52 protein-coding genes and 1 tRNA gene (2 of these 53 only partly in view) are annotated in these 57,671 nt (G+C 61.5%); 46 read left to right on the forward strand and 7 right to left on the reverse strand.

The genetic code is table 11. From position 1 onward, the window contains the following. A protein-coding gene (gene serC, locus CFE50_RS15155; RefSeq protein ID WP_007160466.1) for a 3-phosphoserine/phosphohydroxythreonine transaminase crosses the window boundary here: on the forward strand, positions 1 to 725 show its 3' portion. The gene continues 361 nt to the left of window position 1, outside the view; 725 of the gene's 1,086 nt are visible here — the last part of the coding sequence; its start codon lies off the left edge, out of view; the stop codon is at positions 723 to 725. Between the two features lie 2 nt (positions 726 to 727). Further along, positions 728 to 1,822, forward strand: coding sequence for a prephenate dehydratase (gene pheA / locus CFE50_RS15160; protein ID WP_027598051.1), 1,095 nt, complete (start codon positions 728 to 730; stop codon positions 1,820 to 1,822). 24 nt (positions 1,823 to 1,846) lie between these two features. Here the strand turns inward: pheA and CFE50_RS15165 are convergent, their stop codons facing one another. Next, positions 1,847 to 2,323 (reverse strand): DUF4124 domain-containing protein, encoded by a 477-nt coding sequence (locus tag CFE50_RS15165; RefSeq protein WP_027598050.1) that lies wholly within the window; start codon positions 2,321 to 2,323, stop codon positions 1,847 to 1,849. A 288-nt stretch (positions 2,324 to 2,611) separates the two neighbouring features. On the opposite strand from CFE50_RS15165, the gene mgtE reads away from it, so the two are divergent. Continuing rightward, positions 2,612 to 4,057 carry a magnesium transporter gene (gene mgtE, locus CFE50_RS15170; protein WP_186354089.1) on the forward strand — a complete coding sequence of 482 codons (1,446 nt, stop codon included), beginning with the start codon at positions 2,612 to 2,614 and terminating at the stop codon, positions 4,055 to 4,057. A 51-nt stretch (positions 4,058 to 4,108) separates the two neighbouring features. Here the strand turns inward: mgtE and CFE50_RS15175 are convergent, their stop codons facing one another. Further along, a complete protein-coding gene (locus CFE50_RS15175) occupies positions 4,109 to 4,423 on the reverse strand; it encodes an Arc family DNA-binding protein (RefSeq protein WP_007160462.1) in 315 nt (104 codons plus the stop codon). Between the two features lie 259 nt (positions 4,424 to 4,682). On the opposite strand from CFE50_RS15175, the gene CFE50_RS15180 reads away from it, so the two are divergent. The 9 genes from CFE50_RS15180 (at position 4,683) to CFE50_RS15220 (ending at position 12,993) form a co-directional block, all read left to right on the forward strand. Next, positions 4,683 to 4,759, forward strand: a tRNA-Arg gene (locus CFE50_RS15180). 245 nt (positions 4,760 to 5,004) lie between these two features. Beyond that, entirely contained in the window at positions 5,005 to 6,027 is a 1,023-nt protein-coding gene (locus CFE50_RS15185; RefSeq protein ID WP_027598048.1) for a glycosyltransferase, read from the forward strand. Between the two features lie 47 nt (positions 6,028 to 6,074). Further along, positions 6,075 to 7,139, forward strand: coding sequence for an FAD-dependent oxidoreductase (locus CFE50_RS15190; protein ID WP_502694705.1), 1,065 nt, complete (start codon positions 6,075 to 6,077; stop codon positions 7,137 to 7,139). Further along, positions 7,120 to 8,751 carry a hypothetical protein gene (locus CFE50_RS15195; protein ID WP_286734702.1) on the forward strand — a complete coding sequence of 544 codons (1,632 nt, stop codon included), beginning with the start codon at positions 7,120 to 7,122 and terminating at the stop codon, positions 8,749 to 8,751. The genes CFE50_RS15190 and CFE50_RS15195 overlap by 20 nt, the downstream gene beginning before the upstream one ends. 5 nt (positions 8,752 to 8,756) lie before the next feature. Further along, the gene (locus CFE50_RS15200) at positions 8,757 to 9,545 is read left to right on the forward strand and encodes an NAD-dependent epimerase/dehydratase family protein (RefSeq protein ID WP_037007070.1); all 789 of its coding nucleotides are present in this window, start codon (positions 8,757 to 8,759) and stop codon (positions 9,543 to 9,545) included. After that, positions 9,545 to 10,378, forward strand: a complete 834-nt coding sequence (locus CFE50_RS15205; RefSeq protein ID WP_074584330.1) for a sugar phosphate isomerase/epimerase family protein — start codon at positions 9,545 to 9,547, stop codon at positions 10,376 to 10,378. Before CFE50_RS15200 ends, CFE50_RS15205 begins: the two co-directional genes overlap by 1 nt. Further along, on the forward strand, positions 10,375 to 10,731 hold the full coding sequence (locus CFE50_RS15210) for an SMR family transporter (RefSeq protein ID WP_007160456.1): 357 nt from the start codon (positions 10,375 to 10,377) through the stop codon (positions 10,729 to 10,731). The genes CFE50_RS15205 and CFE50_RS15210 overlap by 4 nt, the downstream gene beginning before the upstream one ends. Before the next feature lie 13 nt (positions 10,732 to 10,744). Further along, positions 10,745 to 11,593 (forward strand): glycosyltransferase family 2 protein, encoded by an 849-nt coding sequence (locus CFE50_RS15215; RefSeq protein WP_027598042.1) that lies wholly within the window; start codon positions 10,745 to 10,747, stop codon positions 11,591 to 11,593. Between the two features lie 44 nt (positions 11,594 to 11,637). Next, a complete protein-coding gene (locus CFE50_RS15220; RefSeq protein ID WP_169853490.1) occupies positions 11,638 to 12,993 on the forward strand; it encodes an MFS transporter in 1,356 nt (451 codons plus the stop codon). Positions 12,994 to 13,035: 42 nt separating this feature from the next. Here CFE50_RS15220 and CFE50_RS15225 read toward each other — a convergent pair whose 3' ends face one another. From CFE50_RS15225 to flgA, 4 genes are all read right to left on the reverse strand, one after another. Continuing rightward, a complete protein-coding gene (locus CFE50_RS15225; protein WP_169853491.1) occupies positions 13,036 to 13,770 on the reverse strand; it encodes a flagellar brake protein in 735 nt (244 codons plus the stop codon). A 90-nt stretch (positions 13,771 to 13,860) separates the two neighbouring features. Next, a complete protein-coding gene (locus tag CFE50_RS15230; RefSeq protein ID WP_169853492.1) occupies positions 13,861 to 14,331 on the reverse strand; it encodes a flagella synthesis protein FlgN in 471 nt (156 codons plus the stop codon). A gap of 54 nt (positions 14,332 to 14,385) precedes the next feature. Then, positions 14,386 to 14,697 (reverse strand): flagellar biosynthesis anti-sigma factor FlgM, encoded by a 312-nt coding sequence (gene flgM, locus CFE50_RS15235; protein ID WP_169853493.1) that lies wholly within the window; start codon positions 14,695 to 14,697, stop codon positions 14,386 to 14,388. A gap of 164 nt (positions 14,698 to 14,861) precedes the next feature. Beyond that, positions 14,862 to 15,539, reverse strand: a complete 678-nt coding sequence (gene flgA / locus CFE50_RS15240; protein WP_262378007.1) for a flagellar basal body P-ring formation chaperone FlgA — start codon at positions 15,537 to 15,539, stop codon at positions 14,862 to 14,864. Positions 15,540 to 15,689: 150 nt separating this feature from the next. Between flgA and CFE50_RS15245 the strand changes: the two genes are divergently transcribed. The 30 genes from CFE50_RS15245 (at position 15,690) to CFE50_RS15390 (ending at position 49,103) form a co-directional block, all read left to right on the forward strand. Beyond that, a complete protein-coding gene (locus tag CFE50_RS15245; protein WP_007160449.1) occupies positions 15,690 to 16,622 on the forward strand; it encodes a chemotaxis protein CheV in 933 nt (310 codons plus the stop codon). 42 nt (positions 16,623 to 16,664) lie between these two features. Further along, on the forward strand, positions 16,665 to 17,492 hold the full coding sequence (gene cheR / locus CFE50_RS15250; protein WP_169853494.1) for a protein-glutamate O-methyltransferase CheR: 828 nt from the start codon (positions 16,665 to 16,667) through the stop codon (positions 17,490 to 17,492). A gap of 222 nt (positions 17,493 to 17,714) precedes the next feature. Then, a complete protein-coding gene (gene flgB, locus CFE50_RS15255) occupies positions 17,715 to 18,137 on the forward strand; it encodes a flagellar basal body rod protein FlgB (protein ID WP_169853495.1) in 423 nt (140 codons plus the stop codon). A gap of 2 nt (positions 18,138 to 18,139) precedes the next feature. Then, on the forward strand, positions 18,140 to 18,577 hold the full coding sequence (gene flgC, locus CFE50_RS15260; protein ID WP_145008909.1) for a flagellar basal body rod protein FlgC: 438 nt from the start codon (positions 18,140 to 18,142) through the stop codon (positions 18,575 to 18,577). A gap of 16 nt (positions 18,578 to 18,593) precedes the next feature. Beyond that, entirely contained in the window at positions 18,594 to 19,322 is a 729-nt protein-coding gene (locus CFE50_RS15265; protein WP_169853496.1) for a flagellar hook assembly protein FlgD, read from the forward strand. Positions 19,323 to 19,350: 28 nt separating this feature from the next. Next, positions 19,351 to 20,661: a flagellar hook protein FlgE gene (flgE, locus tag CFE50_RS15270; RefSeq protein WP_187697125.1), complete on the forward strand. Its 1,311-nt coding sequence runs from the start codon at positions 19,351 to 19,353 to the stop codon at positions 20,659 to 20,661. 150 nt (positions 20,662 to 20,811) lie between these two features. Beyond that, positions 20,812 to 21,552, forward strand: a complete 741-nt coding sequence (locus tag CFE50_RS15275) for a flagellar basal body rod protein FlgF (protein ID WP_169853497.1) — start codon at positions 20,812 to 20,814, stop codon at positions 21,550 to 21,552. A gap of 46 nt (positions 21,553 to 21,598) precedes the next feature. Next, the gene (flgG, locus tag CFE50_RS15280; protein ID WP_145008913.1) at positions 21,599 to 22,384 is read left to right on the forward strand and encodes a flagellar basal-body rod protein FlgG; all 786 of its coding nucleotides are present in this window, start codon (positions 21,599 to 21,601) and stop codon (positions 22,382 to 22,384) included. Between the two features lie 26 nt (positions 22,385 to 22,410). Beyond that, the gene (flgH, locus tag CFE50_RS15285; protein ID WP_169853498.1) at positions 22,411 to 23,106 is read left to right on the forward strand and encodes a flagellar basal body L-ring protein FlgH; all 696 of its coding nucleotides are present in this window, start codon (positions 22,411 to 22,413) and stop codon (positions 23,104 to 23,106) included. An 11-nt stretch (positions 23,107 to 23,117) separates the two neighbouring features. After that, positions 23,118 to 24,221 (forward strand): flagellar basal body P-ring protein FlgI, encoded by a 1,104-nt coding sequence (locus tag CFE50_RS15290; RefSeq protein ID WP_169853499.1) that lies wholly within the window; start codon positions 23,118 to 23,120, stop codon positions 24,219 to 24,221. Positions 24,222 to 24,234: 13 nt separating this feature from the next. Further along, entirely contained in the window at positions 24,235 to 25,497 is a 1,263-nt protein-coding gene (flgJ, locus tag CFE50_RS15295) for a flagellar assembly peptidoglycan hydrolase FlgJ (protein WP_286734721.1), read from the forward strand. 9 nt (positions 25,498 to 25,506) lie between these two features. Further along, positions 25,507 to 27,516: a flagellar hook-associated protein FlgK gene (gene flgK / locus CFE50_RS15300; protein WP_169853501.1), complete on the forward strand. Its 2,010-nt coding sequence runs from the start codon at positions 25,507 to 25,509 to the stop codon at positions 27,514 to 27,516. A gap of 15 nt (positions 27,517 to 27,531) precedes the next feature. Beyond that, on the forward strand, positions 27,532 to 29,121 hold the full coding sequence (locus CFE50_RS15305; RefSeq protein WP_169853502.1) for a flagellar hook-associated protein 3: 1,590 nt from the start codon (positions 27,532 to 27,534) through the stop codon (positions 29,119 to 29,121). A gap of 17 nt (positions 29,122 to 29,138) precedes the next feature. Further along, positions 29,139 to 29,789 (forward strand): TIGR02466 family protein, encoded by a 651-nt coding sequence (locus CFE50_RS15310; RefSeq protein WP_169853503.1) that lies wholly within the window; start codon positions 29,139 to 29,141, stop codon positions 29,787 to 29,789. A gap of 48 nt (positions 29,790 to 29,837) precedes the next feature. Further along, on the forward strand, positions 29,838 to 31,169 hold the full coding sequence (locus CFE50_RS15315) for a UDP-glucose dehydrogenase family protein (protein ID WP_169853504.1): 1,332 nt from the start codon (positions 29,838 to 29,840) through the stop codon (positions 31,167 to 31,169). A 118-nt stretch (positions 31,170 to 31,287) separates the two neighbouring features. After that, a complete protein-coding gene (gene rfbF, locus CFE50_RS15320; protein WP_169853505.1) occupies positions 31,288 to 32,058 on the forward strand; it encodes a glucose-1-phosphate cytidylyltransferase in 771 nt (256 codons plus the stop codon). Further along, a complete protein-coding gene (rfbG, locus tag CFE50_RS15325; protein ID WP_169853506.1) occupies positions 32,055 to 33,134 on the forward strand; it encodes a CDP-glucose 4,6-dehydratase in 1,080 nt (359 codons plus the stop codon). The genes rfbF and rfbG overlap by 4 nt, the downstream gene beginning before the upstream one ends. After that, complete coding sequence (rfbC, locus tag CFE50_RS15330; protein WP_169853507.1) at positions 33,125 to 33,676, forward strand: dTDP-4-dehydrorhamnose 3,5-epimerase; 552 nt, start codon at positions 33,125 to 33,127, stop codon at positions 33,674 to 33,676. The genes rfbG and rfbC overlap by 10 nt, the downstream gene beginning before the upstream one ends. Beyond that, positions 33,673 to 34,896 (forward strand): class I SAM-dependent methyltransferase, encoded by a 1,224-nt coding sequence (locus tag CFE50_RS15335; RefSeq protein WP_286734726.1) that lies wholly within the window; start codon positions 33,673 to 33,675, stop codon positions 34,894 to 34,896. The genes rfbC and CFE50_RS15335 overlap by 4 nt, the downstream gene beginning before the upstream one ends. Then, positions 34,893 to 36,008: a DegT/DnrJ/EryC1/StrS family aminotransferase gene (locus CFE50_RS15340; protein ID WP_222932991.1), complete on the forward strand. Its 1,116-nt coding sequence runs from the start codon at positions 34,893 to 34,895 to the stop codon at positions 36,006 to 36,008. Before CFE50_RS15335 ends, CFE50_RS15340 begins: the two co-directional genes overlap by 4 nt. After that, complete coding sequence (locus tag CFE50_RS15345) at positions 36,005 to 36,670, forward strand: NeuD/PglB/VioB family sugar acetyltransferase (RefSeq protein WP_286734729.1); 666 nt, start codon at positions 36,005 to 36,007, stop codon at positions 36,668 to 36,670. Before CFE50_RS15340 ends, CFE50_RS15345 begins: the two co-directional genes overlap by 4 nt. Continuing rightward, a complete protein-coding gene (locus CFE50_RS15350; RefSeq protein ID WP_420893579.1) occupies positions 36,660 to 37,427 on the forward strand; it encodes a cephalosporin hydroxylase family protein in 768 nt (255 codons plus the stop codon). Before CFE50_RS15345 ends, CFE50_RS15350 begins: the two co-directional genes overlap by 11 nt. A 131-nt stretch (positions 37,428 to 37,558) precedes the next feature. Beyond that, positions 37,559 to 42,733, forward strand: a complete 5,175-nt coding sequence (locus CFE50_RS15355) for a glycosyltransferase (RefSeq protein WP_169853511.1) — start codon at positions 37,559 to 37,561, stop codon at positions 42,731 to 42,733. Positions 42,734 to 43,041: 308 nt separating this feature from the next. Beyond that, complete coding sequence (locus CFE50_RS15360; RefSeq protein WP_169853512.1) at positions 43,042 to 44,169, forward strand: flagellin N-terminal helical domain-containing protein; 1,128 nt, start codon at positions 43,042 to 43,044, stop codon at positions 44,167 to 44,169. Between the two features lie 74 nt (positions 44,170 to 44,243). Continuing rightward, entirely contained in the window at positions 44,244 to 44,603 is a 360-nt protein-coding gene (locus CFE50_RS15365; protein WP_169853513.1) for a flagellar protein FlaG, read from the forward strand. Positions 44,604 to 44,666: 63 nt separating this feature from the next. Continuing rightward, entirely contained in the window at positions 44,667 to 46,106 is a 1,440-nt protein-coding gene (gene fliD, locus CFE50_RS15370; RefSeq protein ID WP_169853514.1) for a flagellar filament capping protein FliD, read from the forward strand. A gap of 85 nt (positions 46,107 to 46,191) precedes the next feature. Continuing rightward, positions 46,192 to 46,578 carry a flagellar export chaperone FliS gene (gene fliS, locus CFE50_RS15375; RefSeq protein ID WP_169853515.1) on the forward strand — a complete coding sequence of 129 codons (387 nt, stop codon included), beginning with the start codon at positions 46,192 to 46,194 and terminating at the stop codon, positions 46,576 to 46,578. Positions 46,579 to 46,595: 17 nt separating this feature from the next. Further along, positions 46,596 to 46,892, forward strand: coding sequence for a flagellar protein FliT (locus CFE50_RS15380; protein WP_169853516.1), 297 nt, complete (start codon positions 46,596 to 46,598; stop codon positions 46,890 to 46,892). A 163-nt stretch (positions 46,893 to 47,055) separates the two neighbouring features. Then, the gene (locus tag CFE50_RS15385; protein WP_286734734.1) at positions 47,056 to 48,534 is read left to right on the forward strand and encodes a sigma-54 dependent transcriptional regulator; all 1,479 of its coding nucleotides are present in this window, start codon (positions 47,056 to 47,058) and stop codon (positions 48,532 to 48,534) included. A 347-nt stretch (positions 48,535 to 48,881) separates the two neighbouring features. Beyond that, on the forward strand, positions 48,882 to 49,103 hold the full coding sequence (locus tag CFE50_RS15390) for a hypothetical protein (RefSeq protein ID WP_169853518.1): 222 nt from the start codon (positions 48,882 to 48,884) through the stop codon (positions 49,101 to 49,103). Positions 49,104 to 49,146: 43 nt separating this feature from the next. On the opposite strand, the gene CFE50_RS15395 is transcribed toward CFE50_RS15390, so the two are convergent. Next, positions 49,147 to 49,899, reverse strand: a complete 753-nt coding sequence (locus tag CFE50_RS15395; protein WP_286734736.1) for a YkgJ family cysteine cluster protein — start codon at positions 49,897 to 49,899, stop codon at positions 49,147 to 49,149. A gap of 421 nt (positions 49,900 to 50,320) precedes the next feature. Between CFE50_RS15395 and CFE50_RS15400 the strand changes: the two genes are divergently transcribed. The 4 genes from CFE50_RS15400 to CFE50_RS15415 all read left to right on the forward strand — a co-directional run. After that, entirely contained in the window at positions 50,321 to 51,520 is a 1,200-nt protein-coding gene (locus tag CFE50_RS15400) for a sensor histidine kinase (protein WP_169853520.1), read from the forward strand. Next, on the forward strand, positions 51,517 to 52,899 hold the full coding sequence (locus tag CFE50_RS15405) for a sigma-54-dependent transcriptional regulator (protein WP_286734739.1): 1,383 nt from the start codon (positions 51,517 to 51,519) through the stop codon (positions 52,897 to 52,899). Before CFE50_RS15400 ends, CFE50_RS15405 begins: the two co-directional genes overlap by 4 nt. Before the next feature lie 241 nt (positions 52,900 to 53,140). Further along, positions 53,141 to 55,225, forward strand: coding sequence for a transketolase (gene tkt, locus CFE50_RS15410; RefSeq protein ID WP_286734742.1), 2,085 nt, complete (start codon positions 53,141 to 53,143; stop codon positions 55,223 to 55,225). After that, positions 55,222 to 57,671: the 5' portion of a bifunctional transaldolase/phosoglucose isomerase gene (locus CFE50_RS15415; protein WP_286734744.1), read on the forward strand. Its footprint extends 370 nt past the window's final position; the window shows 2,450 of its 2,820 coding nt (coding positions 1-2,450); the start codon lies at positions 55,222 to 55,224; the stop codon falls past the right edge of the window. The genes tkt and CFE50_RS15415 overlap by 4 nt, the downstream gene beginning before the upstream one ends.

The raw sequence follows: 57,671 nt of genomic DNA on the forward strand, positions 1-57,671 counted from the left end.
CCAGTTCCAAGGGCTACGATTACTTCGCCATTCCGGGGCAGCACGAATGGCAGCTGTCCAAGGACGCCGCCTACGTCCACTACACCCCCAACGAAACCATCGGCGGTCTGGAGTTCGACTGGATTCCGGACGTAGGTGACGTACCCCTGGTGGCGGATGCCTCTTCCGACATCCTCTCGCGCCCGCTGGACGTCTCGCGTTTCGGGCTGATCTACGCCGGCGCGCAGAAGAACATCGGGCCCAGCGGCCTGGTGGTGGTGATCGTCCGCGAAGACCTGCTGGGTCGCGCCCGCGCCGCCTGCCCGACGCTGCTCGACTACAAGGTCGAGGCCGACAACGGCTCCATGTACAACACCCCGGCCACCTTCTCCTGGTACCTGTCGGGCCTGGTGTTCAAGTGGCTGAAGGAGCAGGGCGGTCTGCCCGCCATGGAGCGCCTGAATCGCCAGAAGAAGGAGCTGCTGTACGGCTTCATCGACGCCAGCGACTTCTACAGCAACCCCATCGCCAAGAACGACCGCTCCTGGATGAACGTGCCCTTCCGCCTGGCGGACGAGCGCCTCGACAAGGCCTTCCTCGAGGGCGCCGAAGCGCGCGGTCTGCTGTATCTGCAGGGCCATCGTTCGGTGGGGGGCATGCGCGCCTCCATCTATAACGCCGTGACCCTGGAAGCCGTCCAGGCGCTGGTGACCTATCTGGCCGAATTCGAGAAGGAGCACGGCTGATCATGTCCGAACACGAGCTCAAGGCCCTGCGCCTGCGTATCGACAGTCTGGACGAACGTATCCAGGAGCTGATCAGCGAACGTGCCCGCTGCGCCCAGGACGTGGCCCGGGTCAAGATGGGAACGCTGGCGGAGGGCGAAAAGCCCGTGTTCTACCGGCCCGAGCGCGAGGCCCAGGTGCTCAAGCGGGTGATGGAGCGCAACGGCGGTCCGGTCCGTGACGAAGACATGGCGCGACTGTTCCGCGAGATCATGTCCTGCTGCCTGGCCCTGGAAGAGCCGTTGCACGTGGCCTACCTCGGCCCGGAAGGTACCTTCTCCCAGGCCGCGGCGCTCAAGCACTTCGGCAAGGCCGTGGTGACCCGGCCCATGGCGGCCATCGACGAGGTCTTCCGCGAGGTTGCCGCCGGCGCCTCCAACTTCGGCGTGGTGCCGGTGGAAAACTCCACCGAAGGGGCGGTCAACCACACCCTGGACAGCTTCCTCGAGCACAACCTGTCGATCTGCGGGGAGGTGGAGCTGCGCATCCACCACCACCTGCTGATCGGCGAGAATACCAAGGCCGACAGCATCACCCGCATCTATTCCCACGCCCAGTCGCTGGCCCAGTGCCGCAAGTGGCTGGACTCCTACTACCCCAGCGTCGAGCGGGTGGCGGTGGCCAGCAATGCCGAAGCGGCGCGGCGGGTGAAGGGGGAGTGGAACAGCGCGGCCATCGCCGGCGACATGGCGGCCTCGCTCTATGGCCTGACCCCGGTGCAGCAGAAGATCGAGGATCGCCCGGACAACTCCACGCGCTTCCTCATCATCGGCAACCAGGAGGTGCCGCCCAGCGGCGACGACAAGACCTCCATCATCGTCTCCATGCAGAACAAGCCGGGTGCCCTGCACGAGCTGCTGCTGCCGTTCCACACCAACAACATCGACCTCAGCCGGATCGAGACGCGGCCCTCGCGCAGCGGCAAGTGGACCTATGTCTTCTTCATCGATTTCCTCGGCCACCAGGCCGATCCGCTGATCCGCGACGTGCTGGAGCGCCTGTCCACCAGCGCCGTGGCGCTCAAGGTCCTCGGCTCCTACCCCCGCGCCGTGCTCTGACGCGGTGCCAGCCGGTTGCGGGCGTCAGCGTCGACGCACGCAACCCTTGTCGTCGAAGGTCACCAGGCGCGAGCGTTCCTTGCGCTGGCGCGCCTCGTAGTGATAGCGAGTCAGGGCGTCCAGCTGGGAGATCCGCTGCGGTGGTCCCAGGGCGTTCTCCACGTCCGCCCGGCTCATGCCGACCCTGACCTGTCCCCGGATGATCGCCTGCCGCCTTTCGCTGGGGTTGAGCAGATCACCGCACCCATCCGTTCTGGCTGCCACCACTGTTGGTGGGCGTTGCGCCTCCTTGCGCGGAGGGGCCTTGGGTTTCGCCATCAGCGTGGGCCTGGCGCCGCCCGGGCGGGGATTGTCCGCGCGTTGCAGGCGGCTGTCGCTGTCCGAAGCACAGCCGCTGGTGGAAAAGGTGAGGTGGCCGGCGGCATCTTCGCAACGATAGACCGTGGCCGCCTGGGCAGAAGCGCAGCCCAGCAACAGGCCGAGCACGACGAGCTTCTTCATGGGACGTCCTCCTTGACGTAGCGCTCAAGCTTAGCGGGTTAACGACCGCGGGACGAGCGTTGCAAGCGCGGCTTCGATACCGGCCCAGAGCCCTTGCAAATAGCTGTTTTGAAAACCTTTTGCGTTCGCACCCGTAACCGGTCCGGTGTATCATCCCCGCCGTCAGCCCCGCCGGGGCAGTGGTCATCCCCCCTTATGGACTTACCCAGTCAACACTCAATCGCCTTTTTCGTCCCGTTGTTGAGATAGGGTTCGTCGGTGCGCTCCGCCGGCGGGCCGGAGTGCGCTATGACCGTAGTGAACGAAGCAGAAATCAGAAAGCCCCACGAGACGCTGCAGGAGCGTCTCGCCCAGGTCGTCGAGTTGCTGGAGCGCTACGACCTCGCCGTCGAGGCGCGTGAAGACCACGATCGCGCCCCCGTATCCCCCGCCGATATCCCCGAAGAGGGCCTCGAAGAGCTGCGTGCCCGGCTGGACGAGCTGCACCCGGCCGACGTCGCCTTCATCCTCGAAGCCCTGCCGCAGGAAGACCGCCTGACCGTCTGGGGGCTGGTCAAGACCGAGCGTGACGGCGAGATCCTGCTGGAGGTCTCGGACGCCGTCCGTGAAACGCTGATCGCCGACATGGACGATCAGGAAATCCTCGCGGTGGCCGGTCAGCTCGACGCCGACGAGCTCGCCGACCTGGCGCCGGACCTGCCGCGCGACGTCGTCCATGAACTGATGGAGGCCCTCGACGCCCAGCAGCGCGAGCGGGTGCGCTCCGCCCTGTCCTACGAAGAGGACCAGGTGGGCGCGCTGATGGACTTCGAGATGGTGACCATCCGCGATGACGTCGCCCTGGAAGTGGTGCTGCGTTATCTCCGCCGGCTGAAAGAGTTGCCCGACCACACCGACAAGCTGTTCGTGGTCGACAACGACAGCATCCTCAAGGGGGTGCTGCCGATCAAGCGACTGCTGGTCAACGATCCGGAAAAGCTGGTGGTCGAAGTCATGGCGAAGGAGGCGGTGGCCTTCCATCCGGACGGCGACGCCTATGACGCGGCCCAGGCGTTCGAACGCTACGACCTGGTTTCGGCGCCGGTGGTGGACAAGAACGGCAAGCTGATCGGCCGTCTCACCATCGACGAGATGGTCGACCTGATCCGCGAGGAAAGCGAAAGCGAAGTCCTCAACATGGCTGGTCTGCGCGAAGACGAAGACGTCTTCGCCTCGGTGTGGAAATCGGTGGGCAACCGCTGGACCTGGCTGGCCACCAACCTCATCACGGCCTTCATCGCCTCGCGGGTCATCGGCCTGTTCGAGGGCTCGATCGAGAAACTGGTGGCCCTGGCCGCGCTCATGCCCATCGTCGCCGGCATTGGCGGCAACTCGGGCAACCAGGCCATCACCATGATCGTGCGCGCCATGGCGCTGGGGCAGATCAGCGTGACCAGCACCGCTCGCCTGCTGCGCAAGGAGATGGGCGTCGCCCTGTGCAACGGCGTCATCTGGGGTGGGGTGATCGGGCTGGTGGCCTTCTATCTCTACAGCAGCTGGTCCCTGGGCCTGGTGATGATGGGGGCCATGACCCTGAATCTGCTGCTGGCGGCGTTCATGGGCGTGCTGATTCCCATGACCCTGCAGCGCTTCGGTCGCGACCCGGCCATGGGGTCGAGCGTCCTGATCACCGCGGTCACCGACAGCGGCGGCTTCTTCATCTTCTTGGGACTCGCCACCCTGTTCCTGATGTAGGGCAGGGCAGGGTGCAGCGGGCTGCCCAGGCGCAGGGCAGCCCGGACGCCGTCAGGATGCGGCGTCGATGTCGTGGGCGATCAGCGAGATCAGGGCGTTCTGCTGGCGACCCGACAGTTGCCGAAAGCGCTGCAGCAACTCCCGCTCGCTGGCGGTGATCTCCGGACTGTCCAGGCGAAGCCCGGGTTCGTCCCCAAGGGCGCCCTCTTGCTGCAAGCTCTGCTCGAGACGCGCGATGATTTCGGAGTTCATGCTGCGATGATGGTTGCGGGCCACATCCGCGATGCGCTCTCGCATGCCCTCGGGCAGACGCACGACGAATTTGTCAGCGGTACGGCTTGAGTAGGATCTAATGGCCTGGGTCATTGAGGTACTTCATCTGGAGTCAAAAATCAGTGAAGGCATAAGCCCTCGTCTCGTTCCGCTAGCACTCACGGCACCTTGGACTCTGTAACCACCTGTCCCTAGGTATCTGTTTTTATTGACGTCAATTTACCGACGTACAGAACAAATTGCAAAGCTGCCGAAGAACTTCCTGCCTGTGCCGCCCCGTGCGCAGTGTCGCGCTGCCTGAACCGGAACATGACAAACCTTCCGCTGCTCGTTACCATGAGCGCCCTTTCCTGTCCCAGTAGCTCAATTGGATAGAGCATCCCCCTCCTAAGGGGAAGGTTGGTGGTTCGACCCCACTCTGGGACACCAGATTCCTTTCCAGAACCTCTCCTCGCGATCCGACGCCTTCAACTGCCCTTGCCGAACCGTTACAGCAGTTTGGAGGATAGGGCAAAAACGGCGACCTTGTCCGACTTCCAAGCTCTTCCAGTGGCGATTTGTGGCTGTGATCACAGCATAGAGCAGCAGACAAAAACCTGCCGAATTTATCTGTACTCTCCGTTGGCTAACCGTCTGCATTGCTTGTATCTGGAGCGCCTCTGGAGGTTCGCGTCATGGCCTTTTATCCCGTCCTACTTTCAGTCGTGTTCGTTGTGCGTAATCAGGCTACCGAGTTGCAGAGCGTCCTCGAGCGCGCGGCAACTGTTATCGGTCCCTTGGTAAGTGACTACGAACTTATCATTGTCGACAACGCCTCTTCTGATGACAGCGTAGCTCGATTGAAGCAACTCACCAGCATCAATGGCCTGCCCAATCTGCAGGTATATGCCCTGACCAAGGAAGTGGACTCCGATACCGCCGCCTGGGTTGGACTGGAGAATGCGCTGGGAGACTTCGCGGTCGTCATAGATCCGGAAACCGATGACATCGCCTTCTTGCCCGACATGTTGCAACAGGCTGCGGGTGGCATCGACGTGGTGTTCGCCAACAATCAGCAGAAAGTTCGGCAGACCCTGTCCTACAGTCTTTGCTCCAAGGGCTTCAACAGTCTCTACAAGCAGTTCAACGGCGTCGATCTGGCCAAGGATGCGCCTCAGTACCGGATGCTCAGCAAGAAGGTCATCAATTACATCCTGCGCCACCCCGCGCCGGCGCTGACCTATCGCCATCTGCCGGCGACGGCGGGCTTCTCGCGGATCAATCTCGAATACAGCATGCCGCCGCGCAGCACCAAGCCCAAGCGTTTGTCCGGCAGCTTCGATCGCGGTGCCCGGCTGCTGGTGTCCTCCACCCGCAAGCCCATGCGCATGGTCAGTTTCCTGTCCATCGTCGGGGCCCTGTCCAATCTGCTCTATTCGATCTACGTCATCGCCATCGGCCTGTTCAAGGATGACGTCGCGCCAGGTTGGGTGACGATTTCATTACAGCAGTCCGGCATGTTCTTTCTCATTTCGCTGGTCCTGCTGGTGCTCGGCGAATATGTCCTGCAGTTGACCCACAGAGTCAACGAAGGGCCGCTCTATCATGTCGCCCAGGAGTTCACGAGTGCGGTCATGACGCGCCGTGACAAGCTCAATGTCGAAGTAGTGCAGGGCGGCAATGCCGCAAGGCCGGCCACTCAATCCGGCATGGCCTGACGATCATGAGAGATGCGATCGTCATAGGTGGCGGATTTTACGGGGCCATGACGGCCCTGTATCTCATGCGCGTGAGAGGCTTTGCGAAAGTCACTCTGGTCGAGCGGGAAGACGGGCTGTTGAAGCGCGCCTCTTATCACAATCAGGCGCGCGTCCATAACGGTTATCACTATCCCCGCAGTTTCGTCACGGCCTTTCGCAGTCGAGTCAACTTGCCGCGCTTCTTGCGCGATTATCCGGATGTGGTGGTGCGCGACTTCACCAAGTTGTATGCCATTGCCCGCAACAACTCCAAGGTCACGGCCAAACAGTTCGAACGCTTCTGTCAGGGGATCGAGGCGTCGCTGCAACCGGCGTCCGAGGAATTAAGTCGATTGTTCGACGATCGACTGATCGAGGCGGTTTATCTCACCGAGGAATATGCCTTCAACTCCGCCGTACTCGCCGCTGAAGTGAGTCGCGAACTGGATGCCGTCGGCGTCGAGTTGCGCTTCAAGAGTCGCGTGACGGCGATCCGCGGCGAACGCGGCGGCCTGGGGGTCGACGTGGTGGACGAAGCCGGCGGCCAGGAGGAGATGCAGTGCCGCTATCTCTTCAACTGCACCTACAGCGGCCTCAACCAGTACGGTGGCGATTTCCCCGGGACCGCCACCCGGCTGCGTCACGAAATCACCGAGATGGCGCTGGTGGAGATGCCTCCGGAACTGCGCAACCTCGGGGTGACGGTCATGGACGGTCCGTTCTTTTCCATGATGCCGTTCCCGGCCCGGGGTCTGCACACCCTGTCCCATGTGCGCTACACCCCGCACCTGAACTGGGAAGACGCCAATGGCACCGATCCCTATGCGCTGCTGGACGGCTATGACCGCGCCTCGCGGGCGGACTGGATGGTGCGCGACGTGGCCCGCTACATGTCGGCAGCGGCGCGGGTGGAGTACCGGGATTCGCTGTTCGAAGTGAAGACCATTCTGATGAAGAACGAAGGCGACGACGGCCGTCCCATCCTCTTCGAACAACATCCCCAACTGCCCGGCTGCTATTCGATGCTGGGTGGCAAGATCGACAACATTTTCGATGCCCTGGAGCGCCTCGATGCCGAACCCTTCCACTGAAGCGACACCCAGGGGGGTGTCCGGCGTCGCCGGCTTCATCAGCGTTCTGGTCTTTTCCATCATCAATTTCTTTCTGTTCGGCAAGGGCGTCATCCTCGATCCCTTCCACCAGGGGGAGTATTTCGCCACATTGCCGACGCTGCTGCACAGTCAGCCGGGCGCCCATGCCTTCACCATCCATGGTGGCCTGGATTTCATCCCGGTATGGCTGGCGGAGACCTGGTTCGGCGCCCAGCACACCTTCCTGGTGACCCAGATCCTCTATGGACTGTGCAACACCGGTGCGGCACTGCTGCTCTGGGGAACGGCCGTGTTGCTGTGCCCGGTGCCCAAGGGCCGCGCGCGCCTGATCCTGCTGGTCGCCGTGGGCGCCGTGGCGACCCAGGTGGTGGGCTATCGCGATCTCTTCCTGCTGCTGTCGCTGTTTCTCTTCTGCCTGCATCGCAAGGTGGAGACCACGCCGCGGCGACTGCTGTGCGAGGTGTTGCTGGGCCTGGCGGCCGGCTTCAACCTGTTCTGGTCCTATGACCGCGGCATCGCCGGGGTGCTGGCCATCGGCTCGGCGGTACTGCTCACGCTGCTCCTGCAGCGGCGGCATGTCCTGTCTCTGCTGAGCTTCGTGGCGACTGTCGGCTGGCTTGGCTTTGGTACCGATTTCTTCGCCCTGACCGATTACGTCAAGAACCTGACCTTCCTCCTGGAGACCTCGTCCCAGTGGGGCTACGGGCTGAGTGCCCGGCCGCTGGCGCTGAGCCTGCTGCTGGCGGTGCCCACGGCCCTGGCAGGTTTCGCCCTGATCCGTTGTCTGCCCTGGCCATGGCGCTGGAGCGAGGACCTGCCACTGATCGGTGCCCTGGCCGTGCTGCTCGCGATCTTCTTCAAGATCGGGGTCAATCGCGCGGACTTTCAGCACATCCAGATGGGTTTCTGGGTCCCCCTGCTAAGTCTGCTCTATGCCGCCCGGCGGCAGCGCCTGGCGCGCAACGGCGGCTGGGATATCTCGGCCCACCCGCGCGCGGCCGCCGCGGCCATTGCCGCTGCCGTGCTGCTGGGGCTGGTCGGACTTAATCCCTCGCCGTTCTTCGCGGTGCTGCTGGCGGGAGCACTGCTGGCCTTCAGTCGGCGGCTGCTGGTGCCGGCCCTGGCGGCGCTGCTGGTGCTGCTCGCCGCCTTCAACTTCTACAAGTCGCCGGTGGAGCGGGTGTGGGCCCAGGGGCTCGCCTGGGTACCAGAGCTGGCCGCCTTGCCGGATGACGCCGCCCTGGCAACGCCCGGAGTGCAATGGGCCTCGCAGCGCCTGCTGGAGAGCGGCGCCCACTGTGTGTTCGACCTGGCCAACAACGGGGTCATCAACGGGGTGACCGATCTGCCGGCCTGTACCAAGTACATCTATCCGGTCTATGCCACGCCGCCCTACGAGGCCGATCTGCTCAGCGATCTGCAGCATGCCGATCCGCCGGCGGTGGTGTATTCGACGACCTTCTGGTCATTCAACCTGAACAACATTTCCATGCACGACAAGTTTCCACGACTCAAGGCCTACCTGGACGAGCGTTATCCCGTCGAGGAGTGCCAACCGGACTATTGCCTGAGATTCAAGACCAAGGGGTGAGCAACATGAAGACCGACGCATTGATAGGGTACAGCGGCTTCGTGGGGTCGACGCTGCTCAAGCAGAAGGCCTTCGGCGCGCTGTTTCGCTCCACCAATATCGACCAGATCGGCGACCAGCCCTATGGCCAGGTCATCTGCGCCGGTGCCCCCGCCCAGAAGTGGATCGCCAATCGCGATCCCGAGGCCGATCGCCAGAAGATCGATGGCCTGATCGGTCATCTGTCGCGGATCCAGTGCGATTCCTTCGTGCTGATCAGCACCGTGGACGTCTTCAAGCAGCCGCTCGGGGTGGATGAGACCACCGCGGTGGACGAAGAGGGCCTGCACGCCTACGGCGCCAATCGCTATCGACTGGAGCAGTTCGTCCGGGAGCATTTCGCCAATGCCCTGATCGTCCGCCTGCCTGGCCTGGTCGGTCCCGGCCTGCGCAAGAACGTGATCTATGACCTGCTCAACGACAACAACCTGCACGCCGTGGAAAGTCGCGGCGTCTTCCAGTTCTATCCGATGGTCAATCTCGGCTATGACATCCAGACCGCCCAGGCCGCCGGGCTGGACCTGGTGCACCTGACCGCCGAGCCCATCAGCGTGGCGGACATCGCCCGCCAGGGCTTCGGACGCGACTTCGGCAACACCCTGGAGGGTACGCCGGCGCGCTACGATTTTCGCAGCGTGCATGCCGAGGTCTTCGGCGGGCGTGACGGCTACCAGTACAGCGCCCGCGATACCCTGCTGGCCGTGCGCGCCTATGCCCAGTCGGAACCTCCGGTCATCAAGGCGGAGGGTCAGTGATGCGCATCGCCATCTCCAATATCGCCTGGGATCCGACCGATGACGCCATGGTCGCCGAGATCCTGCAGCAATACCGGGTCGATGCCATCGACATCGCGCCCGGCAAGTACTTCGCCGATCCCAAGACGGCCACCGCCCAGGACATCCAGGCGGTGCGTCAGCAGTGGCAGGCCCGTGGCATCGAGATCACCGGCATGCAGGCCCTGCTGTTCGGCACCACCGGACTCAATGTCTTTGGCGCCAACGACATCCAGCACGCGCTGCTGGCGCAGCTGGAGGGCGTCTGCCGGGTCGCCGAGGGACTGGGTGCGACGCGTCTGGTGTTCGGCTCGCCGCGCAATCGCGATCGCTCGGGCTTGAGTGACGACCAGGCCCTGGCACAGGCACGGGATTTCTTCCGCCGTCTGGGCGATGTGGCCGCGACCCATGGCGTGCAGATCTGTCTGGAGCCGAATCCGCCCCGCTATGGCGCCAACTTCATGATCGACAGCGACTCCACCGCCGCCGTGGTGCGGGCGGTCGAGCATCCGGCGATCCGCATGCAACTCGATACCGGCGCCCTGACCATCAACGAGGAAGATGCCGCTCGCGTGCTCGAAGAGCATGCCGAGCTGATCGGTCACGTCCATGCCAGCGAGCCGGACCTGGTGACCTTGGGGGAGGGCGGTACCAACCACGAGGGCATCGCCTTCGCCCTGACCCGCCGCCTGCCGGAACAGGTCGTCAGCATCGAGATGCTGCCAGCCAAGCAGGGCTCCAACCTGGCCGCGCTGGAGCGGGGCGTCCAGGTCGCGGTCAAGGCCTATCGAGACCTGCCGGAGGCTGCCGCATGAAGTGGCTGATCCTGATCCTGGGCATCGCGTCCAATGCCTCGGCGAGCGTGCTGGTGAAACTGGCCATGCTGCCGCCGCGGCGTTTTCCCAGCCTGAGCGATCCCATGGGCGCGCTGGCCAACTGGCCGTTCTGGCTCGGGCTGTTCATGTATGGCCTGGCCTTTCTGCTGTATGCCGCCGCCCTCGCCAAGCTGCCGCTGAACGTGGCGCATCCGGTGCTGACGGCCGGCGCCATCGCCAGCGTCGCACTGCTGTCAGTGGTGATCTTTCGCGAAGCCTTTCCCTGGACCACGGCGGCAGGCATCGTCCTGATCATCGCCGGCGTCGCCCTCATCACGGCCCGTGTCGGTTGAACCTGGAGGACCTATGACTACTGCAATTCCCGCCACCGAGCGCGCCCTCTGGCAGGTGCCCAGCTATTCGACGACCTTCTGGAACGGCCGTAGCCGCCCGCACTGCGTGGTGATTCCGGTCATCAACGAAGGCGAGCGCATTCTCAACCTCCTGCGGCGCATGGCGGCGGTCAGGATCGCCGACATCGCCGATGTCATCATCGTCGACGGCGGCAGCACCGATGGCTCGCTGGAGCCGCAACGGCTGCAGGAACTGGGCGTCCGCGGGCTGCTGGTCAAGACCGCGCCGGGCAAGCTGAGCGCCCAGCTGCGCTGCGCCTATGCCTTCGTCCTCGACGAGGGTTACACCGGCATCGTGACCATCGACGGCAACGACAAGGACGATCCGGACGCCATCCCGCGCTTCATCGAAGCCATCGAGCAGGGTTACGATTTTGTCCAGGCCTCGCGCTTTTTGGCCGGCGGCGTGGCGGAGAACACCCCCAAGTCCCGTGACTTCGCCATTCGCTTCATCCATGCCCCCATGCTGAGCCTGGCCTCGGGTTTCCACTGGACCGACACCACCCAGGGTTTCCGCGCCTACAGCCGGGCCATGCTGCTGGATCCGCGCGTGGCACCGTTCCGCGACGAGTTCACCACCTACGAGTTGCTGGCCTATCTGTCCTACCGGGTACCGAAATTGGGCTATCGCTGCGTGGAACTCCCCACCGTGCGGCGCTATCCGAAGGGCGAGGTACCCACCAAGATCAGCAGCGTCAGAGGTAATCTGTCGGTGTTGCAGGTACTGATGAAGGCCTGTGCAGGCCACTACAACCCACGCCTGGGCGAGGATGCCCAGTTGGCAGCGCAACGACGAAGCTGATCCCGTCGCGCTCGCCTGATGCGCAAGAGACGATGGAGTAGGCAATGGTGCGTGTGCTGTCGGCGTTTCGCGGGCTCTATTTCGCGACGCTGTTGATGTTGATCGGGACCGGTCTGCTGAGTACCTATCTAGGCCTGCGACTGGCCGCCGATCAGGTGCAGGGACTCTGGGTCGGCGCTCTGACCGCCGCCTATTACGCAGGACTGGTGATAGGCGGCAAGCTGGGGCATCGGCTGATCGCCAAGGTTGGCCATATCCGCGCCTATGTGACCTGTGCCGGGGTGGTCGGCGCCGCGGTACTGGGCATCGGCCTGCTGCCCTGGTTGCCGGTGTGGCTGGCGCTCAGGGTACTGATCGGCATGGGCATGATGTGCCAGTACATGGTGCTGGAAAGCTGGCTCAACGAGCAGGCTGGCCCTGGCGAGCGGGGCAAGGTCTTTTCCGGCTACATGACCGCCTCCTACCTTGGCCTGGCGCTGGGGCAGGTGGTGCTGGTGCTCTCGCCCGATCTCGGCGTCGACAAGCTGATGCTGGTCGCCATCTGCTATGCCCTGTGTCTGGTGCCAGTAGCGGTCACCGGCAAGATCCACCCGGCGCCGCTCAAGCCGGCGCCGCTGGAACCCACGTTCTTCATCCAGCGGATTCCGCAGTCGTTGACGACGACCCTGGTTGCCGGACTGGTGATCGGCTCCTTCTATGGCCTGGCGCCGCTCTATGCCAGCGCCCAGGGCCTGCCCACCGAGCGCATCGGCCTGTTCATGGCCTGCTGCATCTTCGCCGGACTGATCACCCAGTGGCCGATCGGCTGGCTCTCGGATCGGCATGATCGCAGCTGGCTGATCCGCGTGGTCGCCATCGCCCTGACCCTCGCCGCCCTGCCGTTGGCCGTGCTGCCCCATGTGCCGCCGGTGGTGCTGCTACCCCTCGGCCTCATCGCCAGCCTGCTGCAGTTCGTGCTCTATCCGCTGGCGGTGGCGCTGTCCAATGACCATATCGAAGGGGAGCGACGGGTCTCCCTGAGTGCCATGCTGCTGGTGACCTTTGGCATCGGCGCCTGTATCGGTCCGCTGGTGGTGGGTGCGCTGATGAATCTGGTCGGGCCCAATATGCTCTATGCCTTCGTCGTCCTCTGCGGGGCGATCCTGATCTGGCGCATCCGGCCGGATGCAGTCACGGGCAAGCACCTGGTCGACGAGGCGCCCTTGAGCCATGTGCAGATGCCCGAAGGGTCGACCAGTTCGCCGCTGGCAGCCGCGCTGGATCCACGGGTCGATAGCCAGGTGGTACACGACCAGATGCATACTGATCCGATCGTGGGGGAGGAACGTGCCGAGGAGGGGACACCTCTGCAGGAAGAGATCGAGTTTCCCCAGAATCCGCCTGAATCAAAGGCGACCTGAGAGTTGGAGGAGGGCGCCCAGCAGCCGTGGGCGCCCGATCGGTCACTCGAACCGGCGATTTTCTCGCTGCAGCTGGTAGATGAAGCGCTCGACCTGGCGCTGGGCTGCGCCACTGAGGTTGTCGAAGCAGACGCCCACGTCGCTGTATTCCAGGCGGTCCGGACAGGCCACGTGGCGGATGGTCACCGGCGTGTTGATGGCGCCTATGGGCAACTCGGCGGTAAAGCTCTGGACCCGCTGCCCGGGTTGCAGCAAGTGGGTCACGTTGCCGGGAAAGCGTAGCTTGCAGCCCGTGGCCGACAGGTCGATCAGTTGGCCACGCAGCTGGATTTGGCTGTTGCCCTGACTCAACTCGGCTGTCGCCGGCTGGGTCAGCAGCAGCTTGACCCGATAGGCATTGCGCCGCTGGTGATAGGTGAGCTCAGTGGGCAGGCCGATCCAATAGCAGCGGTTGCCGTCCAGTTCGCTGAACTCGACCGGCTGATCGATCTGCCAGGTGACCTTGATGCCTTCGTGGAAGCTGTCCACCCGAAACGCCTGGCCCTGTTCGAGCAGGCGTTCGGCTTCGCGTGGGATGAACTCGTCCAGCGCGATCAGTCCCTTGGCTTCGTCGATTTCGACGACGAAGCTCTGGAATTGCTGCCCCTGACGATTGAAGGTGATCCGCAGTGGAATGTGCTGCTGTTGCGCCGGCCGCAGGCAGGCCAGGATCTCGCCCTTTGAGCGATAGACCTGGGGTGGCTGAGCGGCATTGTCGCTAGCGGAAGAACCTTGCACCTGGAAACTCCTGTAAACAGCGGTCAGCAAAGATACTGGCTAACTGCCATCTGTAAAGCGAAAAACGCGTTGGCGTGACTATGTCTGTGCTCAGGCCGAGCTCAGCGGGCGCTGATAGCCGCTGCGGGTCTGGCTGCCGCGACTGTTGTAGAGCGTAGGCGCCGAGCTGCTGCCCTGCAGGAGATTGAGCACCCGCGACGTGCCTATCTGGCTGGCCTGGATAATCTGGCCATTACGGACGTTGCGCTGCTTGCAGGCCTCGATCAGCTCGCTCAGGCGCGCGGAAGCCGCCAGCAGTGCCTGGCCTTCGTCCTGGCTGGCGGCGTAAAGCTGCAAGCCGGCGAGGTCATTGCTCAGGCCTGCCGAGCGAAGCAGAGTAGAGCGGTGCTGGGCATGCTGATCGAGTTGCTTGAGCAGGATCTGCTTGCCGCCGAGCATACTTTCCAGCGCGACAAGGTCGCGTTGCGCGAGGGCCTGAAACTCCTCTTCGAGGAGCGCCAGCAGCTGGTCGGCGAGCTCGACGTCGGTAAGGGTAATGGTAAGGAGAGGCGTGGCGGGCATGGCTCGGAATCTCTTGGTTAATGTTTCTCACCAGGTCCGCCCGACGCCACTGCCTCAGGACTCGAAGGCGAGCAGCTTGTCGGCGACCTTTTGGCTATCGACTTTATAGGAGCCATCGGCGATAGCCTGCTTCAGGCGACTGACCTTGTCACTGTCGACCACTGGCAGATCCTTCAGCCCGGCGGTCAAGGAATTCAGCTGCTGAGCCGCGGGGCTCAGATTTACCGATTCACCTGACTTTTGGCTGGTGGCTGTGGAGGTGACATCCTTGCTTTCCAGGCTGACACCGTCTTTCGGGGCCGAGGTGCTACGGGTGCTGATGCCTGACGTCGACGTCGAGTTCAGGCGATTGATATCTATAGCCATTCGTGAAATTCCTCGGGATGTATCGCTCACATGTCCGGTTTATCGGCCCGCTGGGCGGAAACTTTAGCCGTAGACCTGCGCAACGGTTCACATCTTTGGACAGGATCTCTTTTAGTCGTTCCAAGCGCTTGAATGACTAGAAGTTACTCCTTTATCACGTCGAGCTAAAGAGCGACCTCCACTTGACCCTGATCGACCACGCGCCCTCGGATCACCCGGTTGGAGCTCAGATTACGGATGCGGATCTCCTCGTCCTTGGCACCGTCGGCGAGGGCTTCGCCCTGCATGCGAATGCTGAAGGACGAGGTGCGGGCATTAATGACGACCTGTTCGCCCTTGTGAACAAGTTCGGCCTGTTCAAGATAGGCCGGTGCCAGGGGCTGATCACTCATCACCTGGCGCTTCAGCTTGGCGCCGAGCACCGTCTCCAGGCTGGTCAGGTAGCCCTGGCTAAGGGTGCCAACGTCGCGCTCCACCAGCGCCACGTTGCTGTTGTCTAGTAGGGCTCCGCGCATCAGGGGCTGGAGGGCGACAACTACCGGTCGGTATAGCTTGACCTGGGCGGGTACGAATACGGTCCATGGACTGGAGCCCTCGCAGCGAACCTTGATGCTGATACGACCGATGGGAGTCGGGTCGCCCTGCTGGATAAGCGTCAGAGGTTTGTCGCACTCTGCCAGGCGCAAGCGCGGGTCGATCGCCTTAACCTGAGTTTCGTGGCGTGCGTTGAGGCTGGTATCGAGCAAATATTCCTGTACGCGTTCCTCAAGAAAACTTTCGACAGCGCCGATAAGTTCATCAGGTGAGGTGTAGGCGTCTTCCGCGAAGACCCTACTTTGCATACAGCAGAGTAAGGTCAGGAGGCCAAGGGCTAGTCTTCGAGCTAGAGTCATGGTCGGAAACACGTCGCTGCGATCTTTGTGATAAACCCATAAGCAAGCCCCGTGCCGCGTTGCGATAACCCGTTCCCGGGCATTCAAAGGAGTCATCTAATGGCTGGTGTATTGGACGCAGTCAACCAACGTACCCAACTGGTGGGCCAGAACCGTCTGGAGCTGCTCCTGTTCCGCCTGGACGGCTCGCAGCTCTATGGCATCAACGTCTTCAAGGTGAAGGAGGTGCTGCAGTGCCCCAAACTCACCGTGATGCCGAAATCGAGTCCGGTGGTACGGGGCGTGGCCAGCATTCGCGGCGGCACCTTTCCCATCATCGACCTGGCCATGGCCACCGGTCGCCGTGGACTGGAAGACATCAACAACTGCTTCGTGATCATCACCGAGTACAACACCAAGGTGCAGGGCTTTCTGGTGCGCTCGGTGGAGCGGATCGTCAACATGAACTGGGAAGGCATCAACCCGCCGCCCAAGGGCACTGGTCGTGATCACTACCTGACCGCCGTTACCCGGGTCGACAACCAGCTCGTCGAGATCATCGACGTGGAAAAGATCCTGTCCGAAGTCGCACCGTCCGTCGAGACCGTGTCGGCCGGCGTCATCAGCGAAGTGGTACAGGCCAAGGCCGTCACCAAGCGCGTCCTGATCGTTGACGACTCCTCGGTGGCCCGCAAGCAGGTGAGTCGCTGCCTGGAAACCGTCGGGGTAGAGGTTATCTCCCTCAACGACGGCCGCCAGGCCCTGAATTACCTCCAGGCCATGGTGGCCGAAGGCAAGCGTCCGGAAGAGGAATTGCTGATGATCATTTCCGACATCGAGATGCCGGAAATGGATGGCTACACCCTGACGGCGGAAATCCGTCATGATTCGCGGATGCAGAAAGTGCATATACTGCTGCATACCTCCTTGTCCGGCGTCTTCAACCAGGCGATGGTCAAGAAGGTCGGTGCGGACGACTTCCTGGCCAAGTTCCGCCCCGATGATCTTGCCTCCCGGGTAGCCGAGCGCATCAACGCGGTCGACAGTCACTAGGTGAAGGCGTCTCTATCCCGGTATCCAGAAGGCGGAGCGGCAGTGTCAGCAGTCAACGCGGATTTTGTGCTTTTTCGTGATTTCCTCGAGAAATCCAGCGGGATCCTGCTCGGTGACAACAAGCAGTACCTCGTCTCCAGTCGGCTCAACAAGCTGATGGAGACCGAGGGGATCAAGACGTTGTCGGAGTTGGTGCAGCGCATCCAGATGCAGCCCCGAGGCGGGTTGCGGGAAAAGGTCATCGATGCGATGACGACCAACGAAACCCTCTGGTTTCGCGATACCTATCCCTTCGAGGTGCTCAAGAACCGCCTCTTGCCGGAGTTGACCAAGAACACCTTCGGCCAGCGCCTGCGGGTCTGGTCGGCGGCCTGCTCTTCGGGTCAGGAACCCTATTCGCTGTCCATGACCATGGACGAATTCGAGCGGAGCGCGGCAGGGCAGGGGCGTAGCGGCATGCAGATCGTGGCGACCGACCTGTCCGGCGCCATTCTCACTGCGGCCAAGTCCGGCGAGTACGATTCGCTGGCGATCGGCCGAGGGCTGTCCCAGGAGCGGCTGCAGCGCTACTTCGACGTGCAGCAGCCGGGGCGCTGGGCGGTCAAGCCGGCGATTCGCAGCCGCATCGAATTCCGTGCGCTAAATCTGCTGGACAGCTATGCCAGCCTCGGCAAGTTCGACATGGTGTTCTGCCGCAACGTGCTCATCTACTTCTCTGCCGAGGTGAAGAAGGACATCCTCACGCGCATCCACGGCACCCTCAAGCCGGGCGGCTATCTGTTCCTGGGCGCCTCCGAGGCGCTCAATGGCCTGCCGGATCTCTATCAGATGGTGCAGTGCAATCCGGGCATCATCTACAAGGCCAAATAGGCCGGTCGATGGACACCCCAAGGGCAGACCCAGGTCTGCCCTTTCTTTTGCGCCAAAGTTTTGCCGCCTTAGCCTCGGGGCCTGGCAAGGACGGCGGAAAAACCTTGCCGCTTGCCGTCGTTCTGACTGCCACCTTGCGCTAAGCCCTTGATTTAGATGGATGCTGGAGGCTGGCACGGGCCTTGCTAAATCGTTTGCAAGCCACGTCAAAGGTCTCTCGACATGAGCATCAGTTTCGAAAAGGCACTCGGGTTGCACGAGCAGGCGCTAAATTTCCGTTCGCAGCGCGCCGAGGTGTTGGGCAACAATCTGGCCAATGCCGATACCCCTGGTTACAAGGCACGGGACTTGGATTTCAGTGCCGTGATGGCGGAGCAGGCAGCCAAGAGCGCTTCGGGGGCTTCCGGCCACTATCAGCTGGAAACCACCAACAGCCGCCATATCGCTGCCGAAGGCTTCGACATGAGCATGGGCGACTCGGCGTTGAAATATCGCATCCCCACTCAGCCCTCGGTCGACCAGAACACCGTGGATGCCCAGGTAGAGCAGGCCAATTACGCGGAGAACGCCATGAACTTCCAGGCCAGCTTCACGCTGCTTAATAGCAAGTTCAAGGGGCTGATGTCGGCCATCAAGGGAGAATAACCATGTCCCTGAGTTCGTTGTTCAACATCGCCGGTAGCGCGATGAGCGCCCAGAACGTCCGCCTCAACACTGTGGCCAGCAACATGGCCAACGCCGAGTCGGTCGCCTCCAGCGTCGACCAGACCTACAAGGCTCGCCATCCGGTGTTCGCTGCCCAGCTCAGCGAGGCCCAGGGCGGTTCCTCGCTGTTTGATGACCAGGGCCAGGCCGGGGTCGGGGTGGAGGTCAAGGGCATCGTCGAGGACCAGAGCGAGGTGCAGAAGCGCTACGAGCCCCATCATCCTATGGCGGACAAGGACGGTTACGTCTACTACCCAAACGTGAACGTGGTGGAGGAAATGGCTGACATGATCTCGGCCAGTCGCGCCTTCCAGACCAATGCGGAAATGATGAATACCGCCAAACAGATGATGCAGAAGGTGCTGACCCTTGGTCAGTGATCGCTAGGGAGTCGACATGACCACCACTTCTTCCACCACCAATAACAGTTCGCTGCTGTCATCCGTGCTGTCCAATAGCAAGGTGTCGAGCACGAGCAGCAGTTCGGCCTCGAGCGGTACCTCTTCTGGCTCGAGTAGTACCAGTAGTCTGGGGAAGGATGACTTCCTCCAATTACTGGTTACTCAGCTCAACAACCAGAATCCTTTGGATCCTCAGGACAATACCGAGTTCGTCGCCCAGCTGGCCCAATTTAGTAGCGTCGAGTCGCTTCAGAATCTCAATACGTCTGTTGACTCCATAATCAGCAACTACAACTCCTCGCAGGCGCTGCAGGCCTCGTCTCTGGTGGGGCGCTCGGTGATCGCCGCCGGCAGCACGGCAGTGGTCGACACCTCCACGGGCATGACCGGTAGCGTTGTGCTGCCCTCATCCGGAAGCAATGTGGCCGTGGGTGTGTACGACAGCTCGGGATCTCTGGTCGACACCATCAATCTGAGCGCGACCAGCGCCGGAACCCATTCCTTCACTTGGGATGGCAAGAATGGCGATGGCACCACCCAGGCTTCCGGCACTTACACCTTCAAGGCCACAGCCAGCATTGAAGGTACCGCCACTGCGCTGACCACCAACCTCCCCAATACGGTGAGCAGCGTGACCATGGGCAGTACCGGCAGTGAAATGACGCTCAATCTAGCCGACGGAAGCAGTGTTGCTCTGTCGAAAGTAACCACTATAGGCCAGTGAGCCGGCATCGCCGGACAGGAGTAGTATTATGAGCTTCAATGTCGGCCTCAGTGGCCTGAATGCCGCTAGTACGGATTTGAACGTGACTGGTAACAACATCGCCAACGTGGGCACCACAGGCTTCAAGTCCTCGCGTGCCGAATTCGCCGATGTCTATTCCAGTTCTATGTATCTGGGCTCCAGCGCCAATCAGCCGGGCGCCGGCGTACGCACGGCCGCCGTCGCCCAGCAATTTACTCAGGGCAACCTGACCAGCACTGGCAACGCATTGGATCTTGCCGTCAACGGCAGCGGATTCTTTGTGGTGAACAACAACGGTTCAAACCTCTATACCCGCGATGGTACTTTTAAGACCGACTCCTCCGGCAACATCGTCAACGCCTCGGGTTACAATTTGCGGGGCTATGCCGCGGACGCCGATGGCAATGTTATCAGTGGCGTCGCCACCAATCTGAAGATCGACACCAGCAACCAGGCGCCCAAAGCGACCACCAAGGATACCGAGGTATTGAGCCTAAACTCCTCGGCCACGGTGCCCACTACCACGACCTTCAGCCCGAGCGATGCGACTAGCTACAACAACTCGACGTCAACCAGCATCTACGATTCCCAGGGCAACGAACACACCCTGACGTATTACTACGCGAAGACCGATACCAATAGTTGGAACATGTACACCTTGGTCGACGGCCGCAACCCGGCCGATCCGACGTCTACCACGCCGCTGACTAACACTCTGACGTTCGATAGCACTGGCAAGCTCAGCGCAAGCGGTGGGACGGGTCTCACCGTTAGTAGCACCGGCAAGTTCGTCTTGAACAATTGGGTGCCGGCAACAGTGACCAACGCGTCTACCACACCTAAAACTTACGGTGCCAATGGGGCGTCTGCTGCCACGGGCGGCATTGCGATCGATATGAGTAGCACCACTCAGACTTCGACCGCCTTCGCTGTTACGAGCAAGTCGCAGGATGGTTACACCACTGGTCAGCTGTCGGGACTTACCATTGATAGCGAAGGCAAGCTCTATGCGTCTTTCACTAACAGCCAATCCAAGGTGATCGGCCAGGTAATTCTCGCTAGTTTCACCAATAACCAAGGTCTGACGCCATTGGGCGGCAATACCTTCGCCCAGTCTTCGACGTCCGGCCAGGCGGTAGTGGGGACTCCGTCTTCCGGGACTCTAGGCACGCTCACCTCGGGCTCACTAGAGGATTCTAACGTGGATCTGAGTTCCGAACTGGTCAATCTGATCGTGGCCCAGCGTAACTACCAGGCCAACGCCAAGACGATCGAGACGGAAAACACGCTGTCCCAGACCATCATCCAGATCCGCTAACGGTTCTTTGACGGTCGCTGTGAAAAAGCCCTCCTTGCGAGGGCTTTTTTTCTTTTAAATCAACGGATTGTTAAGAGTGGCACGTGCCTTGCTAAAAAGGTCTGGACAGTTTCAGACCCCTGGCGATACCCATCGCCCTGCGAGGACCCTATGGACCGATTGCTATATCTCGCCATGACTGGCGCCAGCCAGAACACCATGGCCATCCAGGCGCACTCCAACAACCTCGCCAACATCTCCACCAGTGGCTTTCGCCGGGATTTCGAGCAGGCTCGCTCCATGCAGACCTTCGGCGAGAGCTACCCCTCGCGGGTCTATTCCATGAGCGAGCGGCCAGGCACTGACTTCACCCCGGGCACCCTGCAGGAAACCGGTCGGGATCTCGACGTGGCCATCCAGGGCAATGGCTGGATCGCGGTGCAAGGCGCCGACGGCAAGGAAGCCTACGTCCGTACCGGCAGCCTCAAGGTGGACGCCCTGGGCATGCTGCGCACCGGCAACGATTTGCCGGTCCTCGGCAATGGTGGGCCGATCGCCGTGCCGCCCAATCAGCAGATCGAGATCGGCCAGGATGGCTCCATCACCGTTCGCGGCGCCGGGGAAAACACCAATGCCCTGGCGGTCATCGATCGCATCAAACTGGTCAATCCGGACCCGAAGAATCTCGAAAAGGGCCTCGACGGGACCATCCGTACCAAGGACGGCAAACCCGCGACGGCGGACGCTGGCGTCCAGGTGGTGTCCGGTTTCACCGAGTCGAGCAACGTCAGTGCGGTGGAAGAGATGACATCGATCCTCTCGCTTTCGAAGCAATTCGAACTGCAGATCAAGATGATGAAATCCGCCGAGGACAACGACGCGTCCATGGCAAAGGTTTTGCAATTCAGCTGATCGAACGCTGTTGACGCCTGATTCCCGGCGCCGAAGGAGAAAAACGATGATTTCCGCCCTCTATGTCGCCAAGACTGGTCTGGCCGCTCAGGACACCAACCTGACGACCATCTCCAACAACTTGGCCAACGTCTCGACGACCGGCTTTAAGCGCGACCGCGCCGAATTCCAGGACCTGCTCTATCAGATCCGTCGCCAGCCCGGTGCGCAGTCCACCCAGGACAGCGAGCTGCCCTCGGGCCTGCAACTGGGTACCGGTGTGCGCATCGTCGGCACGCAGAAAACCTTTACCCAGGGCACCCTGCAAACGACCGAGCAGCCCCTGGACATGGCCATCAATGGCCATGGGTTCTTCCAGGTCCAGATGCCAGACGGCACCGTCAATTACACCCGCGACGGTACCTTCCACCTCAATGCCGACGGCCAGATCGTCACGGCCAATGGCTTTCCGGTCGAGCCCGCCATCACCGTGCCCGCCGATACCCAGACCTTCACCGTTGGCCAGGACGGCACCGTCTCGGTGACCCAGGCCGGATCCTCGACCGTTACCACCATCGGCACCATCCAGACCGCCCAGTTCGTCAACCCGGGCGGCCTGCAGGCCATGGGCAACAACCTGTTCGCCGAGACCACCAGCAGCGGCGCGCCCCAGGTTGGTACGCCGGGCAACAATGGGTTGGGCACCATCCAGCAAAACACCCTGGAAACCTCCAACGTGAGCACCGTGGAAGAGATGGTGAACATGATCACCACCCAGCGCGCCTACGAGATGAATTCCAAGGTCATTTCTACCGCCGACCAGATGCTCGGCTTCGTCACCCAGAATCTGTAACAGATGCCCCTGCGAGGTAGCGCTCCATGAATCGTCTCTTTGCCGTCGCTCCGCTATTCGGAGCGCTCGTACTCGCAGGATGCGTAGCCCCGGCCGCCAAGCCGGACGATCCCTATTACGCTCCAGTGTTGCCGCGCACACCGGTGCCGGCGGCGCAGAACAACGGCGCCATCTTCCAGTCGGGGTTCGAACAGAACCTCTATACCGATCGCAAGGCTTTCCGCGTGGGCGACATCATCACCGTCACCCTGCAGGAAAAGACCCAGGCCAGCAAGAACGCCAGCTCCGACATCGCCAAGAACAGCAAAGCGACCCTCGGCCTGACCTCCCTGTTCGGCGCCAAGCCGTCGATTCCCAATCCTCTTTCCGACGGCGACCTGAGCTTAGACGCCGGCTATTCGGGGACTCGCTCTAACACCGGAAAGTCAACTGCGGCCCAAGGCAACAGTCTGACCGGTTCCCTTACCGTGACCATTGCCGAGGTGCTGCCCAACGGCATTCTGGTGGTCCGTGGCGAGAAGTGGTTGACGCTCAACACCGGCAACGAGCTCATGCGCATCCAGGGCATGGTCCGCGCCGACGATATCGCCACCGACAATACCGTGTCGTCTACTCGCGTGGCCGATGCCCGGATCACCTACTCGGGGACTGGTTCCTTCGCAGATGCGAGCCAACCTGGGTGGCTGAGCCAGTTCTTTGGCAGCGCCCTGATGCCGTTCTGAGGATGATCGTCATGCGCAAGACCCTGTTCGGCGTGTTCGCCCTGCTGCTGACAATGCCCTTCGCCCAGGCTGAACGTCTCAAGGACATCGCCAACATCCAGGGCGTACGGACCAACCAGCTGATCGGCTACGGTCTGGTGGTGGGCCTGCCCGGGACGGGTGATCAGACCACCCAGACGCCTTTCACCATCCAGACCTTCAACAACATGCTGGCGCAGTTCGGCATCAAGGTGCCGGCAGGAACGAGCTCGGCCCAGCTCAAGAACGTGGCGGCGGTTTCCATCCATGCCGATCTGCCAGCCTTCGCCAAGCCTGGCCAGACCATCGATATCACCGTGGCATCCATCGGCAACTCAAAGAGCCTGAGAGGCGGCAGCCTGCTGCTGTCACCGTTGAAGGGGATCGACGGCCAGATCTATGCCATCGCCCAGGGCAACCTGGTCGTTGGCGGTTTTGACGCCGAAGGCCGCGATGGCTCGAAGATCACCGTCAACGTTCCGTCGGCGGGACGCATTCCCAATGGCGCCACGGTCGAGCGGCCGGTACCGAGCGGCTTTGATCAAGGCAACAGTATCACGCTGGACTTAAAACGCAGCGACTTCACCACCGCCAAGCGCATCGTCGACAAGATCAACGAGACACTTGGCGCGGGTGTTGCATCCGCTGTTGATGCCGGATCGATTCGCGTCACGGCGCCGGTGGAACCTAGCCAGCGCGTCGACTACATCTCGATCCTGGAGAACATGGAGGTGGATCCGGGGCAGGAGGTGGCCAAGGTCATCGTCAACTCCCGCACCGGGACCATCGTCATCGGGCAGAACGTCAAGGTGTCGCCGGCCGCAGTGACCCAGGGCAGCCTGACGGTGACCATCAGTGAAGACCCCCAGGTCAGCCAGCCCAATCCCCTGTCGGGTGGGCAGACGGTGGTGACGCCCCAGTCGACCGTCAAGGCCAAGCAGGAGGCCAAGCCGATGTTCAAGTTCGGTCCAGGAACCACCCTGGACGAGATCGTGAGAGCGGTGAATCAGGTGGGCGCTGCACCCAGCGACCTGGTGGCCATTCTCGAAGCGCTGAAACAGGCCGGCGCGCTGCAGGCCGACCTGATCGTAATCTGATGGAGTAATGGCGATGACTGCACGCCTGGGCGGGACTTTCGATTCGGTAGATTCCGGTGCCTATACCGACCTGAACCGCTTGAACAACCTCAAGAACGGGGCTGATCGCGACAGCGAAAGCAACGTCCGTAAGGTCGCCCAGGAGTTCGAGTCGGTGTTCCTGAACCAGATGCTCAAGTCGATGCGCTCGGCCAATGAGGTGGGCGCTCAGGACAGCCCGTTCAACAGCCAGACCACCAAGCAGTTCCAGGACATGTATGACCAGCAGCTTTCGGTCAACCTCGCCAAGAACGGGGGCGGCATCGGTCTTGCGGACATGATGACCCGGAGCATGCTCAAGGATACCGGCAAGACTCCGTCGACCGAGGTCCCGGCTACCAAGGCCGTTCCGGCTACCGGCAACACCGCTCAGGCAAGTGCCAGCGTGGCGATGGACATGCGTCGCGCCCTCTGGGATGGCAAGGCCTCGCAGGCAGCAGCGGTTGCCAGCTCGAACGGCGGTGCCAGTACCAGCGAGCGCAAGGACGTGTCGGCGCTGCTGAATTCCCGCCGTCTGGCCATGCCCAGCAAGGCCAGCGCGGCACAGAGCCAGGAGGCCCTGCTGGCCGCGGCGGCCAATGCCGCCAATGGCAACAGTGCGACGGCCGCCAATGCCACCAACTGGAAGGCCGTGCAGCAGTTGGGCACCTCGGCCGCGACCAGCGTGAGCGGCAGCGCCCGGCTGAATAGCGGTAGTGTTGCACCGCTAGGGCAGACCGCGGGCAAGTCGGTATTCCGGACGCGTCAGGAGTTCGTCGATACCATGCTGCCCATGGCGCAGGAGGCAGCAAAAAAGATTGGCGTGGATGCCCATTACCTGGTGGCTCAAGCCGCGCTTGAAACCGGCTGGGGCAAGTCCATCATCCGCGAGCGGGACGGCAGCACCAGCAACAACCTGTTCGGCATCAAGGCCCATTCGAGCTGGAGCGGTGACGTCGCTACCACCCTGACCACCGAATACCGCAATGGCAAAGCGAGTAAGGAAGCCGCGGATTTTCGCTCCTACGATTCCTTTAAGCAGAGCTTCGACGACTACGTGAGTTTCCTGCAAAGCAACGATCGCTACGGCAAGGCGCTGGCCAAGAGCGGCGACTCCAGCCAGTTCATGCACGAGCTACAGCGTGCCGGCTACGCCAGCGATCCGCAGTACGCCCGCAAGGTCAGTCAGATTGCACGGCAAATGAAGAGTACCTACGAAAACATCGCTGCGGTCGATACCTCGGTAAAGCGTACCTAAGGACAATCCATGGCCAGTCTCATTTCCATCGGTCTGTCTGGACTGCAGGCGAGCCAGACGGCGCTGAGCACGACGGGCAACAACATCACCAACGTCGACACTGCCGGCTACTCGCGGCAGCTGACTTCGCAGAGTGCTGCCGCCGCGCAGAACGTAGGTTTGGCCTACGTTGGTACCGGAACTACCGTGGCCGACGTGCGTCGGGTCTACAGCCAATACCTGACCACCCAACTACAAAGCGGCACGGCGCTGGACAACGAAGCCCAAACCTATGTCACGGCTGCCAAGTCCGTCGATTCGTTGCTGGCCGATAGCACCACTGGTATCAGTACCGCGCTGAGCAGCTTCTTCTCCTCGCTGCAGACCGCTTCGGCGACACCGACCGACAGTGCGTCGCGCTCGTTGGTACTGACCAGCGCCACCACGCTCAGCCAAAGATTCAACTCGCTCTACAGCCAGCTGTCGGATCAGAACAGCTATGTCAATACTCAGCTTTCTTCTTCGGCCACTCAGGTCAACACCCTGGCCAACAAGATCGCCCAGTACAACCAATCGATTACTGCCGCTTCGGCCAATGGCGCTACGCCCAACTCCTTGCTCGACGCCCGGGACCAAGCGATCACCGAGCTCAACAAGTTGGTAGGTGTCTCGGTGGTCAACCAGGACGGCAACTACAACGTCTATATTGGTTCCGGCCAACCGTTGGTGGTGGGAGGGACTGTCAGCACCCTGAGCGCACAGGCAAGCACTGGCGATCCGTCGCAGTTTTCATTGACGCTGCAGATGCCAAGCGGTACCTCCGTCGACGTAACTGAGGCCATCACGGGCGGGTCGATGACCGGCATGGTTCGCTATCGCGACGAAATCGTGAATCCATCGTTGAACGCCTTGGGTAGGCTAGCGCTAGTGGCCTCGGATGCGATCAACAGCCAGCAGGCTCAAGGTCTTGATCTTGACGGGACTTTTGGCACCAAGGTATTTAACGACATCAACAGTGCGTCCGCCGTTGCTTCTCGCAGTATCGGCCGTGCTACCAATAGTGATACCTATGCCAACCTCAACGTGACCATCGCCGATAGCAGCGCCTTGGGTACCAGCGACTACAAGGTGGTCTTCACTAGCGCGACGGATTACAGCGTCACCCGATTGTCCGACGGTAAGGATCTGGGCAGCCATAGTCTCAATACGTCACCGGCGGACGAGATCGAGGGCCTACAGTTGGGACTGCGTACGGGTAGCGTAACGGCCGGCGACACCTTCACCGTGCAACCCACCCGATTGGCGTCGAATCAGATCAAGGTCGCCATGACTGATGCCAATGACCTGGCATTCGCGGCTCCGCTGGCTGCTACCAGCAGCGCCAGCAACATCGGGACTGGTACGGTCAGCTCGCCGACCCTGACGACCAAACTCAGCGTCTATGACAGCACCTCGGCGAGCAACCTCGCTACCAGTGTACAGAACGCCATGCCGGTCAAACTCAAGTTCGCTGCGGCCGCCAGCGATGGTAGCCAGGGTTACACGGTCTACGACGCCAGTGGCAACAGCATAGGCACGGGCTCCATCGTCGCCGGCCAAAGCAACAAGGTAACGGTGAGCATCGCTGCTAACGGCTCGACGGTGCCCAGTGCCTTCGATTTTCAGGTAACGCTTGCCGGTAATCCCTCCAACGGAGATACCTTCAGCGTGGCATTCAACACCAGCGGTAGCTCCGATAACACCAATGCGCTGTCGTTGCTGGGGCTACAGACCTCCGCCACGGTGGGCACTGCCAGCATGACCAATACCTATAGCAGCCTGGTGGAAACGGTCGGCGCCCAAACCAGCCAGGCGAGCCTGGACGCCAGTGCTACCTCAGCCATCCTGACCCAGGCGCAGACCAACCAATCTTCGGTATCTGGCGTGAACCTGGACGAAGAGGCGGCTAATCTGATCAAGTTCCAGCAGTACTACACCGCCTCGGCCAAGATCATCGAGATCTCTCAGACCGTGTTCAATACCTTGATTCAAGCCTTCTGATAGGGGACGCCGGCCATGCGTATCTCGACTTCCCAGATGTTCACCTCCAGCACCACGGGCTATTCGAATGGCTATTCCAGCCTGACCAAGACCATGGAGCAGATCTCTAGCGGGGTACGCATCCAGACGCCGGCGGACGATCCGGTCGGCTCGGCGCGGCTATTGCAGCTTGAGCAGCAGAAAACCTTGCTGACCCAGTACAGCGGTAATATGACCACGGCCACCAACGCCCTGACCAACCAGGAGTCCGTGCTGTCAACCATCACCAACGTGCTCCAGAATGCCCGGATGCTGGCGGTGCAGGCTGGCAATGGATCGCTTACCGATGACGATCGTAGCGCCATCAGCGACCAGCTTGGCGACATCCAGGATCAGCTGTTCTCGCTGATGAACAGTAAAGATGCTAGCGGCAACTACATCTTCTCCGGTAGCAGTGGCACCACCCAGCCGTTCGTCAAGAATCCCGACGGCAGCTATAGCTACAAGGGCGATCAGAGCACCCTGTCGGTCCAGGTGGCGGATACCCTTAATCTCGCCATCAGCGACAATGGCTGGAGTACCTTCGAGAGCGCCAAGAACGCGGACTTAACTACCTCCAGTTTGACATCCAACCCCAATGTCGATGGCACCCAGCGGGTCTTCCTCTCCCAAGGAACGGTAACAGACGAGAGCGCCTTCAATAGCAGCTATCGCAGCGGTGCGCCCTATACCCTGAACGTCATCAGCAGCACCCAGTTCAAGATTCTGGACGGCAGCGGCAATGACGTGACCAGCGAGGTGAGCGGCAACGGCACTTACGAAACCACTACCGGCGATGCCGTGACCGTCAAGTTTCGCGGTGCGGAGCTGGCGCTGGACGTCTCTCTTAAGTCCACGGACGACAGTGCGGATACCAATTCGTTGGTCTCGGGTTATAGCTTCAGTTTCGGCGTCAAGCCGGAGACCTTTACCGTCACTCGGAGCGCGACCAATACCTCCACCGCCCAGATCACCGGAGGTACGGTCAGCAATGAAACGGCTTACAGCACGACATTTCCCAGCAATGGGGTCCTGCTCAAGTTCACCTCGGCTACCGACTATCAAGTCTATGCGCTGCCCACCAATGCTAGCAGTAGCGCCTTGTCGAGCGGCACTCTGAGTGGCTCCTATCCAGCCACCCTTACCGTAAACGGCGCCCAATTCAGCGTGAGCTCGGCGGCTGCCAGCGGCGACGAGTTCACCTTGGGCGGCAGCAGCAACCAGACACAGAACGTCCTCGATACCATCAAGAATCTGCGCACGGCGCTGGATACCTCCACCACCAACGATCCGCAGGCCCAGCTGAATATCCGCAGTGCCGTTGCCTCGGCCATCACCAACCTCGACAACGGCATGAACCAGGTCTACAAGACCACCTCCTCCCTGGGTGCTCGTCAGCAGACCATCACACTGCTCACCAGTGAGAACCAGAGTCTGTCTTTGTCCAATACCACCAACCAGTCGTCGATCCGCGACACCGACATGGCCGAGGCGACCTCGAAGCTCACCTTACAGCAAACCATGCTCGAGGCCGCCCAGGCCGCCTTTGCCAAAGTTTCCCAGCTAAGCTTGTTCGACAAGATCTGAAAGGGAAGCCAGCTGTCATGAGTCAGCCATTCGATACGGCCAGCATCGAGATCAAGAAGCTCTTCGTCACGCCGCTAGCGCAACTCGTCCATCCCGATGCCGCGCGGCTCAATGCCGAACTCAGCGCGATGATCCTGGCACGCCGCGAACAGGACGCCGGGACCCGCCACAGCAACGAGGGCGGCTGGCAATCGAGCCATGACTTCGACAGCTGGGCAGGTTCCCCGGGAGCGGAGCTCGCCGCCTTCGCCCGGGCCTTCGCGACCCAGCTCACCGCCGTCCACTCCGCGGAGCACGGCCTCATCGAACCGGCCTTCGAGTGGCGCTACAACGCCTGGGCCAACGTCAACGAAGCCGGGCAGGGCAATGCCCTGCATGGCCACCCCGGGGCCTTCTGGTCAGGCGTCTATTGGGTAGACGATGGTGGCGCCCAGGACGCCGATTGCGCCGGCGAATTGGAGTTCGTCGACCCACGTGGGCTGATGCCTTCGGTCTACAACCCCGAATTGCGCATGCGTATCGAAGGCTGCCTGACAGCGGGCTACTCGACCACCGTCACGCCATCCAGCGGCACCTTCGTAATGTTCCCGTCATGGCTGATGCATGCTGTACGTCGCTTCAAAGGTGCGCGGCCCCGGATTTCGGTGGCGTTCAATTTCGGTGTGTAGCCGTCCAGCCGGCCGGTGCCTGCTCTTTCTTATACTGCAGGGGATCTCATGAATATTTCCATTTTTGGCGCTGGCTATGTCGGGCTAGTACAGGCTGCAGTGCTTGCGAGTGTCGGACATCAAGTGCTTTGTGTCGATATTGACCAAGCCAAAGTTGAGGGGTTGAATCAAGGGATTATGCCGGTATTTGAGCCAGGCCTTGGAGGAATGGTGCGGGCCAACCTCGAAGAGGGTCGCCTGGCGTTCTCAGCCGATCTGGGCAGCGCCGTGGCTCACGCTCAAGTTCAATTCATCGCCGTAGGCACTCCCTGCGATGCCACCGGTGACGCCGATCTGAGTCAGGTGAGGCAGGTTATTGAGCTGATCGCCAATCGAATGGATAGCGACCAGACGGTCATTAACAAGTCCACGGTACCGGTAGGCACCGCCGATGAGATGCGCGTGCGTTTCGCCGAGATACTCGCGGGTCGAAGACGTGAGGACTTGCAGGTCGAGGTGATCGCCAATCCGGAGTTTCTCAAGCAAGGCGCCGCAGTGGCGGATTGTCAGCGCCCTGATCGAATTATCGTCGGTGTGCACAGCCCCCAAGGCGCCCAGCTGCTACAAGAACTCTATGCACCCTTCAATCGCAACCACGAAAAGATCGTGCTGATGGACCTGCGCAGTGCGGAGCTCACCAAGTACGCAGCCAACGCCTTCCTCGCCACCAAGATCTCCTTCATGAATGAGATGGCCAATCTGGCCGAGCATTTTCAGGCCGACATCGAGCTAGTGCGCAGGGGCATAGGTGCCGATCAGCGGATTGGCTACGACTTCATCTATCCTGGTTGTGGCTATGGCGGTTCCTGCTTTCCAAAAGACGTTAAAGCACTTTGCGCTGCTGCCAAGGCGGTCGGTGGGACAACGGCTATCCTGTCGGCAGTGGAAGCTGTCAACCAAGCACAGAAGCGTCGCCTATTGGACAAGATCGATGCGCACTACGGCGACGCCGTAGCAGGTAAGACCTTCGCCGTCTGGGGGTTGGCGTTCAAGGCCAACACCAACGACATGCGCGAAGCTCCTAGTCGGGACGTGCTCGAAGGGCTCTGGGCGCGCGGCGCGCGGGTGCAAGCCTTTGATCCCGAGGCCATGGATGAATGTCACCGACTTTATGGCGAGCGCCCTGACCTCAGGCTCTGCGCCAATCAGCAGGAGGCCCTGAGCGGCGCCGATGCGCTGGTGGTGGTGACGGACTGGACCCGCTTCAAAGCGCCGGATTTTGCCGTGCTCAAGCAAGAGCTCGCTGATGCCCTGGTGTTCGATGGCCGCAATCTCTACGAGCCGTCGCTCATGGCCCGCCATGGCTTGCGCTACTATGCCATCGGCCGGCCGCAAGTGTAGATTCGGCAACTCGGCCACTTTGAACTACGCTGTTCAAAAAGGAAGCAGGCCTGGTCGACTTCTTGCTTAGCTTCCGTCACCGTCTATGGCGACGACAGGGAATTGGCGCAGGCGTCCTATGAAAGCAGTGATCTTGGCGGGTGGACTCGGCACCCGGATCAGCGAAGAGTCGCATTTGCGACCCAAACCCATGATCGAGATAGGTGGCAAGCCAATTATCTGGCACATAATGAAGACCTATTCGGCTCACGGGATCAATGATTTCGTGATCTGTCTGGGCTACAAGGGCTACGTGATCAAGGAATACTTCGCCAACTACTTCCTGCACATGTCCGACGTCACCTTCGACATGGCAGAGAACCGCATGCACATCCATCAGCGTCATGCGGAGCCTTGGCGGGTGACCTTGGTGGATACAGGAGAGGAGACCCTTACCGGCGGCCGTTTGCGGCGGGTTCGTGAGCATCTGGGCGAGGGCACCTTCTGCTTTACCTATGGCGACGGGGTGACCGACCTCGATATCAGCGCCTTGCTCGCCTTCCATCGTGCTCATGGGCAGGCCGCGACCATTACCGCCATCCAGCCGCCCGGACGCTATGGTGCGCTCGAGCTGGGAGAGGGGGCGGTGCTGCGCTTTCAAGAAAAGCCCGCTGGGGATGGCGCTTGGATCAACGGCGGCTATTTCGTATTGGAACCGGAGGTGTTGGACTACATCGACGGGGACGACTGCAGCTGGGAGGGCGCGCCGCTGATTCGTCTCGCCGCCGAGCAACGGCTCATGGCTTATGAACACCAGGGTTTCTGGCAGGCCATGGATACTCTGCGTGACAAGAATCAGCTGGAGGATCTCTGGAGTCGGCGGCAGGCCCCTTGGAAGGTGTGGAAATGACCGCCTTCGGCGGCCGCTATCGTGGCCGGCGCGTGCTGGTGACCGGCCATACCGGCTTCAAGGGCAGCTGGCTGGCCGCCTGGCTACAGCGCCTAGGCGCCGAGGTGTACGGGTACTCCCTGGCTCCCGCTAGCGACCAGGCACACTGGCATGCGCTGCAGCTGTCCATTGATGCCACCGAGGGCGATCTGGCTGACGCCGAACGGCTCACCGCATTGATAAGGCGCAGCCGGCCAGAGATAGTTTTTCATCTGGCCGCCCAGCCTCTGGTGCGGAAATCCTATGCCGAGCCCCTCGTGACGTGGGCGACTAATGTCATGGGTACGGCGCATCTGCTCGAAGCCTGTCGCCACGAGTCGGCGGTTCGGGCGATCGTCGCGGTAACCACCGATAAGGTGTATGCCAACCGGGAATGGAACTGGGGATACCGGGAAATCGACGCGCTGGGTGGACATGATCCCTACAGCGCGGCCAAGGCGGCCATGGAGTTGCTCTGCGACAGCTATCGGCAGGCGTTCTATGCCGCTAAAGACGGTCCTCTGCTGGCTACCGCCAGGGCTGGAAACGTGATCGGCGGCGGCGACTGGTCGGTGGATCGCTTGCTGCCTGATGCCTGGCGGGCCCTAAGGCGCGGAGAAGAGTTGCAGATCCGCTCGCCCAACGCCATTCGTCCTTGGCAGCACGTACTAGATTGCCTCTCCGGCTACCTGCTTATCGGTCAGCGCCTGCTCGAGGGGGACAGTGAGGTGGCTAGAGCTTGGAACCTGGGGCCAGCCGTGACAGACACGCGCCGGGTAGCCGAGGTACTCCTGGCATTGACTCGGCATTGGCCCGAATTGCGCTGGCGGGCCACAGATGGCGCTGGGGAATTGCACGAGACGGGGCAGTTACAGCTGGACAGTGCCCAGGCGAGAAGCCGCCTGGGCTGGCTGCCGGTATGGACCTTTGACCAAGCTTTGACCGCCACCGCCGAGTGGTATTGGCAACAGGCCAGCGGCCGGCTCCTGACCTTCGACCAACTCGACGCCTATCGGACGGCCGCTACCGGCGCTGTCTGGACTCGCCCATGCAACTGACGACCACCGCTTTGGCAGGAGTGCTGGTAGTGGAATTTCCCCGACTAAGCGATGCCCGTGGCAGCTTCGGCCGAATGTTCTGCGCCCAGGCGCTGAGTCAGCCTTTGGCGGGGCGGCAGATCTTGCAGATCAACGGCTCCCACACTGTAAGCCGCGGCATGGTGCGCGGCTTACATTACCAGCGTGCTCCCCATGCGGAAATGAAACTGGTGCGCTGCCTGCAGGGACGCGTCTGGGACGTGGCGGTCGATCTGCGCCGCGGCTCTCCTACTTTCCTGCACTGGCATGCTGAAGAACTATCGGCTGAAAACGGTCGGCTGCTGGTGATTCCGGAAGGCTGCGCCCATGGCTTCCAGGCCCTGGAAGATCACAGCGAGCTGCTCTATCTGCACACGGCCGCCTACCAGCCTGCCGCCGAGGGTGGGGTCGCCGTGGATGACGCCCGGCTTGGCGTGTGCTGGCCTCTGCCAATCCGAGAACTCTCCCCCCGCGACCGTGCACACCCCCCCTTGACCGAGGATTTCGAAGGGCTCGATCCATGAACTGCCGCCACTGCCAAGCACCCCTGACGCAGCGTTTTCTCGATCTGGGCTTCGCCCCGCCCTCAAACGCCTATCGCGACCTCGCGGATCTGACACGGCCCGAGGTCCACTATCCCTTGCGGCTGCAGGTCTGTACCCACTGCTGGTTGGTGCAGACGGAAGACTACGCGCAGGCGGAAGCGCTCTTTGCCGACGACTACGCCTACTTCTCCTCGACCTCCAGCAGCTGGTGTGCCCATGCCGCCCGCTACGCCGAGACGATGATCGGGCGACTCGCGCTAGGAGCGGAAGCGTTGGTCATGGAGGTCGCCGCCAACGATGGCTATCTGCTGCGCAACTTCGTGGCCGCTGGCATCCCTTGCCTGGGCATCGAACCGACGGCGAGCACCGCACGGGTCGCCGAGCGTCAGGGCATTCCCATCCTCCAGGAATTCTTTGGCCGCGCACTCGGCGAGCGCTTGCGTCGCGAAGGTCGGCAGGCGGATCTTCTGATCGGCAATAACGTCGTGGCCCACGTACCCGATATCAACGACTTCGCCCAAGGGTTGGCGCTGGCGCTCAAGCCCCACGGCCTGCTTACCCTAGAGTTTCCGCATTTGCTGCAACTGCTAGAGCAAGGGCAATTCGACACCGTCTATCACGAGCACTTTTCCTACCTCTCGCTGCATACCCTGCAACGCATTCTCGACGCTGCCGGACTACGCATCCACGATGTTGAGGAGCTCTCAACCCACGGCGGGAGTTTACGTATTCATGCTGGCCACGCCGCGGCAGCGCCCGAGCCGAGCCTGCGGGTAGCGCAGTTACTGGCGCGGGAAAGAGCTGGGGGGCTACAGCGGCTAGAGACCTATCTGCATTTCCAGGCGCGGGCCGAGGCGGTGAAGAACGCCTTTTTGACTTTTTTGCTCGAGCAGAAGCGGGCTGGACGTACCATCGCCGCCTATGGCGCAGCGGCTAAGGGCAATACGCTGCTCAACTACGCGGGGGTAAAACCCGATCTGTTGCCTTTCGTATGCGATGCGGCGCCCTCCAAGCAGGGTCGACTGTTGCCAGGCAGCCATATACCGATTCGCCCGCCTGGCGAACTAGAAACGGCCAAGCCGAACTGGGTATTGATCCTGCCCTGGAACCTCACCGCCGAGATCGTCTCTCAACTGGCCGGAATACGGGCCTGGCAGGGACGTTTCGTCACCGTGATCCCCACCCTGGAGTTGCATTGATGCGCATTCAGTACACCCAGCCTTCCATCACCGAGCTGGAGGTCGCCTACGTCACCGACGCCGCCCGGTACGGCTGGGGCAGCGAGTGCTATGCTTACATTCACCGATTCGAAGACGCGTTCCGGCGACATCTAGGGGTCGCCCAGGCCCTGGCCACTTCCAGTGCCACGGGTGCACTGCACATGGGGCTCGCCGCCTTGGGCATCGGTCCGGGTGACGAGGTTATCCTCGCCGACACCAACTGGATTGCGTCAGTAGCACCCATCCTTTATTTGGGCGCCACGCCAGTGCTCGTGGATATCCGCCCCGACACCTGGTGCCTCGATCCAGTCCGCGTAGCCGAGGCAATCACGGCGCGCACCAAAGCCATCATCGCCGTGCATCTATATGGTAATCTGTGTGAACTGGATGCATTGCTCGCCCTCGGTAGGCAACACGGCATAGCGGTGGTCGAAGACGCTGCCGAGGCGCTTGGGTCGGTCTATCATGGACAGCGGGCCGGCAGCCTGGGCACCTTTGGCGTGTTTTCCTTTCATGGCACCAAGACCATGACCACCGGAGAGGGCGGCATGTTCGTGACCCAGGACGCTGCGCTCCTAGAAAAGGTCGCGACACTGGCAAATCATGGTCGCGCGGCGGTCCAGAGCCGCCAGTTCTGGCCTGAAACGCTGGGCTTCAAATACAAGCTGTCGAACATTCAGGCGGCGCTTGGCTGCGCCCAAGTTGAAAGACTCGATGAGTTGACCCAGCGCAAGCGGCAGATCCTCAGCGCTTACAAGGCGCGCCTCGCCGACCTTGGTGGCCTTGCCTTTAATCCCGAGCGCCCCGGCGAGATTAATGGCGCCTGGATGCCGACATTGGTCTTCGACCCTGCCTTGGGCATCACGCGCGAATGCTTGCTGGAAACCTTCGCGGCAGCCGATATCGATGCGAGGGTGTTTTTTCATCCTTTGTCGAGCCTTCCCCCCTTTGGCCGTCGCGAGCCGCAACCCATCGCGAAAGACATCGCCGGTCGCGCTATCAATCTGCCCAGTTTCCACGACATCACTGAGGCCCAGCTCGACCGGGTATGCCAAGTCGTCCGCAACCTGCATGCACGCTCCGCCTCATGAGCACGCCGGAGTTACTCCTGCTCGGCGCCAACAATCCTGAGGTCGCTGCACAGGCGCGGGCGATGATGGCGGCCGGAACAGCGCGCATTCGGGGCTTTCTCGACAACGATGCCAGCAAGCAGGGTCGCGATTTCCATGGTTTCACCGTGCTGGGGGGAACGGCGGATTTGGGTAGGCTCGGCTCTGCCCAGGTGGTTAACGTCATCACGCGCGATACCCGCACCCGCCATAGCACAACCCTGGAACTGCTGCGGGCAGGAGCGAGGCTCGGTCAGTTCATCCATCCCGAGGTGTTGGTAGACGACGTCGAACTCGGTGCGGGAAGCTATCTGCAGCGCGCGGCCATCCTGCAGGCGGGGGTCCGGCTCGGTAGTAACGTCAGCGTCAGCGCTGGAGCATTCATCAATCATGAAACCTGGCTAGGGGACTCGGTGTTCGTCGCCCCGGGCGCCAATCTATGCGGACTGGTAAGGGTAGGTACCGGCGTGTTCATCGGTGCCAGCGCCGTGATCCTGCCACGCTTGCAACTGGGCGCTTGGTCAACCATAGGCGCGGGCGCAGTGGTGACCCGAGACGTACCAGCCGGTGCGATTGTGGTGGGCAATCCCGCCCGCGTGATCGGCTATCTAGAGCTTCCGGAGGAAACATTGGATGACAGCTAGAAAACCAAATCCACACGTCGATTTTCGGATGGAGTGCGAGCACAACGCTGCCGTTGCTGCGGCAGATCCGCTCCTGAACCAGCAAACGCGTGATTGGTTCCTGCAGAGTTGCCGGCACAGGTATTCCTATAATTTCACCTGGCTGGGGCGACCAATTATCCAGTATCCCCAGGACATGGTGGCGCTGCAGGAGTTGGTGTGGAACGTCCGCCCGGACCTGATCGTCGAGACCGGCATAGCCCATGGTGGCTCGCTCATCCTTAGCGCATCGCTCCTGGCGCTGCTTGATCTCTGCGAGGGGCGTACGGACCCGCGGCGCGTGGTCGGCGTGGACATCGATATCCGCGAGCACAACCGGCAAGCAATCGAATCTCATCCGTTGAGTTCACGGATTACGCTGATCGAGGGCTCTTCTGTTGCCCCGCAGATCGTTGAACAGGTACAGACGCTGGCGGCCCAGGCCAGCTGCGTATTGGTCATACTCGATTCCAACCACACTGACGAACACGTCTACCAGGAGCTGCACGCCTATGCGCCCTTGGTGGCGATCGACAGCTACTGTGTGGTTATGGATACCGTGGTCGAATTAATGCCGGACGAGTTCTTCGCTGATCGCCCATGGGGCAGGGGCAATAGTCCGCAGACAGCTGTGCATCGCTATCTTGCCGAGCATCCAGAGTTTGTGATCGATAAGGCGCTGGAGAACAAGTTGCTCATTAGCGTGGCTCCCGAAGGTTACCTCAAACGCATCGGCTAGCGGCTCGGGCGAGGCCTTGGCGAGCATATTGCTTGAGGGTTCCTGAATTAGGGCGGCGTCAGTACTCTGACGTCGCCAGCATTGCCTTTGATCGTTCGACGGCTTGATTGCCCATCCCTTCAGGAGTGTCCATGGTCCTTGCAGAAAACAGCGTTGTCATCAGCATCCCGGTGTACAACGAAGCCGCTTTCATCTTGGACACCCTGCGTTCGCTTGCGGCCCAGACCAATGGTGATTTTCGCGCGCTGGTGGCCGACAACGCGTCGACCGACGGTACCAGTGTGATCTGCCAGGGGTTTTGCGACAGCGATCCCCGATTTACCTATGTTCGCCACTCTGAGAACCTAGGAGCCGCCGCCAATTTTCAGTTTTGTCTGGACCATACGCGCAGCGACTTCTTTATGTGGCTGGGCGGTCATGATCTCATCGAGCCGGAGTTTCTCGCCGAAACCCTGGCTCGGATGCGGACCGACGAACGCATCAGCCTGGTTTACTGCCATACTCGCTGGATCGACGAGGACGGGTTGACCTTTGCCCAGAGCAATGGTGGCAACTACATCTTCGCCGAGCCCTTGGCCGCGCATGAACGTTATTTGAGGCTGCTGCACGCCCTAGATCGATGCGAACCGATCAATCAGCTCATCCGACGCTCCTGTATCGATCTTCCGGTAAGGCCGGTTGTCAGCACCGATCTTGCCTTTCTTTGCCATATCGCCGCCCACGGTCCCTTCGTGCGTGTCGACAAGCCCCTCTATGTTCGTCGCGACTGGCGCGAGCGGCACACCACTGCGATGGAGAGGATCACCGGGCGCCAGAGCACAGCGCACTATCATGAACTCAGTGCGCTCTTCATCGAAAGCATCGCCACCCACCGCGATATCGATCCGGCCCGTAAGCCGCAACTCATCGTCCAGGTCCTGAGCTGGTTGGATCAGCGTTTCCAGGTGTTCAGTGCGCCGCCCGCGGTGCCAGCCTTGGTGCCGCCCGCTTCCAGCTCCCAAGTACTGGGGCCGGCGCCTTTTTTCAGCGTGGTCATGCCAGTCTACAACCGCGAGCGTTATGTGCGCGAAGCCATCGAATCGGTCCTGGCGCAAAGCGATCCGGATCTCGAGTTGCTAGTGGTGGATGACGGTTCCACCGACGGTTCCCTGGCTATCATCGCGGCCATTGAAGATCCCCGGCTGCGGCTCATTCGCGCCGACCATGGCGGCGGTGCCGCGGCACGTAACCGTGGTATCGAAGCGGCCCGCGGTGAATTTATCGTATGGGTCGATAGTGACGACCGCCAGGCACATGGCGCTCTAACTGCTTTGCGCGAGGCCAGCCAGGCTTTTCCCGATGCGGATGTTCTCTATGGTGACCTAGAGATCTTCGATGACATTCAGCCAAGCAAGCTCTGGCGTACCCAATATCCCGATTTCTACGGTCAGTCGCTGTTGCCCATCCTGATCCGTGGCAATTGCTTGCCTAATCCAGGGACTGCGGTTCGCCGAGCGCTTTATGCTCAATACGGTGGCTATGACACTGCGTTCGTCCGCTGCCACGACTTCCAGATGTGGACCCGGCTTGCTGATAGCGCGCGGTTTAAGAAGGTGGAAGCCGTACTTTGTCAGTGGCGCCAGCACGGCGAAAGTCTGTCCAGTGCCAAGACGCGAGCTTTCGAAGCCAAGGTTGCGCGGGATATGTTCGATCGCTATCCCGTGGAGCGAATTTACCCGGATCTACCTGGCGGTGACGAGGGGCAAGCGCTGGGCTTGGTGCGATTGAGTGAGACGCTGGAGGAACTCGGCGAACTCGCTGCCGCACTACGCACGGCTCACGAAGCGCAGGTCTACGGGGCGAATGTCACAGGTCGGATTCAGGTATTGGAAGATACCGTTGGTACAGACTACGAGCCGACGTTCAGTGTCATCGTCACCACCTTCAACCGGCCGGACCTGCTGGAAGACGCGCTGGCAAGCCTTGAACATCAGACTTTCCGTGACTTCGAGATCATTCTGGTGAACGACCGGGGCATGCCGGTAGAAGCCTTGCTCGCGCCACTGTCAGTACCGGTAAGCTACCTTCGCAAGGGGCGCAATCAAGGGCTTTCCGCTGCCCGCAATTCTGCCCTGCGACTGGCCCGAGGCCGCTATGTAACCTATCTCGACGATGACGATCTCTATCGTCCTCACCACCTTGCACAGCTGGCGCATGCGCTTCGGCTAACGCCGGACGCAGTGGTCTACACAGGTGTCGAGTATGTCATAGAGCGTCTTGAGGATGGAAAGCGTCATGAGATAGAGCGACTCCAGCCCTACCGGCATGAGCGATTCGAGTCGGAGCGGCTGTTCGTCCAGAACTACATTCCAGTCAACACCTTCGCCCACCCGCGCATGGTACTTGCGAGCATCGGTGGGTTCGATGAGTCCTTGACCGCTTTCGAAGACTGGGACCTTTTGCTGCACCTGGCAAAGCGCTTGCCGTTCTACCACGTGCCGGAGGTATCAGCGGAAGTGCATATGCGTCAGTCCGGCACAACGGACCACATGCTCGGGCGTGAGCAAAAGAACTTTGGCGCCCTTTACCAGCGCCTCTATCAGCGTCATGGAAATCTGGGCAATGCTCAGGTCGCTGCCGAACAAGATGCCATGCTGGCCCGGCTAGGTATAAGCCGGAGCGGATCGAATAGTATCGACCTATGGATGGAGACGCGTCGGCCTACCCGGATTCAACAAGAGCTGATCGCTGCCCATCTGGCCGTGCGCCACGCCGACCTGTGTCTGGGCATTGTAATTCTGGACCAGGACGGTGACGTCGAGGCGGTAGGGCTGACGCTGGAAAGTCTGCGTTTGGAAAGCCAGGTCGGTCCTCGGATCAGAGTCATGGTGCTCACCCAGGCCGCCACGCCGCAGGACGCTCTGGCGGACTGGCCGAGTGTCGAGGTGCGGTCCGGTTGGGGCTCCACTTGGGTGCCGGCCTACAACCAGGCAATCCGGGACATGGATAGCCACTGGTGCCTGCTAGTCAAGGCTGGCGAAACCTTTACCCATAGCGGATTACTGCTTTGTGCGCTCGAGTTATTGGAGGCGCCAGATTGTCGAGCCATTTATGCCGATGGTCTCCAGCGCGGCGGTACGGGTGCGCTGGAGCTCATTCTCAAGCCCGATTTCAACCTTGATCTGCTTTTGAGCTTTCCCCGCGGCCTGGCGCGCCATTGGCTGTTGCGGCGCGATCTACTGCTGGCGGCGGGTGGCTTCACCGAAGCGGCAGCGGACGCCGCTGAACTCGATTTCCTCTTGCGTCTGGTCGAGGAGGGTGGGCTGGCAGGCCTCGGTCATGTATCCGAGCCGCTACTGATCAGTGATGCCCTGAAAGTTGTTCCGCGCACCGAAGAGCGTGAGGCCATCCTTCGACACCTGCGAGCACGGGGCTATGACCACGCTGAGGTGCTAGATAGCCTCCCGGGTTGCTATCGACTGCACTACAACCGTGGCGAAAAACCCAGGGTTTCCGTTTTGATTCCAGTGCAGGATCGTCTTGCTGCAGCACAGCGCTGCGTCATGAGTGTGCTGGAGCAAACCCAGTACGAGGACTACGAAGTACTCCTGCTGGACAACGCTGGTACGCAACCAGCCGTCCGTCAGTGGTTGCTAGGCATTGATGAGCTGGCAAGCGCGAGGATCCGGGTACTGCGCAGTGAAGAATCCCTTGAGCCGGCGGCCTTGCTAAATGCTGGCGCTGGCGAGGCGACGGGAAGCTATTTGGTCATCTTGGACCCGCTCAGCGCGGTTTTCCGCAAGGATTGGCTGGAAGCGTTACTCAACCATGCGCTGCGTCCAGAAGTTGCGGTGGTCGGTGCCAAAACCGTAGATGCCGATGGGCGCATCACCCATGCCGGCGTCATTCTCGGGCTGCAGGGTGTGGCTGGACGCGCTTTCGTAGGAGAGCCGCAGGATTCCCCGGGCTACATGAACCGGCTGCAAGTCGATCAGAACTACAGCGCCGTCTCAGGTGGCTGCTTCATGATCCGGGCGCAGTCTTTCCAGGAGATAGGCGGCTTCACTGAGGACCCTCTCATGCGAGAGGGGGCGGACCTGGATCTGTGTCTGCGCTTGGGCGAGGCAGGTTATCTGATCGTCTGGACACCTCACGCGGTACTGTTGCACGGCGCTGATCCCGTCAAGCAGACCGTTGAGTTCCAGGATCATTTCTACGCGCGATGGTTGCCTAGGATCGCACGCGATTCCGCCTACAATATCAATTTGTCGCTGGTGCGGGCGCCTGGCGGCTTCACTCTCACCGATACCCAGTTGAGCTGGAAGCCGTTGGTCTGGCGCCCTGTCCCCGTCGTCATGGCTCATTACGCCGATACCTTCGGCTGTGGTCACTATCGTCTCATCCAGCCCTTCCATGCCCAGCGCGAGGCCGGACTCATCGAGGGAGTGATGACCCAGCATCTAATGCACGTAGCCGACCTGGAGCGCTATGCGCCCGATGTCGTAGTGCTGCAGCGTCAGATTGGTGATGAGCGACTGGAGGCGATGCGTCGCATGAAGCTCCTTTCCAAGGCCTTTACCGTCTATGAACTGGACGATTACCTACCTAATTTGCCGTTGAAGAGCATTCACCGCGAAGATATTCCCAGGGACATCCTGCGGTCGCTACGCCGTGCTCTGAGCTATACGGATCGCTTCGTGGTCTCTACAGAGCCCTTGGCCGAAGCCTTCGCCGAACTTCACCCGGACATTCGTATAGCACCCAATCGGCTAAATTTGGAGTGGTGGGGAAATTTGCCCGTTAGCCAACGAAAGACCTCTACCAAGCCTCGGGTAGGCTGGGCCGGAGGTGCCGGGCACACCGGTGACCTGGAGCTACTGCACGATGTGGTCAGGGACCTTGCGGATGAGGTTGACTGGGTTTTTCTAGGCATGTGTCCGCCTTCTCTACGTCCTTACGTCAAGGAATTTCACGCTGGCGTGGAGATAGGCCACTATCCAGCTCTGCTTGCCAGTTTGAATCTGGACTTGGCGTTAGCGCCGCTTGAGTACAACCAATTCAACGAATGCAAAAGCAACCTGCGCTTGCTCGAATACGGCATCTGCGGATTTCCAGTTGTATGCAGTGATCTACGCTGCTACGCCGGTAATCTACCCGTCACGCGAGTGAAAAATCGCTATCGCGACTGGGTCGATGCGATCCGTATGCATGTGAGCGATCTCGACGAATGCGCTCGGCAGGGAGATGTGTTGAGAGAGCAGATACGCAAGGACTGGATGCTGGAAGGTGACAACCTGCAAGAGTGGTATCGCGCTTGGCAACCATGACGCTTTGGCGTCTGCGCTCACGAGCAAGCACGCTGCCGGCATTTGCCGGCAGCGTGCTTTTTGGCGCCTGGAAAATTCGCGCGACAGACATTCCCGCTCAAGATCCCGGTATTTCGGCCGTTATAGGGGGCAGGCAACTTTTTGTTGCTCAGTCAAACGGTTTTTGCTCGGCATAGTAAAAAAACGCTTTTCCGCCTAAAGCAAATGCCTTTCCGGACGATAACCATATCGAAGGTTCTCCAGGTCACATCGGGCGGTCCCCATGGCCAGGAGCTAAAGCAGTAGCCTAATCCACGAGGTTCTTCACCATGACCATGACCGTCAATACCAACGTCGCTTCCTTGACCGTTCAGAAGAACCTGAACAGCGCATCGAGCAACCTGACCACCGCTATGACCCGCCTGTCCACTGGCCTGAAGATCAACAGTGCCAAGGACGACGCCGCCGGCCTGCAGATCTCGAACCGTCTGACCAGCCAGGTCAAGGGTTTGGACCAGGCTGTGTCCAATGCCAACGATGCCAACTCCATTGCCCAGACTGCCGAAGGCGCCCTGCAGGAGTCCACCAACATCCTGCAGCGCATGCGCGTCCTGTCGGTTCAGTCCTCTAACGGCACCAACAGCGCCGATGACCGTAACTCGCTGAACCAGGAATTCGAATCCCTCACCGCCGAACTGACCCGAATCTCCACCACCACTACCTTCGGTGGTGGCTCCACCGCTCAGACTCTGCTCGACGGTACCGCTGGCACCAACGGCACCATGACCTTCCAAGTCGGCGCCAACGCCAACGAAACCGTGAGCTTCACGCTGAACGATATGAGTGCCAGTGCGCTCAAGGGTAGTTCCTCGCTTGCATCGGGTTCCATTGCCAGCGGTAGCTTGGGAGCGACCTTCAACTCGGCCGGCAATACCACGGCATCCGGTACGGTCACCATCAATGGTACGGACGTGAGCTATGCCAAGGGCGCAACGCTAAACGATATCGTATCGGCGATGAACACCAACGTCAGTGGCATAACCGCAGTTGCCAGCGGCGGAAAAATTGAACTGACCTCCAGCAGCAAGATCACCAGCGGCTCTTCTAACGCGGTGGTGGGTAACGTGGTTGTAACTTCCGGGCAATCCATCCAGTCCCTGGACATCAGTTCCTCCAAAAATGCTCAGAAGGCCATCCAGGTCATCGACGACGCGCTCAAGACCATCGACTCCCAGCGCTCCGCGCTAGGTGCGGTGCAGAACCGTCTGGATAGCACCATCTCCAACCTGCAGAGCATCTCCGAGAATGCGACCGCCGCCCGCAGTACTATCCAGGACGCGGACTTCGCAGCGGAAACTGCCGAGATGACCAAGCAGCAGACCCTGCAATCGGCTGCAACCTCAGTACTGGCCCAGGCTAACCAGCAGCCCGCTTCTGTACTGAAACTGCTCCAGTAATTCTGGTAGGCACGAGGGGAGGGCGCTAAGGCGCCCTTTTCCGCGTTGTGTGAATTCTCTCGGAGGATGTTTTGATGAGCATCAACCTTACCTCAGGCCTACCCTCCAGCGCCGTCGGTAACACTCAGACTCCGGCAACGCTGCCGGTATCGCCAAAGGGTGGTGATATGGAATCCAATACGGGTAAGGACCCCAAGGCGGAGCAGCCCAGCCGTGACGTCCTCGATAAGGCAGTCGCTAGTATTCGCTCCGATGTGCAGAACGTTCATCGTAATCTGGAGTTCTCGGTGGACGAGGCGTCCGGTATCCCTATCGTCAAGGTTGTCGCAACCGACAGCGGCGTAGTGATTCGGCAGATCCCTTCGGAAGTCGCGGTCAGATTGGCCGAAAGTTTGAAGGAATCGAGCAACCTGCTCTTCAGGGAAAAGGCCTGAGTTGGCGTGAGTCTTGCTCGGCCAGTTGACACCGCTGGTAGCGTCAAAAATCTGGAGAATACTATGAGCACCATATCTTCGACGTCCTCCACTACGGCTTCTTCCACTTCAGGAACGATCAAGTCATCGACGGGATTGGGAACCGGGCTGGATATCACTTCTCTCGTCGATGCTCTGGTGACGGCGCAGACTGCAGGTAAGCAGCAGCAGATCAGTAGTCTCAAGACCTCGGAGAATGCCCGGCTCTCGGCGGTAGGTAGCCTGACCACAGCGCTGGGCGATTTCCAGATTGCTATCGGTAAGCTCAATAGCACAACATCTTTCGCAGGTTTGACGGCGACATCGTCGGAGAGTACCTACGCGACCGCCACGGTCGATTCCACAGCAGTAGCCGGTACCTATTCGCTCAATGTAACAAGTCTGGCAACCGCCGCTAAGGTCGCAACGGACAGCATCAGCTCCGGTACTACCTTTGATAGCGGGACCTTGACTCTCGGCAAAGGGGACAGTAGCTATTCGATCTCCGTCAGCCAGGGCGCAAGCCTCAGCAACATCCGCGATAGCATCAACAAGCAGAGCACCACCACCGGTGTTTCGGCGAATTTGATCACCGGCGCGGATGGGAAGTCGCAGCTGGTCCTCAGCTCCACCGCCACTGGCGCCAATTCGGGCATTACCCTGTCCGGCTCATCCGGGCTCGAAGCCCTAAACATCGATAGCAGCTCGGCCGACTCTAGCACCCGAAAGGGCAGTATCCTGATGGCTGGAAAGGATGCCAGCTATACCCTTGATGGCTTGAGTCTGACCAGTTCCAGCAATACCATCGAGTCCGCTGTATCAGGTGTGAGGTTTTCGCTGCTGAAGGAAGGCCAGACGACCATCACGGTCGGTACCAATACCGATACTCTCAAAAGCAGCATCCAGAGTTTCGTCGACGGCTACAATGCGTTGATTACTTCGATCAACGGCTTGACGAAGGTCAGTACCACCACGGCCGACGATGGGTCTACGTCCACTTCTAGCGCTGCGTTGGCCAGTGATTCCATGACCCGGAGCCTGGTCAATAAGCTTCAGAGCACCTTGTTCGGTAACTCCTCCGCGAGCGGTAGCTTGCAGACGCTGTCGCAGCTAGGGATCACTGTGACAACTACGGGAACGCTGAGCCTGGATTCGACCAAATTGAGTTCCGGGCTTGCGGCAAATGCCGCTAATGTCCAGGATTTCTTCACTTCCAAAACCGGTCTGCTAAACAAGTTGGATGATGTCGTCGATGTCTATACCAAGAGCAGCACCGGTCTGCTATCGCAGCAGACCTCGACGATCAAGAGCACGCTCACAAGCCTTACTGAGCAACAAGCCACGCTCGATACGCGCAAGGCCAAGCTCACTGATATCCTGACAGCGAAGTACAATGCCATGGATACCCTCGTAGCTCAGCTAAATAGCACTAGCAGCAGTGTGCTGACTACCCTGAACGCCCTGAATAAATCTTCGGATGACTAAACGAATCTGACTAAAGATCAGCGGCTGAGCGCCGATATCTTGAACATCAAGACAGTTCACCTGTTGATTTCAAGGTAGCGAGAAAATGTACGCACGAACCGCAGCGCTGCGCCAGTATCAGAACGTCGGGATTCAGTCCGAGGTCTTCGAAGCCTCGCCGCATCGCTTGATTCAGATGCTATTCGACGGCGGCCTGAGCCGTATCGCCCAAGCAAAGGGCGCTATGCAGAATCAAAAGTTTCAGCTTAAGGGACAGTTGATAGGCAAGACGATCAACATCATCGCTGGGTTGAGAGACGCTCTGAACCTGGAAACGGGGGGCGAACTAGCACAGCGGCTCGAAGCGCTGTACGTTTACATGTCCAAGCGCCTGGCCGAAGCCAACAGGACCAACGACGAGCGGATTCTCGACGAGGTCGCTGGGCTATTGCGCAACATTAAAGAGGGTTGGGACGGCATCGCGCCGGTCTAGTCCAGAGGACGAGAGCCATGGCTACCATTGTTATTTGTATCAATCAGCTGCGCGGTCGGCTGGAACAGGCCCTCGCCGAGCAGGACTGGGAAGCCATCCGTCGTCTTGATCTGGATTGCCGCCTGGCGGTCGATGCTGCCATGCAGGAAGGGCCGGGGGTTGAGACCGAGCTGACATTCGCCTTGCAGAATCTGCTCAAGACCTACAAAACCCTTATCGCCGCCACCACGGCCGAGCGCTCTGCCATCGCGGTCGAGCTGACGCAGGCGCAACGCGCCGATAAGGCAGCCAAGGTCTACCAGCTGTTCGGTTAATCGTCGTCTGCCAGACGGCAGTTCAAAGTTTTCACAATCCACCGCCATAAAATTGACCCCGCCTCACAATTTGTCTTAACTTGCGCAAGATGCCGACCAGTTGGCACTTGGATGCAGGCGACACCTGCGTGTAGCGAACCGACTAGCCGGATGGGGCAGGGATATGTGGCGTGAAACCAAGATCCTTCTGATCGACGATGAAGCCGAGCGGCGCAAGGCAGTGTCGGTCATTCTCGATTTTCTCGGCGAAGATCATCTCGCCTGCACCAGTTCCGATTGGCAAGCCACCCTCGAAGCGCTCGACAGCAGTCGGCAGGTCAGCTGTGTGCTGGTCGGTCGCGTCGACAGTCGCGGCAACAGCGTCGAGCTGCTCAAACAGGTGGTGGCCTGGGACGAGATGGTCCCGCTGCTGCTGCTGGGCGAAACGGCGCAGCCGGAGTGGCCGGACGATGTCCGCCGCCGTGTGCTGGTTTCCCTCGAATACCCGCTGGCGTACAACAAGCTGCTGGACTCCCTGCACCGCGCCCAGGTCTATCGCGAGATGTACGACCAGGCCCGGGATCGCGGGCGTCAGCGCGAGCCCGAATTGTTTCGCAGCCTGGTGGGTACCAGTCGCGCCATCCAGGGCGTGCGCAAGATGATGCAGCAGGTGGCCGATACCGAGGCCACGGTGCTCATCCTTGGCGAGTCCGGGACCGGCAAGGAGGTGGTGGCGCGCAACCTGCACTTTCACTCCAAGCGACGCGAAGCGCCTTTCGTGCCGGTTAATTGCGGTGCCATCCCGGCCGAGCTGCTGGAGAGCGAACTGTTCGGCCACGAGAAGGGTGCTTTCACGGGCGCCATCACCAGTCGTGCCGGGCGTTTCGAGCTGGCCAACACCGGCACCCTGTTCCTCGACGAGATCGGCGACATGCCGTTGCCCATGCAGGTCAAGCTGCTGCGGGTGCTGCAGGAGCGGACCTACGAGCGGGTGGGCAGCAACAAGACCCAGAGCGTGGACGTGCGCATCATCGCCGCAACCCACAAGAACCTCGAGCAGATGATCGCCGCAGGCACCTTCCGGGAGGATCTCTACTACCGCCTCAACGTTTTTCCCATCGACATGGCGCCGCTGCGCGAGCGGGGCGAAGACATCCCGCTGCTGATCAACGAATTGATCGCGCGGATGGAGCACGAGAAGCGTGGCTCCATCCGTTTCAACTCGGCGGCGATCATGTCGCTCTGTCGCCATGAGTGGCCGGGCAACGTCCGTGAACTGGCCAACCTGGTGGAACGCATGGCGATCATGCATCCCTATGGGGTCATAGGCGTGGCCGAATTGCCGCTCAAGTTCCGTTATGTGGAAGACGAAGCCGATCCCATGGTGGAGTCACTGCGCGAGGAACTACAGGAGCGTGAGGCCATGGCCGGAATTGGAACGGTTGAGGTCTCGTCCTCGGCGTTGCTGCCCAGCGAAGGCCTGGATCTCAAGGACTACCTGGCCAACCTGGAAAAGAGCTTCATTCAGCAAGCGCTGGACGATGCCGGTGGCGTAGTGGCCCGTGCCGCCGAACGCCTGCGCATCCGCCGGACCACCCTGGTCGAGAAGATGCGCAAGTACGGTATGGGCCGTCGCGACGACGAGTTTGACGGAGAGATCTAGGGTTTGTCTGAAAAGTCGTATTCGTTACTCTGAGTCGGTGACGGCAGCGTAGGCAAGCATCAGGGGGGCGTTACGACCTTTCGAATGAGTGCGGGGCACTGATGGACGAGACCGTTTCCTCATCCTGAGGATGGGCGCTACGCCATGATGATCGGCAGATGCGCAATGGCATCTTCTGTATCCAGCGCCCGGGCGCCAGATGACCTAGCCTATTCGATCGCTATGGCCCTGGAAGACGGTCTACCAGTGCTCCCGGTAATGGCGCTCGAAGGTTTACCTTTGAGCGTTTTCTGGCGCCTTTGTATCTGAAGCTGCGTCAGGATTGCTATCTAGATCTGGACACCTGGATGATCGATTTCAGTACGATCCGTCCCACACGAACTGCATTGGAAGGTAGAAAAAACGCCGCCTCTGCACTCGACAAGCTGACCAGCAGTTTCAAGGCAATGGTCACTTTGACCCGTATGGACCACTGCTCACGCATCGACTTTTCAAACAAAGGCACCGCTCTTCGAGTCAAGCATCAACTCAACAAGGCGCCGTTGTTCGATTTGACGAGAGCTGGTTAGGATTAAGGTCCTGCCTATGCCGGGGGATCGGCGAGGCTTAGTCTCATGCCGCGCCCAAAGCGATGAATCCATAGTCCGTTTGCGTCAAGGCAGAAGCGATCAGCGCGCCGGTTGCCTTGAGCTGCTCCGCTAATTCGCGGTGCGATACGTGAAGCGCCCAGTCCGTGGCCGCATCCATCGGTGGATTGGTCATTACCTGCTCGGTCGCTGCCAAAAAATCTGCACCGCAAGGTCGGTAGGCGGTGAAGCCATCGCCTTTGAGTGCCGATGTACGAATACCCAAGGCCGTGCAGATCGCCGCCTTCCGACCTATTTCATCGCGATCCGCCTGTCGTGACCGCTCGATGAGCGCGATCAGCTCCACGTCCTGCAAGCGCCCGCCGTGAATCAACGTCGGCCCCTGTTCCCAGGCGTGCGGCGGGCAGTCTTTCATATGGGGTCTCAAGGGAAGATGCGGATTGATCTCCATTGGATAGATACGGCAAACCAAGGGCCGCTCTTCATAAATTGAGCAGCGGTTGTCGGCATCCAAGCGCATGCAACGCCCTGGGTTATAGGCGGCGAAGGTAATAGCGACATAGGCGCGCGTCTCTCCGCACCACACCGGCAAAGAGCGCTGCTCGGCATGCTCGCGCTGCACCTGCGAGATGCCTTGACCATCCTCGAGAAACGCTTCGACCAGGACGATCAACTCACCGTGCTGCTGAACCCAGCGGATCGCCTCGTTCAGTGTCAGCGGGATATGGTGCGAGGTACAGCATTTGCCGCATCCTACACAAGAAAAACGAGTGGACATCAGCGTAGCCTCTGGTGTGCAGGGAAATTAACGATCGGCAAAAAAATGTCGCCATCGGTCTGGAGTGCAAGCCACAGCAAGTCTCGCGCCAGCTGTGCTTGAAACAAATGCCCATGTGGCTTTGCTAACTGACAGCTACGACTTTTCAGCCATATCCTAGGCTGGTAGGGGAAACTGAGCGCAGTGCAGACCAACTTTTCCAGTACCGACTTCTGTGTCGAGCTTCGACGATAGAAGGCTCCCGGTCCAAACTGCGCCTGGTATCTTCCTACCAGACCAATCTCATATACCTCTGCTTGTGTGGCGCTCAAAAAATTGGAAAAGGCTGCGCCGTGTTCCACACTACGGCGCTATGCGCGAGGGCGGCATGGGTCTTGCTCCAGCCTGGACAATGTCAATTGTCCGTCGCGAGCCCCAGCCGATGCCTGCGCAAGCCCTTTCTTCCGCTGTCCCCGCCGACGCCACCGTGGAGGCTTCCGCCTCGGCGCAGGCTCGTGAAGCCTTGGGGCAGATGTCGCGCCAGCTGAGCGAATCCTTCCAGTTGCTCGAAGCCCGGATGAATTCGCTGCAGGGCGAACTGGAGTGGGTGTCTGCCCAGCGTCTGCAGGAGCTGGCGGAAAAGGAGCGCTTGGCCAGCCGGCTCCAGAATCTTCTGGACGTGATGCCGGCCGGTATTGTGGTGGTGGACGGTGCTGGCCGTGTACGCGACGCCAATCCAGTTGCCACCGCCCTGCTCGGGGAACCACTGGCGAGCGAACTATGGCGTACGGTGATTGCCCGGGCCTTCGCTCCACGTCATGACGATGGCCACGAGGTATCCCTGCGCGATGGCCGCCGGGTCTCTATCGCCACCCGCTCGCTCGACGGTGAGCCGGGGCAACTGGTGCTGCTCAACGATCTCACTGAAACCCGCCATCTGCAGGGCGAACTGGCGCGGCATGAGCGGCTGTCGGCGCTGGGGCGGACCATGGCCTCGCTGGCGCATCAGATCCGTACCCCGCTGACCGCGGCGCTGCTCTATGCCAGCCATCTGGAGGAGGGCGGTCTGGCGCTGGCGCAGCAACAGCGTTTCGCCAGCCGGCTCAAGGAGCGGCTGCACGAACTGGAGAACCAGGTTCGCGACATGCTGGTATTCGCTCGCGGCGAATTGCCCCTGGCGGATCGGCTGACGCCCGGCGCGCTGTTCACTGCCCTACGCGAGGCGGCGACCCCTCATCTCGGCGACTGTCCCGTGCGCTGGCAACTCGATGCCCAGGGTGGCCTGCTCGCCTGCAATCGCGACATGCTGGTGGGCGCCGCCCTGAACCTCCTCCACAACGCCCTGCAGGCCATGGCGGGCAGTGGTGGCTCGGCGCGACTCAAGGTGCATCTCTATCGCCGAGACGACGAGTTGCGCCTGGCGATCAGCGACGGCGGTCCCGGCATTCCACTGGCGGTCCAGCAGCGTCTGGGCGAACCCTTTCTCAGCACCAAGACCACTGGCACCGGTCTCGGCTTGCCGGTCGCCCTGGCGATGGCCAAGGCCCATGGCGGCCGGCTGACCGTGCGTTCGCGGTTGGGGCGTGGAACGGTGGTGACCTTCATCCTGCCCCTGCTGGCGCGCGAGGAGATCTCGGCATGACCCTGCCCATCCTGCTGGTGGAAGACGACCGCGCCCTGCGTGAAGCCCTGGCCGATACCCTGGAGCTCGGCGGTTACCGCTATCGCGCCGTGGACAGCGGTGAAGCAGCATTGCTGGCGCTGGCCGAGGAGCCCTTCGGCCTGGTGATCAGCGACGTCAACATGCCCGGCATCGACGGTCATCAATTGCTGGCCAGTATCCGGCTGCGCGATCCGGCGCTGCCGGTGCTGCTGATGACCGCCTTCGGCAGCATCGAACGCGCCGTCGAGGCCATGCGCGGCGGGGCGGCGGACTATCTGGTCAAGCCCTTCGAGCCGTGCCTGCTGCTGGACACCCTGGCGCGCTGCTGCCCCCAGGGGCGCCGCGCGCCCGGTGCGCGTCAGCCGGTGGCGGCCGATCCCCAGAGTCGGCAGTTGCTGGAGCTGGCCAGCCGGGTCGCCCGGAGCGAGGCCACGGTGCTCATCACCGGCGAGTCGGGCACCGGCAAGGAGGTGCTGGCGCGCTTCATCCATGATCAGTCGGCGCGGGCGGATGGCCCCTTCGTGGCGGTCAATTGCGCGGCCATCCCCGATCACCTGCTGGAAGCCATCCTCTTCGGTCACGAGAAGGGCGCCTTCACCGGCGCCATCGCCGCCCAGCCGGGCAAGTTCGAACTGGCCCAGGGCGGTACCCTGCTCCTGGACGAGATATCCGAGATGCCGTTGGGGCTGCAGGCCAAGCTGCTGCGGGTCCTGCAGGAGCGCGAGGTGGAGCGGGTCGGGGCGCGCAAGCCGCTGGCGCTGGATATCCGCGTGGTGGCCACCAGCAACCGCAGGCTGGCGGAGGAGGTGGCTGCCGGGCGCTTCCGTGAAGACCTCTTCTATCGACTGTCGGTCTTTCCGCTGTCCTGGCTGCCGCTGCGCGAGCGACCGGCCGACATCGTGCCCCTGGCCGAGCGGCTGCTGGCGGTCCAGGCCGCGCGGATGAATCGCCCGGTACCGGCCCTGAGCGCCGCCGCGCGCCAGGCCCTGGCCGAGCATCCCTGGCCGGGCAATGTGCGCGAACTGGACAATGCCGTGCAGCGGGCGCTGATCCTGCAACCGGGCCACCAGCTCCAGGCCGAGGATTTCGGACTGCACTGGCTGGCGACCGGTGTCTCCCAGACGCCTGTCGCAGCGCCCGTACCGACGTCAGGCGTGGCCGAAGCTATGCGTCCATTGGACGCCGATCTGCGCGATCGGGAATTCCAGGTGATCCTCGATACCCTGAAGGCCGAACGCGGCCGCCGCAAGGAGACCGCCGAGCGCCTGGGCATCAGTGCTCGCACCCTCAGGTACAAGCTGGCGCAAATGCGTGATGCCGGGCTGGACGTGGAGCAGGAATTGCTCGCCGGTTGCTGAGCGCGCAAGTCGATAGCCGGCTATCTACCCAGAGGGAACCAACCGTCTAAGGCGCTGTTCTAGAGAAAGGATCGCGACTGCGGCGTGGGGTCGCAGAGGAAGCTTGCCCCCGCCGTCCCGGACCCCGTCCGGCCGCTTTGCTTTCTTCTCCTAGGCGCTGCTTGTGCTGAAAACGGTTTCATGGACGGTGCTTGCCGTTTTTGCCGCGGGTGGCGCGCCTGCCAGCACGAGGACGCTTGCCATGGGTTCCACCGCACCTTCCAGCTCCAACGCCGATCTATTGACCATCAATACCATCCGTACCCTGTCCATGGATGCGGTACAGAAGGCCAATTCCGGCCACCCTGGTACGCCGATGGCCCTGGCCCCGGTCGGCCATACGCTGTGGAGCCGCTTCCTCCGCTATCACCCCGAGCATCCGGACTGGCCCAACCGCGACCGCTTCGTGCTATCGGTCGGCCATGCCTCCATGCTGCTCTATTCGCTGCTGCATCTCGCAGGCGTCAAGGAGATCGACGAGCACGGCACCGCGACCGGCAAGGAAGCGGTCAGCCTGGAGGACATCAAGCAATTCCGTCAGCTGGATTCCAAGACCCCGGGCCATCCCGAGTACCGCATGACCACCGGCATCGAGACCACCACCGGTCCGCTGGGGCAGGGCTGCGGCAACAGCGTCGGCATGGCACTGGCGCAGAAGTGGCTGGCGGCGCGCTTCAATCAGCCGGGCGTGACCCTGTTCGACTATGACGTCTACGTCCTCTGCGGCGACGGCGACATGATGGAAGGCGTCACCGGCGAGGCGGCGTCCATGGCCGGCCACCTGGGCCTGGACAACCTCTGCTGGATCTACGACAACAACACCATCAGCATCGAAGGCCACACCGAGCTGGCCTTCAGCGAAGACGTGGCCGAGCGCTTCCGTGGCTATGGCTGGCACACCCTGCACGTCAAGGATGCCAACGACGCCGAAGCTCTGGCCGCCGCCCTGCATCGCTTCAAGGGCAACACCGGCAAGCCGACCCTGATCGTGGTCGACAGCCTGATCGGCTATGGCGCACCCAACAAGCAGAACACCGCGGCGGCCCACGGCGAGCCGCTGGGCGCGGACGAGATCAAGCTGGCGAAGAAGGCCTACGGCTGGCCGGAAGATGCCGATTTCCTGGTGCCCGAAGAAGCCCGTCATCACCTGCGTGATGCGCTGCTGGAACGTGCCAGTGGTCTCTACGAAGACTGGAATCGCGCCTTCGATCGTCTGCGCCGGGACGATCCGCGCCGTGCCGACGAACTCCAGCGCATGCGTGCCGGCGAGATGCCGGAGGGCTGGGACGCCAAGCTGCCCAATTTTGACGCCGACGCCAAGGGCGTGGCCTCCCGCGAATCCGGCGGCAAGGCGCTCAATGCCTTCGCCGAACAGATCCCCTGGCTGGTCGGGGGGGCCGCCGACCTGGCGCCGTCCACCAAGACCAACCTCAAGTTCGACGGCGCCGGCAGCTTCTCCGCGCGGGAGCCTTCGGGGCGCAACATGCATTTCGGCATCCGCGAGCATGCCATGGGCTCCATCGCCAATGGCATGGCGCTCTGCTACCTGCGCAGCTTCACCGCCACCTTCCTGGTGTTCAGCGACTACATGAAGCCGCCGATCCGCCTGGCGTCCATCATGGAGCTGCCCGTGGTGTTCGTCTTCACCCACGACTCCATCGGCGTCGGCGAAGATGGCCCGACCCACCAGCCTATCGAGCACCTGGCGCAACTGCGCGCTACCCCGGGCCTGCTGACCCTGCGTCCGGGCGATGCCAACGAAGCCGTGCAGGCCTGGAAGATCGCCCTGCAACAGACCAACAGACCCTCCTGCATGGTGCTGTCGCGCCAGCCGCTGCCGACCCTGGATCGTTCGAAGTACGCCAGTGCCGAAGGGGTCGCTCAGGGTGCCTACGTGGTGGCCGATGCCGAGGGCGGTAAGCCCCAGGTCATCCTTATGGCTACCGGCAGTGAATTGGGCCTGGCGATGCAGGCTTATGAGCAACTCAAGGACGAAGGGGTCAAGGCACGGGTGGTTTCCATGCCCTGCTGGGAATTGTTCGAAGAGCAGGACGAGGCCTACAAGCAGTCCGTGCTGCCCGACGAGGTGCTGGGGCGCGTCGCCATCGAGCAGGCCGGTCCCCTCGGCTGGGAGCGCTATATCGGGCGCAAGGGTGCCTCGGTGACCATGAGCACCTTCGGGGCCTCGGCGCCCATCGGCAAGCTGCAGGCCAAATACGGCTACACCGTGGACAACGTGGTCAAGCTGGCCAAGGAACAGGCACAACGCTCCGGGAGTGCCAAATGAGCAATCCACTCAAACAGCTGACGGAGCAGGGCCAGGCGGTCTGGCTCGATTTCGTCAGCCGCGAGTTCCTCGCCAAGGGTGAACTGCAGAAGCTGATCGAGCGTGACGGCCTCACCGGCGTCACCTCCAACCCGTCGATCTTCGAGAAGGCCATGGGGCATGGCAGTGACTATGACGCCAGCCTCAAGGCCTTTCTGGAAAAGGCCGATGCCGAGCCGGTGGATGTCTATGAGCATCTGGCGATCGAGGACATCCAGCAGGCCGCCGACATCCTGCGGCCGGTCTACGATCGCCTCGAAGGCCGCGATGGCTACGTGAGCCTGGAGGTCTCGCCCTATCTGGCGCTGGATACCCGTGCCACCCTGGAAGAGGCGCGCCGCCTCTGGCAGGCGGTGGACCGGCCCAATCTCATGGTCAAGGTGCCGGGTACGCCCGAGGGTGCCGTGGCCATCCGCAAACTGATTGAAGAGGGGATCAACGTCAATGTGACCCTGCTGTTCGATCGCAACGCCTACATGGCGGTGGCGGAGGCCTATATCGCCGGTCTGGAAGCCCGCCTGCATCGCGGTGAAGACATCTCCCGTCTCGCCAGCGTGGCGAGCTTCTTTATCAGCCGGGTCGATGGCGTGCTGGACAAGCTGATCGACGAGCGCAAGGGCGAGGACGCCGAGCTGGGCGGGCTGCGTGGCAAGATCGCCATCGCCAACGCCAAGCTGGCCTATCAGGACTACCTGCGGCTGATCCGGTCGCCGCGCTGGAAGGTTCTGGAAGCCAAGGGTGCGCGCCCGCAGCGTCTGCTGTGGGCCTCCACCGGCTCCAAGGATCCGGCCTATCCGGATACCCTCTATGTCGATCAGCTGATCGGTCCGGATACCGTCAACACCATGCCGCCCAAGACCATGGACGCCTTCCGTGACCATGGGACGGCGGCCCCCATGCTGAGCACCGATATCGAAGCCGCGCAGCGCGTGGTGGATGCGATCGCCCGTTTCGGGCTGGACCTGGATGGCGTGGCCAAGCGGCTGGTCAAGGACGGTGCCCGCCAGTTCGAGGACGCCGCCGATGCGCTGCTGGGCGCGGTCGGCCAGAAGCGCATCGATTTCCTGGGTGAGTGCCTGAATACCGCGGACTATCGCCTGCCCGATGCGCTGAATGAAGCGGTGGAAAAGCGTCTCGACGAGGCACGCCGTGAAGGCTGGTCCCGTAGGCTGTGGCAGGGCGATGCCTCGCTCTGGACCGGTCGCGACGAGGGCCAGTGGGTTGGCTGGCTGGCCGCGGCCCAGGGCCGTCAGGCTGACCCCAAAGCCTTGGCAGCCCTGGCTGAAGCGGCCCGGCAAGAGGGCCTGGATACCGTGGTGCTGCTGGGCATGGGCGGTTCGAGCCTGGGTCCGGAGGTGCTGGCCAATACCCTGGGCACCGCGCCAGGCGGGCTCACGCTCAAGGTGCTCGATTCCACCGATCCGGCGCAGATCGCCGCCCTGGAAGAGCAACTGGACCTGCACAGGACGCTGTTCCTGGTGTCGAGCAAATCCGGCTCGACCCTGGAGCCGGAAATCCTGCGCGCCTATTTCCATAAGGCTGTCGAGCAGGCCCTGGGTGCGGAAGCGGCCCAGCGGCGCTTCGTGGCCATTACCGATCCCGGCTCCAAGCTCGAAGCCAGTGCCACGGCCGAGGGCTACCGGGCTATTTTCCAGGGCGATCCCCATATCGGTGGACGCTATTCGGTGCTGTCGGTATTCGGCATGGTGCCCCTGGCGCTGCTCGGCCATTCGGTGGCCGATTTCTTCCAGGTGACCCAGCCCATGGTGCTGGCCTGCAGCCCCAGTGCGCCGCCGGCCATCAATCCCGGCATCCGCCTGGGCGTGGTCCTGGGCGAGGCGGTGCGTGCCGGACGCGACAAGGTCACCCTGATCGCCTCGCCGGGTGTCGCCAGCCTGGGCGCCTGGCTGGAGCAGCTGCTCGCCGAGAGCACCGGCAAGCAGGGCAAGGGCATCATCCCGGTGGACCTGGAGCCGCTCGGTGAGCCAGCCGTCTACGGGGCGGATCGGGTGTTCGTCAGCCTGGTGCTGGCGGGCGAAGAAGACGCCGAGCGCGACCGTCGCCTGCAGGCCCTGGCCGCAGCCGGGCATCCGGTGGTGGACATCCGTCTCGCCCGCGCCGAACTGATCGGCCAGGAATTCTTCCGCTGGGAGGTGGCGACCGAGGTGGCCGGTGCCGTCATCGGCATCAATCCCTTCGATCAGCCCGACGTGGAAGCCAGCAAGATCAAGACCCGCGCCCTTACCGACGGCTACGAACGCGAAGGGCGTCTCGCCGGCGACGAGCCGCTGCTTGAGGAGGGTACTCTGGCCCTGTTCGGCGATGCCGACCTGCAGGGGCAGGACACCGCCCGCGCGGCGATCAAGGCGCACCTGGCGCGCCTGCAGCCCGGCGACTATCTCGCCGT

It is taken from the genome of Pseudomonas sp. PGPPP4 (genome assembly GCF_002256045.1).
Lineage (GTDB): Bacteria > Pseudomonadota > Gammaproteobacteria > Pseudomonadales > Pseudomonadaceae > Chryseomonas > Chryseomonas oryzihabitans.

Coding starts and splice junctions, on each gene's coding strand:
- pheA (WP_027598051.1), top strand. CDS start 728: ATGTCCGAACACGAGCTCAAGGCCCTGCGCCTGCGTATCGACAGTCTG.
- CFE50_RS15165 (WP_027598050.1), bottom strand. CDS start 2,323: ATGAAGAAGCTCGTCGTGCTCGGCCTGTTGCTGGGCTGCGCTTCTGCC.
- mgtE (WP_186354089.1), top strand. CDS start 2,612: ATGACCGTAGTGAACGAAGCAGAAATCAGAAAGCCCCACGAGACGCTG.
- CFE50_RS15175 (WP_007160462.1), bottom strand. CDS start 4,423: ATGACCCAGGCCATTAGATCCTACTCAAGCCGTACCGCTGACAAATTC.
- CFE50_RS15185 (WP_027598048.1), top strand. CDS start 5,005: ATGGCCTTTTATCCCGTCCTACTTTCAGTCGTGTTCGTTGTGCGTAAT.
- CFE50_RS15190 (WP_502694705.1), top strand. CDS start 6,075: ATGACGGCCCTGTATCTCATGCGCGTGAGAGGCTTTGCGAAAGTCACT.
- CFE50_RS15195 (WP_286734702.1), top strand. CDS start 7,120: ATGCCGAACCCTTCCACTGAAGCGACACCCAGGGGGGTGTCCGGCGTC.
- CFE50_RS15200 (WP_037007070.1), top strand. CDS start 8,757: ATGAAGACCGACGCATTGATAGGGTACAGCGGCTTCGTGGGGTCGACG.
- CFE50_RS15205 (WP_074584330.1), top strand. CDS start 9,545: ATGCGCATCGCCATCTCCAATATCGCCTGGGATCCGACCGATGACGCC.
- CFE50_RS15210 (WP_007160456.1), top strand. CDS start 10,375: ATGAAGTGGCTGATCCTGATCCTGGGCATCGCGTCCAATGCCTCGGCG.
- CFE50_RS15215 (WP_027598042.1), top strand. CDS start 10,745: ATGACTACTGCAATTCCCGCCACCGAGCGCGCCCTCTGGCAGGTGCCC.
- CFE50_RS15220 (WP_169853490.1), top strand. CDS start 11,638: ATGGTGCGTGTGCTGTCGGCGTTTCGCGGGCTCTATTTCGCGACGCTG.
- CFE50_RS15230 (WP_169853492.1), bottom strand. CDS start 14,331: ATGCCCGCCACGCCTCTCCTTACCATTACCCTTACCGACGTCGAGCTC.
- flgM (WP_169853493.1), bottom strand. CDS start 14,697: ATGGCTATAGATATCAATCGCCTGAACTCGACGTCGACGTCAGGCATC.
- flgA (WP_262378007.1), bottom strand. CDS start 15,539: ATGCAAAGTAGGGTCTTCGCGGAAGACGCCTACACCTCACCTGATGAA.
- CFE50_RS15245 (WP_007160449.1), top strand. CDS start 15,690: ATGGCTGGTGTATTGGACGCAGTCAACCAACGTACCCAACTGGTGGGC.
- flgB (WP_169853495.1), top strand. CDS start 17,715: ATGAGCATCAGTTTCGAAAAGGCACTCGGGTTGCACGAGCAGGCGCTA.
- flgC (WP_145008909.1), top strand. CDS start 18,140: ATGTCCCTGAGTTCGTTGTTCAACATCGCCGGTAGCGCGATGAGCGCC.
- CFE50_RS15265 (WP_169853496.1), top strand. CDS start 18,594: ATGACCACCACTTCTTCCACCACCAATAACAGTTCGCTGCTGTCATCC.
- flgE (WP_187697125.1), top strand. CDS start 19,351: ATGAGCTTCAATGTCGGCCTCAGTGGCCTGAATGCCGCTAGTACGGAT.
- CFE50_RS15275 (WP_169853497.1), top strand. CDS start 20,812: ATGGACCGATTGCTATATCTCGCCATGACTGGCGCCAGCCAGAACACC.
- flgG (WP_145008913.1), top strand. CDS start 21,599: ATGATTTCCGCCCTCTATGTCGCCAAGACTGGTCTGGCCGCTCAGGAC.
- flgH (WP_169853498.1), top strand. CDS start 22,411: ATGAATCGTCTCTTTGCCGTCGCTCCGCTATTCGGAGCGCTCGTACTC.
- CFE50_RS15290 (WP_169853499.1), top strand. CDS start 23,118: ATGCGCAAGACCCTGTTCGGCGTGTTCGCCCTGCTGCTGACAATGCCC.
- flgJ (WP_286734721.1), top strand. CDS start 24,235: ATGACTGCACGCCTGGGCGGGACTTTCGATTCGGTAGATTCCGGTGCC.
- flgK (WP_169853501.1), top strand. CDS start 25,507: ATGGCCAGTCTCATTTCCATCGGTCTGTCTGGACTGCAGGCGAGCCAG.
- CFE50_RS15305 (WP_169853502.1), top strand. CDS start 27,532: ATGCGTATCTCGACTTCCCAGATGTTCACCTCCAGCACCACGGGCTAT.
- CFE50_RS15310 (WP_169853503.1), top strand. CDS start 29,139: ATGAGTCAGCCATTCGATACGGCCAGCATCGAGATCAAGAAGCTCTTC.
- CFE50_RS15315 (WP_169853504.1), top strand. CDS start 29,838: ATGAATATTTCCATTTTTGGCGCTGGCTATGTCGGGCTAGTACAGGCT.
- rfbF (WP_169853505.1), top strand. CDS start 31,288: ATGAAAGCAGTGATCTTGGCGGGTGGACTCGGCACCCGGATCAGCGAA.
- rfbG (WP_169853506.1), top strand. CDS start 32,055: ATGACCGCCTTCGGCGGCCGCTATCGTGGCCGGCGCGTGCTGGTGACC.
- rfbC (WP_169853507.1), top strand. CDS start 33,125: ATGCAACTGACGACCACCGCTTTGGCAGGAGTGCTGGTAGTGGAATTT.
- CFE50_RS15335 (WP_286734726.1), top strand. CDS start 33,673: ATGAACTGCCGCCACTGCCAAGCACCCCTGACGCAGCGTTTTCTCGAT.
- CFE50_RS15345 (WP_286734729.1), top strand. CDS start 36,005: ATGAGCACGCCGGAGTTACTCCTGCTCGGCGCCAACAATCCTGAGGTC.
- CFE50_RS15350 (WP_420893579.1), top strand. CDS start 36,660: ATGACAGCTAGAAAACCAAATCCACACGTCGATTTTCGGATGGAGTGC.
- CFE50_RS15355 (WP_169853511.1), top strand. CDS start 37,559: ATGGTCCTTGCAGAAAACAGCGTTGTCATCAGCATCCCGGTGTACAAC.
- CFE50_RS15360 (WP_169853512.1), top strand. CDS start 43,042: ATGACCATGACCGTCAATACCAACGTCGCTTCCTTGACCGTTCAGAAG.
- CFE50_RS15365 (WP_169853513.1), top strand. CDS start 44,244: ATGAGCATCAACCTTACCTCAGGCCTACCCTCCAGCGCCGTCGGTAAC.
- fliD (WP_169853514.1), top strand. CDS start 44,667: ATGAGCACCATATCTTCGACGTCCTCCACTACGGCTTCTTCCACTTCA.
- fliS (WP_169853515.1), top strand. CDS start 46,192: ATGTACGCACGAACCGCAGCGCTGCGCCAGTATCAGAACGTCGGGATT.
- CFE50_RS15380 (WP_169853516.1), top strand. CDS start 46,596: ATGGCTACCATTGTTATTTGTATCAATCAGCTGCGCGGTCGGCTGGAA.
- CFE50_RS15385 (WP_286734734.1), top strand. CDS start 47,056: ATGTGGCGTGAAACCAAGATCCTTCTGATCGACGATGAAGCCGAGCGG.
- CFE50_RS15390 (WP_169853518.1), top strand. CDS start 48,882: ATGATCGATTTCAGTACGATCCGTCCCACACGAACTGCATTGGAAGGT.
- CFE50_RS15395 (WP_286734736.1), bottom strand. CDS start 49,899: ATGTCCACTCGTTTTTCTTGTGTAGGATGCGGCAAATGCTGTACCTCG.
- CFE50_RS15400 (WP_169853520.1), top strand. CDS start 50,321: ATGCCTGCGCAAGCCCTTTCTTCCGCTGTCCCCGCCGACGCCACCGTG.
- CFE50_RS15405 (WP_286734739.1), top strand. CDS start 51,517: ATGACCCTGCCCATCCTGCTGGTGGAAGACGACCGCGCCCTGCGTGAA.
- tkt (WP_286734742.1), top strand. CDS start 53,141: ATGGGTTCCACCGCACCTTCCAGCTCCAACGCCGATCTATTGACCATC.